Consider the following 56,796-nt stretch of genomic DNA (forward strand, 5'->3'; position numbering starts at 1 on the left):
GGTCTCACCTGTCCCGCTGCTCCCGCAGGAGTCTCGCGCCTTCCACTCCAATCAACATTGTGTTCAAAATCAACTATATTCTTTAACACAGCCAAAATAAAAAAAGGCCTTGTCCGATATTTTCGGATTAAGACCTTTAAATAAATTACGCACGTGAAACGTAAGCTGCTTCTGTTGTATTAATGATTAACTTGTCACCTTGGTTGATAAAGAAAGGAACTTGAACATGAAGTCCTGTTTCAAGGGTAGCAGACTTTGTTCCGCCGGAAGATGTATCTCCTTTAATTCCTGGTTCTGTTTCCGTTACTTCTAAAACAACCGTGTTTGGTAATTCTACTCCAAGGGTTTCATAATTAAACATCATAATGTGTACTTCCATATTTTCTTTTAAAAACTTTAGTTCATATTCAATGTTTGCAGCAGGAAGTTCTACCTGTTCGTAGGATTCCATATCCATAAATACATGTTGATCGCCGCTGGCATACAAATATTGCATTTTGCGGTTATCAATTTGTGCCTTCTCCACTTTCTCGCCAGCACGGAAGGTTTTTTCCTGAATCGCTCCATTACGAAGGTTACGCAGCTTTGAGCGAACAAACGCTGCTCCCTTTCCTGGCTTTACGTGTTGGAAATCCAAAACGCGCCAAAGCCCGCCATCCACTTCAATTGTTAAACCTGTTTTAAAATCGTTAACAGAAATCATCTTAAAATCCTCCTAAATTCATTACAATATAATTAGTTCTTTTGTGGAATGAGTAAGGGCTTGGTTCCCATCCTCGGTTAATAGAGCATCATCCTCAATCCGAACGCCGCCTAGTCCCGGAATGTAGATACCTGGTTCACATGTAACCACCATTCCAGTTTCTAAAATGACTTCAGATTTCATTGAAAGACTCGGGGCTTCGTGGACCTCAAGTCCAATACCATGTCCTGTTGAATGCCCAAAATATTCTCCATAGCCCTTTTCAGTTATGTAGTCTCTTGTTAACGCGTCTGCGTCCTTACCCGTCATCCCAGGTTTAATTCCAGCCATACCTACTAGCTGTGCTTCAAGAACAATCTCATAAATTTCTTTCAGCTTCTCGTCAGGCTCACCTACAGCAATTGTCCGGGTAATATCAGAGACATAACCATTATAGTAAGCACCATAGTCCATTGTTACGAAATCGCCAGCTTCGATTACTTTATCACTGGCAACACCATGAGGGAGTGCTGAGCGATACCCTGAAGCAACAATCGTATCAAAGGAAGAGGAAGTGGCACCGGCCTTTCTCATAAAGAACTCCAATTCATTCGATACCTCTAATTCCGTTTTCCCAGGACGAACAAAATCCAAGATATGTTTAAAAGCCGCATCGGCAATATCTGCCGCTACCTTTAATATCTTAATCTCTGCATCGGTCTTTATCAAGCGTAATTTTTCTATGACACCTGTGATTGGAACAAGTTCAGCTTCCACTTCTTTATCATATAATTTAAAAGAGGAGCATGTTAGATAATCCTCTTCAAATCCAAGTTTCTGAATCCCTAAATTTTTTGCAAGTTTAGCGACTTCTTCAGGAATGGAACTAGAAAATTTTACAATTTCAAATCCTTGGCATTGCTTTGTGGCTTGTTCAATATAACGGAAATCGGTAATAAACAGTGCCTTGTCTGCACTAATTAATACGACACCGGCAGAGCCAGTAAAGTTGGATATGTAGCGGCGGTTAAATGGGCTTGTAATCAGAATTCCATCAATTCCGTGGTTTGAAAAATTAGATCTCAGTCTTTTTATTTTTTCCAATCGTCTCCACTCTCCTTTTCTAATCCTTGTGGACAAAAATATTTTATCACAACCTAACAATTCCGACTAATCCGAACTTAGGTTGAAGCCTCTTTCTCTTGTACATTATTAATTTGATACTCATAATTAATGGAATAACCAATAAAAATTCCATATAGGATATATAAGCAAAACGAGGTTATGATTGTATCCATGTTTAAATCATTAAACGGTTTCATCCCTGGAAAAAGAGGATTTAGAATAAAAAATACCAATAAGAACAAAACGATTCCATAGCCAATACCAAACCAAAAACCCTTGAATTTTTTTAGAACAGCATAATAAATAAACGCAGCGAATACAGAAAACACACCCAGTAAAATAATGGATATTACGGTTCCCAACCACCCATGTTTCCAGTCTCCCAGAACCCATAGTTCTAGTATGACATTTGGACGAATTTCTGTAAAATTAAAATAGTAAGCAAAAAAGCCAATCGTTCCCCAAAAAATTCCTCCAAATAAACCAGTCCAAAATACCATAGCCCAAAATGACATCGGTTTTGGATAATTTACGCTTTCCTGTTCATTTACCATTGTAACATCCTCCGCTTCCCTTAAGTTTTAGGAGTGCTTAATCCCAAAAGGTGATTTTTCAAGCATCACAATAAAAATGGAAAATCTATACTAAATTCGCTAATATTATGCCCTTAGAATGTTAATCCTTACATGGAAAAATATTTTTTCTAATTTTAATGGAAATATTATGTCATCCTAGAGGTTTTTTCATTTTTCTAGTAGAATAAAAGTAAGTACAAACAGATTTTTTCCATTTCTGCTATTGTGCAACTTTTGATATAGGTTGGTGTTAAACTACATGTCCAATTCTCAAAAACCTGTTTATGGCGGCCAAGCGGTCGTTGAAGGAGTCATGTTTGGCGGGAAACATCATTATGTGACCGCGGTTCGCAGAAAAGATCGATCTGTTGAATACTTTCATTTACCGCGGAAAGCAAATCCAGCTTTAACTAGCTTAAAAAAAATTCCGTTTCTTCGAGGAATCATTGCCATTATTGAAGCAAGTGCCAATGGATCAAAACATTTAAACTTTTCGACTGAAAGATTTGATGTCGACCCAAAAGAAGATGACACAATAAAGGAAAAAGAAGTCTCTAAGTTGACAATGTATTTAGGAGTTGCTGCGATAGGAGTAATTTCCTTCTTATTTGGAAAATTTGCCTTTACATTAGTCCCTGTTTTTCTAGCAGTGCTAACGAAACCAATATTTCCATCGGATTTTGCACAGGTTTTAGTGGAGGGGTTTTTTAAGCTTGTGCTGCTCCTATGTTATATCTATTTTGTCTCGCTTACCCCGCTCATAAAAAGAGTGTTTCAATACCATGGTGCTGAGCATAAAGTAATTAACACCTTTGAATCTGGGGTTGAGCTGACGGTTGAAAATGTGCAGGCCCATTCACGACTGCATTTTCGCTGCGGCAGCAGTTTCATCCTATTTACTGTCATCGTTGGTGTTTTTGTTTATATGCTGGTTCCTACGACACCGCTCTGGTTAAGGGTTGTCGATCGTCTTCTTCTAATACCTGTTGTACTAGGAATTTCTTTTGAAGTCCTTCAGGTTACTAACAAGCTAAGAGATATTCCCGTGTTGAAGTATTTTGGCTATCCCGGACTTTGGCTCCAGCTGTTAACGACAAAAGAGCCAAATAATGACCAAGTAGAAGTAGCTATTCTTTCCTTTAATGAATTGCTTAGACGAGAAAAGGTAACTGAGTACGAACTAGAAAATAAAGAAATTGTCTAATTCTTAGTTTTCACGTGTTTAAAAGCTAGTAAAAATGCTTATGATGCTCTTAGGGAGGTGGCTTTCTTGAAAAATCGGACATCAGTTTTTATCGTTGGGGGACTTATCATTCTAGCCTTACTTGGTCTATTTAGTTCATTTACAGCTAATCCTGCCGGTTTCCTACAGAAAATAGCTGTCTTTGCCATAATCGGTCTGCTCATTTATTTCCTTGTTCGGAAGTTTTCATCTTCAAGCCCACAAAAAAAAGAGCAGCGAGCATTTCTTAAAGCAGCAAAAAAGTCAAAAAAGCGATTGCAGCAAAAGAGCGGGGACGGGGCAGCAAAGACCTCTTCTCTTGGATCGTTAACAACATTAAAAAAGGGCAACAAGACAAAAAAGAAATCTCCTGCTCACCTAACCGTTATCGACGGGAAAAAGGGGAAAAAGAAAAATCGAGCGTCGTTATGACACTCGATTTTTTTTAATAACTCCAATTATCTAAGAACTTTTTTGCATATTCTCGGCCTATTTCAAATAATTCCCGCTTTTTTTCTTCGGTTAAATTAAATTCGGTTAGCGAAACTCCTTCCGCAGTAATAAAAATAATATTTTCCACATGCTTTTTGGAAATATATCTTTGATCATGGGCATCCTTCATCGTCTCAAATAAGGCGCCAAATAATTGAATACCGTTTTTTATTTCATGTTTTTCATGTTCATATTCACTTGGACTAAGTTTGATACCAAGTACGGGCCTGACCTTTTTTACATTATCCTTATCAAAAAGCCACATCGGAAAATTACTAAGTACTCCTCCATCCACGATTATGCTCATTCCATCTAGTGAACGCAATTTAACTGGTTCAAAAAAATAAGGAATACTGCAGCTCATTCTGATCGCTTTTGCGATCGAGAACGAACCTGGTGGTATCCCGTATTTTTCTAAATCATCTGGCAAAACAATCATTTGTCCCTTCGATAGGTCTGATGCAATCACCCTGAGGGCTTTGGGAGGAAGATCGGAGAATGTTCTTAACCCCTTTGCTTCCAGTTTCTCTTTCATCCATTTTTCAAGTTCATTTCCTTTATAGAGTCCTAATCTCCAGTATACAAGCAGCCATTTAGCAATCGGAAAGGGAATGATCGATTTACGGGTATCGAGCATTTTGAGCAGATCAAACTCATCGACCAATTGATAAATTTCTTTACTCGTATAACCTGCAGCGATTAAGGCGGCTACGATGGATCCTGCACTTGTTCCTGCAACCCTTGCAAACTGAAATCCCCTGTTTTCAATTTCTTCATAGGCACCAACGATTGTAAATCCTCTAATTCCGCCTCCTGAAAAAACACCGTCTATTTTCATGGCAGTCACTCCTAAAGATGAACTCATTGTTACATCTTTAATCGGCTCATAGTGAAAATAGTACAGCAGACAAGAATTAAATTTTTGGTCATTATATATTTCTATTTTGTCTACAAAATGTTCACCGAAGTACTTTGTTTCTTCATATCATCAACATATCTATTTCGTAACCTTTTCCTATCCTTAATGATTTGAAAGGCTGGGATTTGTATGAGTATTAGGAAGGAAAGAATTAAGGTGTACGATATGACCTGTACATCTTGCGAAAAGCGAATTGAAAGAACTTTAAAGAAATTGGATGGGGTTTCGGACGTAAAAGCAAATTTTACTGGCCAGTTTACAGATATTAAGTTTAATGATAAATTATGCAGCATTACTCAAATCAAGGATGCGATTAATCGTGTCGGCTACAGTACAGAAAATGGCAAGGGCTTTAAGTTTATTGGAATAATCATCGTCGTCGCCGCTATTGTGCTCCTTGGAATAAATACCGGCAGCTTTAATATGGAAGATAAACTCAAAAATGCCTCCTATGCTGTTTTATTTGTTGTAGGGTTGATTACTTCCCTTCATTGTGTTGGAATGTGCGGTGGAATTATGCTTTCCCAAACCATCGGAAAGGAAAGCAAAAACAAATTTGACGCAATGAAACCGGCTATTTTATATAATCTTGGAAGAGTTACAGCCTATACCATTATTGGTGGAATCGTTGGCGCGATTGGCTCCGTTTTTGCTCTATCGCTAACGACTAAAGCTATGATGCAAATTTTTGCCGGGATATTAATGATTATGATGGGCTTTAATATGGCAGGCTTTAAAGCGTTCAGAAAGTTTCAGCTCAAAATGCCTACTTTCGCATTGAAATTATTAAGTAAACCCAAACCTAAAACACCGTTTTTTGTTGGCATGCTAAATGGGTTAATGCCCTGCGGCCCGCTGCAAACCATGCAGCTGTATGCTTTAGGAACAGGCAGTGCGCTTAGCGGCGCCCTATCCATGTTCATGTTTGCCATAGGAACCCTTCCTCTCATGCTGACCTTCGGAGCTTTATCAGGCCTTTTAAGTAAAGGCTATACAAAGAAAATCCTTAAATTTAGCGGTATACTTATTGTCGTTCTTGGACTAGTAATGAGTAATAGAGGGCTGGCACTTGCAGGAATGAATATTAGTCCTGCTTCGATTCTTTCTAATATCGGTGCTTTCGGCGGTTCTGCCTCAGCATCTAATGCAACCAAAGCAACCATTAAGGATGGGGTCCAGGTTCTCAATATGACGGCTAATATATATGGCTATACTCCGAATACTCTATATGTTCAAAAGGGAATGCCTGTTAAATGGGTCGTAGACGGTGAGCAGATAACCGGCTGCAATAATACCATTGTGATGCCTGCTATGAATTTAGAGCAGAAATTGCAAAGTGGACAAAACATCATTGAATTCACTCCCGGTAATGAAGATATCCCATTTAGCTGTTGGATGGGTATGAAACGAGGAGTAATTAAAGTAGTAGATGATTTAAAGGAAATTAAAACATCTAGCAGCGAAGCAACAGGAATTGATTCAACAACTAGTTCTACCGCCCAAGCCTCTGCTCAAACAAAGCCTAGCATTTATGGTACTGACTTCAGCAAGGTTGCTACTGATAGACTAATCAAAAAGGCAGAGGTAACAAATAATGAGCAAACAATAGTTATTAAAGGAAGCGGTTATGAATTAGAACCATTGATTATTGTCGTTAATAAAGGGATAAAGACGAAGATGGCAATTGATTTAACATCATTTGATACTCCGGATGGGTACTTCTTGATTATGAACTCAAATACACAAGAAATTGTTACTGATTTCACCGGTGAAAAAGGATCCGTTGATGTTGAATTTAACATAGAAAAAGCCGGTTCCTACGGAATTTATTTAAATGAGGAAGAATTAATCGGAGTGATAGATGTTGTGGATGATAGTAATTCTGTTAACTTAGAGGAAATTAGAAGTAAATACCTCCAATAGAAAAATCAAAAGAGCTTTGATTAGGAATACTCCTTAACAAGGCTCTTTTTATGAATGAGATTCTATATTAACTGGTTTCATTCTTTGGAAAACAAATCGTAAACTTCGTTCCTTTTCCTTCTTTACTTTCAACCTCAATACTTGCATTATGAAGCTGTAGAATATTCTTCGCTATTGTTAAGCCAATACCATTTCCTTCTATTTGGTGCCTGCTCATATCTCCTCGATAAAGTCTTTCAAAGATAAACGGCAAATCTTCCTGCTTAATTCCGATTCCATTGTCACTTATTTCTACAGTAATTTTATTATCATTTTCATATAACTTAATTAACACCCTGCCTTTTGGTTCAGTAAATTTAAGGGAATTAGAGAATAAGTTAATAAATACTTGTTTTAATTTGTCCTTATCGCCAGTTACCAAATATTTATGATTCTGTTGGATATTCAAATCCACCATAATGTTCTTTTTATCGGCGTCCAAATTAAAATCTTTACTTATTTCAGTTATGAATTCATCAAGAAAAATCGTTTCATACTTAAGCTTTGTACTTTCAGCTTCAAATTCCTTTAAAATGTTTAAGTTATTAATTAATTTTCCGAACCTAATTACTTCCTCATTAAGATAAAGTAATTTTTCTGTTGTCACGGGAAAAACCCCATCAATCATCGCCTCTAGGTTGTTTTGCAGGACATGTAACGGCGTCCTAATTTCATGTGAGATATCTGAAACTAACCTTTTTCTCAGTATATCCTGATACTTTAATTTTCCAGCTAAAACATTGACGCTTTTTTGTAAATCCTTAAGCTCAATTAAATTACTTTTGATACTTGATTTGGTCTCATAATTTCCTCTTGATAAATTTACTGACGTCTTGGCAACTTCTTTAATCGGATCCGAAAATTGTTTTGAAAAATAAAGACTAAAGCCGCTTATTATAATAAGGGTTAGTATTCCACTCGCAACAATACTTTTATTAATCGAACCTTTAAAGTTTACATCCTCTTCCGTTAGGAGTATAGTTGAATACTGTCCAATATCGACATATCCGACAATCCTACTGTTTACTTTTATTTCAAAAGATTTAGTGGTGTAAACACCAGTTTCCTGAACAGGCATAGAATTCATATTTAACTGTTTATTAATTGCATTTGGGTCCATTCCCCAGACAGGTTTTTTATGTTGATCCATAAGTGTTAAGCAATAATTGCCCATATAGGCTTCGTGCATTAGTTCTATTCCCGTATTTTCCGTCCACTTACCTTCCCTTTTATAAACGTCCTCTAAATAGGTAACGATTCTTTGATACCTTTTATTCTGTATGTCTACCATGTAATCGTTAAACTTATTCGTAACGGTTAGATTAACAAACAAGGTAACAAGCAGGATAGCTGAAATGGTACAGGCAATAAATAAAATGCTTAATTTTCTGCTGATGGTATACAACTAAACCCCACCGCCAAATTTATAGCCTGCTTTCATCACCGTCATAATATATTTAGGGCTCTTTGTATCTGTTTCGATTTTCTTACGAATATTTTTGATGTGGACATCTATCGTCCGGTCAAATCCGGTAAAATCTTCACCATATAATTTATCAATAAGCTGTTCTCTAGATAATACTTTCCCTTTATTCACAACTAGCGTCCGTAAGATATTAAATTCATTTGGGGTAAATGGTATTTCCTTGCCACAAGTTTTAATCAATCTTTTCTCACAATCAATCATTAGATTTCCATCATCAAAAATAACGCTTGAAGAATGAACCCTACCATTTAGTCTCCGGAAAAGAGCATTTACCCTGGCGGTCAGTTCTCTTGGACTAAATGGTTTAATCAGATATTCATCAGCTCCAAGATTTAATCCTTCGATTCGATCATTTAATGAACCCTTAGCCGTCAGCATAAAAATATGAACATCCGATCTTTGTCTTATTATTTTACAAACCTCTTCACCACTGATATCAGGCAGCATTAAATCAAGAATAACTAATGTAATTTTGGATGCCTTAAAAATGTCGATTCCTTTTAAACCAGTTGCAGCGGAATGAACCTGATATCCTTCTTTTTCTAGATATGCTTTGATAACCCCGGATACACTTAAATCATCTTCAACCAATAAAATATCGTTCATAAATATCACCCTTGCAAAAAGGATTTTTTTCTCTGTATATTCAGTATACTAGCTACTAATAGTGTAAAAGTAGAAAAAGGCTGACAATTATGTGTCAGCCTTTTTCTTTCGTGTTTTCCAATCTTTAAAGCTTCACTTTTTGTAAACGCAAGGCATTTAGTACAACTGAAACGGAGCTGAAGGCCATCGCTGCGCCGGCAAGCCAAGGTGCAAGAAACCCAAGGGCTGCGACAGGGATGCCAAGCGAATTATAAGCCAGCGCCCAGAATAAATTTTGTTTAATATTAGTAATCGTTTTTTTACTCATGAAAATTGCGTCAGCAATACTATTTAAATCGCCGCGAATCAAGGTGATATCAGCAGCTTCCATTGCAACATCTGTACCCGTACCAATCGCCATTCCAATGTCTGCAATCGCAAGTGCCGGGGCATCATTAATTCCATCTCCGACCATGGCCACTTTCCTACCGTGCGCCTGTAATTTCTTAACTTCATCCGCCTTCCCCTCTGGAAGAACTTCGGCAATTACATGATCAATTCCAGCTTGAGCAGCGATTGCTCCCGCCGTCTGCTGATTATCACCCGTAATCATGATGACATCAAGTCCCATTTTCTTTAAGCGGCTAATGGCTGTTTTGGAAGTTTCTTTGATCGTGTCGGCTACAGCGACAGTACCGGCATATTGACCGTCAACAGCAGCAAGCATCGCTGTTTTTCCTACTTTCTCCAATTCCACCATCTTACCTAGGGCATCAGCAATTTCAATTTTATATTGATTCATTAGTTTTCTCGTACCAACTAAGATTTGTCTTCCATCTACGATTGCTTTAATTCCAAACCCTGGAACAGCCTCAAATTCAGTGACTTCTTTTAATGGAATCCCTTTGTCTTTAATACCCTGAACAATCGCTTGTGCAAGTGGATGTTCGGATTGCTTTTCAGCTGACCCAACTAATGCTAAAAATTCTTCCGGAACAAACGAACCTTTCGGGAGAACATCCGTTAAAACCGGTGTTCCATTTGTTACCGTACCTGTTTTATCCAATACAACTGTGGTTACTCGATGGGTCATTTCCAGATGTTCTCCACCCTTAAAGAGAATTCCATATTCAGCCGCGCGGCCGGAACCAGCCATAATAGACGTTGGTGTTGCCAATCCCAATGCACAAGGACACGCGATAACTAGAACCGCTATCATTTTTTCTAAGGCATCTGCAAAATCTCCTGGGGCAACCCAAACATACCAAACAATAAAAGTGATCACCGCAATGGCTACAACTATCGGCACAAATACTCCGGAAATTTTATCGGCGAGCCTTTGAATGGGAGCTTTTGAACCTTGTGCCTCTTCTACCACTTTAATGATTTGCGCTAGCGCCGTATCCCTGCCAACTTTTGTCGCTTCAGCTTTTAAGAAGCCATTTTTGTTAAGTGTAGCACCGATTACCTCATCACCCATTTTTTTATCCACTGGGACACTTTCCCCCGTTAGCATGGACTCATCAATGGCTGATTGACCTTCAATAATGATTCCGTCCACTGGAATCTTCTCACCGGGCTTAATATGGAGAATATCCCCAACCACAACTTCTTCAATTGGGATTTCCATTTCAATACCATTACGTTCAATTATCGCCGTCTTCGCTTGAAGACCCATTAATTTCTTAATGGCTTCCGAGGAACGCCCTTTTGCTTTTGCTTCAAAAAGCTTTCCTAAGATAATTAATGTGATAAGGACAGCACTTGTCTCAAAATATAGATCTACGCTATGAGCACCATCGGCAAGCGACATAATTGATAAATATAAACTATAAAAATAGGCTGCTGATGTACCTAAGGCAACGAGTACATCCATATTGGCACCTTTATTTTTAATCGCCTTATACGCAGCTACGTAAAATTGACCTCCTATAATGAATTGAACTGGTGTAGCTAAAATTAACTGGAACCAAGGATTCATAAATATTTTCGGTACATAAATAAACGAGGTAAATGAAAAGTGGCCAACCATTGCCCATAAAAGCGGCAATGACAATATTGCAGAAAAGATAAATTTTTTCGATTGCTTAGCAATTTCTTTTTGGCGATGGTCGCTTGTTTCTTTAGACTCTTCTTTTATTTGGGCTTTATAGCCAAGGGATTCAACTTTTTTTATGACATCATTATTCGTAAGCATTGAGCCGTTAAACTCAACTGTTGCTTTTTCAAGCGCCAAATTTACATTAGCCTTAACGACACCATCTAACTTATTCAAGCCCTTTTCTATTCTTGTTGCACATGCGGCACAAGTCATTCCGGTGATATCAAACTCTGCCTTCTCCATTACAACGTCGTATCCTAAATCTCTGATTTTCTTTTCAATATCATCAACATTTATCTGTGATGGATCATATTTTATTGCGGATTTCTCCAAGGCAAGGTTAACATTTGCTGACTCTACGCCAGCTAGTTTATTTAGTCCCTTTTCAATTCTTGTCGCACATGCGGCGCAGGTCATCCCCGAAATTTGCAAATTCGTTTCTTTTAAGCTTTGACTCATAAAAGCCAACTCCTTATACCCCATATAGGTATATATTTTTGCGAAAAGAACGTGCTAATAGTTAGCACGTCTTTTCACTTTATTATTTTACGTCGTAACCTTGATCATCAATGGTTTCTTTAATTTCATCCAATGAAACCTTTTGCTGGTTATATTCCACATCAACTGTAGCTGCTTTTAAGTTTACCTTTACAGAACCAACACCGTTTAGTGCTCCTACACTTCCTTCTACTGCTTTCACACAATGATCACAAGACATTCCTTGAACGTTTAATGTTACTTTTTCCATCAATAATCTCTCCTTTTATAAGCTTTTTATTAAGCCACGCTTTACATTATTCTACTATACCCCCCTACCCTATGTAAAGGTTTTTTATCAACCTTCACAATTTGTTCATAATGACCAATAGGTTATGGTATCAAATATTCCTAATAGGAGTATTACAGCACCTGCTATTCGTTGAATAATGGTACCAAACCTTCTACCTTTTTTCGTTAATGCACCGCTTCCGCCAAGGTACCAAATAAGGGAAATGACAAATAATAATGGTAAGGCGGTACCAACCGCAAAGATGGACGGGAGAATAAATCCATAGGAACTTGATAAGACGAGTGGCATTAAGGTGACAAAAAACAAAATAAACATAGTTGGACAAAAAGCAAGTGAAAAACTAAATCCCAGCATAAAAGAACCGAGTGGATGTCCAAGCTTGTATTCCTTTGACCCCTTAAACAAGTTGAATGTCCCTGTTAATTTGATGAAGCCTAACAAATAAATACCAACGATGATTAATAACGGACCCATCAGCTTGCGGATCCAAGGAAAATAAAGGATTAAGTTTTGTTCGATTCCCTTTCCCAGCAGCCACACTAGGCCGCCTAATAAGGAGAAGGCAGCTATTTTTCCAAGTGTAAAATTGAAAACATCCTTCCACATGATTTTCTTTTGGATGGAACTATTCCCATAAAGTGTGACGGCACTAATATTGCCTGTAAGCTGACACGGCGCAAGTGCGCCCACGAGTCCTAAAATAAAGGCAAATAGAATAGGCCAGGATTCCAGACTATTGGCCATCTCAAAAAACGGCTTACTGATAAATGAACTAAATTGACTCATTAAATTGTACATTGAATCACCTTTTTATTTTTCCCTATTTTTAATAAACTTCATTTGTCTTGTTAATATAATAGTAACCTGACGATATGAAGTTAATATGTAGAGATTTCGACAATTTTGCGGCAGCTCCAATATTATTTAGAAACAGAAAAAAACATCGGACTGGCCGATGTTCTCTTCCATTGCTTATATACGTTTTGCGCCAATATATTTTGGATTCCAGTAACTGTTATTAGTATAGGTTATCATTACGCCTTTTGACGAAGAAGCCATAATCATCTTACCTGCTCCGATATACATCGCGACATGTGTTGGTTTACTTGCTTTGTTTGGTGCGTAAAACAGTAAGTCTCCTGCTTGTATAGAACTTACACGATAACCTTTTGTATAATACATTTCAGCCGCTGTACGTGGTAAAACTTTCCCAGCCTGAGCGAATGAGTATTTTATAAGACCTGAGCAATCAAAACCCCTTGGTGTTATTCCGCCCCATTTATATGGAACACCGAGATTTGCTTTGGCAACTGAAATTGCTTTTGTATGATAATAAGCCGCTTCTGCTTTATCACCCGTAGTGGCGAACACTGAGCTAAGTCCAATTGTAATCGCAAGTGCTGTGATGAATTTTTTTAGCATAATGTTATTCCCCCTTGGAGTGATTTGATTTGATACTCACACTATACAAGGAAAGGGTAACAACGGCGTCACAGCGAGATTACAATTTAGTTACAAAATTTTATTGATATAATTTATTAGAGCTGAGCTGTTTATTCTTCTTAGTGAGTGATCGGACGGGAAGTATCTTTTTTTCGGGCAACTTAAACTAACCTGCCCAGACGATCATACTCCTTTTAGATTTAATTCAGAAATTTGTACAAGCTTAACATTATGGGGATTTCTTCTTTTTTAATTAAATCAAGAAGATTTTCAATATCCCTTTCAATATCAGGTAATTCTAAGGAAATTTCCGTTACTTCTCTAAATTAAGCCGTTGCTGTTAATACGTATTTTTCTTCTAATGTCTTCTTTAATAATAAAGCTACTTCCAGCATTCCGTATTTTCCAGCCTCTGCTTCTGCATCAGAATTATAGTTCGTGTTTGTATTAATATCGTAAGTAAAAATTTCACCTTCAGCATTTTTGATGAACTCGATTCCAGCAACTTGAATTTTATTACCAGCTAGAACCTTTTTATATTTTTCTAAAATTTCGTCCTCAAAACCTTCAATGATTTGAAACTTAGGCTTCTCTTCTACTTTTTCTCCTACCGGGCAGAATAAATCGCCAATTTGGCATGCGTCCGCTGGGCAAAGTTCAAATCCTTCCGAAGTATCAACCTTAACGGCATAAACAAAGTTTCCTCCTACAAACTCACAACGGGTTATGTAGCTTTCAGGAGATTGAATGTATTCTTGAATAAGGGTAATTCCATCGACCGGTTCTTCGAAAGAAGGTCCTTCCACATAAGCTTTTAGAGCTTCTATACTATGGAATAATTGAACTCCTAAGCCTTTACCGGCGCGGTTATGCTTCGTAATAAAGGACTGTCCTTCAAAGCTTTTAGCTGCCTGTAAAATGTTTTGTGTTCCAACCGCTGCAATTGTTTTTGGAGTCTTAACACCATACTTGTTTAACTCTAAATATTGTAAAACCTTACTTACCTCTAGCTTTAGAGCACTCGTTCCATTTAACACCGTACGTCCATGTGCTTCAAGCCAAGCCAATACTTGCCCAGAAAATTCAGCTGCAAAACGATGATCACGTGTATGAGAAGATGCACTCATTCGGCTATAGAAGATTCCTTCTGGCGGCTCTTTTGATAAATCTAGCGTTCCTTCGTCCAAATGCCATTCTTCATAAGGAACACCAAGTTCCGCTAACCTTTTTGTTAAATGAACTGTCCACTCACTATTTTCATGTATCACATATACCTTGCTCATCATTATGTCCCCTCACTAGTTCTTTATTAAACTACGTTTTTGTTCAACTAACGGTATAACCTGCTTTGCAAAGCGTTCCATTTCCTCTAATTGAGGTGAAAATTGCAATAGCAATAAATCTATGCCAGCTTCTTCATATTGTAAAATTCGATCTGCAATTTGCTCAGGTGTTCCTACTAAGTTCGGTCGCAGGCCGCGATTGGATACAGAGTAATCCTGTAATTGGATTTGTTGCTCTAATTGTGATTTAGTAGTGAAATCTTTAAAGCCAGCATATCCGCTAGTGTCTTTCACAGTCGTGATTTTTTCAAGCTCAGCCAGAGCCTCTTCTTCTGTATCACGGCAAATAACATAAGCAGCCATGCCAAATGAACTAAATGGCGCACTGCCAGTTTGTTCACGGCGTGCCCTCATATCGGTTATTTTTTGATCAATCTCTTCAACTGTACCACCGTGCATAACATAAGCATCACATTTTTCCGCTATGGTTTGCTTACCTTTTTCACTTTCACCGCCTGCATAAAGAATCGGGTTTGGTCCTTGAACAGGTTTCGGTGCAAGCTTCGCATCCTTTAATTCGTAATATTGACCAGAATAATTGAAGGTTTCTTCTGTCCATAAACCTTTTAGTACATCAATAAACTCTTCGGTACGAGCGTAACGCTCATCATGTTCTGTAAAAATACCCCCATATTGACGTGCTTCTTCTGCCCACCAAGCAGAAACAACGTTAAGAGTAAAACGCCCATTACTGATTTGATCAATATTTGCTGCCATTTTGGCCGCTACAGCAGGATTATGAAAACCAGGGCGAATCGCAGTCATAATTTCAATTTTTTCCGTCACTGCTGCAAGGGCTGCTGCTGTAGACCAAGCTTCAAGTGAGTCATGCTCCGGTCCTTTTATATCATTTAAATATAATTCAGCTATTAAGGTAGTTGAGTATCCCCATTTTTCAGCAGATTGTATTACTTTCTTTGCATAATCAAAGGTAGGCGGCATATTTTCATTCTCCACATTACGTAACCAGCCTCCAAAAATCGGTAACCAAAAACCATATTTCATTTGTATTCTCTCCTCTACTATTCTAATTCTATAGTTTTCCTATTATTTAAGTTGGATTTATGTATAAATTAAAAACTCTCCTCCTAAGAAGAGAGTTTTATTACCCTCTTCTCATCTTTCAAGCAGTGTGCTTGATGGAATTGGCACAGTATTCATAAGAACCTGCTGCCGAGGCTTCAAAGGGCCAGTCCCTCCACCTCTCTGGATAAGAAGAAAAATGTACATTCAATTTTTTAATTAACTAAAGTGATAATAGTTTAAATTTATCAAATTGTCAATCAAATATTTCTAAACTCTAAATAACTACTTATAGACACGGAAAGGTTTTAAAGTTTAGTTCGGTTGCTAAATGTTTTTCATCAAATGAAAATGGAAATGCGTTCTCCCTTTGACAATCTTGAACTAGGTTTAATGACTTGTTCATTTAATTGAATCGTTCCTTTTTCAATCTTTCCTATGATCTGTGATCGACTCCAATCCTCAATTTGGTTTGCAAGCACTTTATCAATTCGATGTTTTCCTATCACATCATCTAGTACAATGTGTATCACCTTTACTCCTTGTTCTGCTAAGCTGGTTATTGGTATGGCTGACATAATTGAATATTCTTCTTTCTGCTCCTCAATTTCAGCAACATGCTCAGAGAACGTTTTATAAATAGCTAACTTTTTGTTCCACGTATGATTTTTTTCGCATTTATAAATCGCATATTTGTATATGCTTTTTCCGTTTGCGTTATGCCTTCGCACATTGGTGTCCGTAAAAACTGATAATCTGCCACACATTTTGCAGTGCTTCTTTACAGCTCGTTCTGGTATTTGAGAAAGTTTCCAGTGGAATGCTATATTTAACATTAATCCTTCACCTCTTAATAAGATAAAGGAACGCAAGCATCTATTTGGATATCTTGCAGCGAGGTATAAAATTAAATTGAAAAAATTAAAAAGGAGATCCTACACAAGGACCTCCTTTCGCATCGAGACTACAGGGTTGCTTGGTTCCTTTGTAATGAGAAAAATGGGCATACTACCCCCTGAGAAAAAAACATTGTTTTTTGAGGGTGATGCTATCCAATTTATTGATCATTACAAAGTAAATTTTGGCATACGTGTTCTCCTGTATCCTTTCTATCCAAATAGAGTTATTCTCATTTTACCGCATAATTACATTTAAATGCAAACGTTTACTTTCTTCTATCCCAAGTAACTCCTCAAAATCCCATTAGTCAGCCCTCATTATCTTATCTCACTATTCTGCTTCGATAGTACAAAAAGGAAAAAGACCGCCGCAGCGACCTTCAACCTAAACTAACGACCCGATAGTTTAAGAAAAAATCTTTAAAGTTGGATATCTAAATCATTTAAAGTCCCATTCAATAATTATCTGATTTTCTCCGCCAACTCTAAAATAATTCCCTCTGGACCACGAACGTAGCATAGCTTATAACTTTCTTCATATTGCTGTATCTCACTAAAGACTTCTGTGCCCTTCTTTTTCAATTTTGCAACAATAGCTTCAATATCTTCAACAGCAAAGCAAATATGTCGGATACCCAGCGTATTTGCAAAAGGTTGCTGAATATCTTTTTCATCTGACGGCGTATAAAATTTGACTAGCTCTATCCATGCCTGACCATCTGGCATCCCCAATCCTACACATGCCGTTTTAACATCATTAAGCCCAACTATTCTGTCCAACTGTTCTCCATCCAATTCCCATTCCGCTTGCACTTCAAGTCCTAAATCAAGAAAAAACGCTTTAGCCTCTGAAATATTATTTACGTTTATACTCACATGATCTATTCTATTGATCTTCATATCTCATACCTCCTATGTTCCTGTTATTTCAATACCTGTATTCGTTTAAGGTTTGTTTGTAATTTTAATTCGCTTAAAACAGAAAATATCCTTCTTCAACTAAACTGCCCCAGCTTAAGTAAAATCCTTCACATTCTCTTCTGTTCCGCTCATAAACCTTTTAAAAAGTTGTGCATCTTGTTCCCCCTCGCTTTTGCATTTGAAATAGTGGAGTACATAATTCGCAAAAAATCTGCCGATAAACTTATCGGCAGAACAAAATGTCCGTTACCATATTTTTCTCATTTTTAGTCACACTTATAGACACACTCTACATAATAAAAAGTCACACTTTTTAAACCAAATCGGGAAGACAAGGGATGATAATTTTCTCACTGTAATCTTCAACAATAGCGCCCGATTGCGCATCTCTCTCTAGTTTACATTTTTCTAAAGCTGTAGTGGCATCTTCAGCAATAAATTTAATGCTACCTTCAGGGGCGTTTAGACATTCATTCACTCACCTTTCCATTTTCTGAAAAAACAAAAATAACCCATTTGGTATAGAAAACCAAATGGGTTATTTTTTATCAAACTTTATTGTCAATTATCAATCTTTATTGTAAAAAATCAATCTTTATTTTAAAGTCACATCCATCCCACTTTGAATTCTTTATAGACCGCACCTTAATTGAGCACCGCAATTTGTACAAGTATTACAGCCGCCGATTTCCTTTACTTTCCCTTGACGGCAGACTGGGCATGTGTTGCCAACCTCAGAACCAATCGTTACGTCTGTAGAACGCAGGTCGCTGATGGTATCAACAAGAACAACATGCTGCTTCGATTTTTTATCAAACATTGATAATTGTTCATTAGTATTTTCTTCAGCTTTAAGTGTTAAAACCTGAGAATCCCTTGAGCCGTCCACATAAACTGTTCCGCCTTTGGCACCTCCGCGGTATAAGCGCTCGTAAACTTTTTCTACCTGTTCTACGCTATACCCTTTCGGTGCATTGACAGTTTTACTGATTGAGCTGTCAATCCAACGCTGAATCACACATTGAACGTCTGCATGTGCTTCCGGGGCTAGCTCCATCGCTGCTACGAACCAGTTCGGAAGATTGTTTGCATCAGCTTCTGGGTTCTGATCTAGGTACTCTTGTACAATATCTGCTTTCACTTCAATGAATTTACCTAGACGTCCACTGCGGAAATACGAGAATGAGAAATAAGGTTCTAAGCCTGTGGAAACGCCAACCATGGTACCAGTGGATCCCGTCGGAGCAACAGTTAGCAAATGTGAATTTCTTATTCCGTTTTCTAAAATCGATTGGCGGACATCTTCAGGCATTTTCTTCATAAATCCTGTTTCAATGAAAGCTTGTCGTAACCGATTTGTATCATTTTGTGTATTACCAGTTAAGAATGGGAAACTTCCCTTCTCTTTGGCTAATTCAATTGAAGTTCGATAAGCTGTTGTAGCAATTGTTTCAAATACTTCATCAACAAGTTTGTTACCTTCAGGTGAACCATACTCGGTTTCACAATAGATAAGTAAATCGTGTAAGCCCATTACACCTAGACCGACACGGCGTTCACCAAGTGCTTGCTTTTTATTTTCATCCAGGAAGTAAGGGGTAGCGTTGATGACATTGTCCTGCATTCTGACGCCGACCGTTACTGTTTTCCTTAACTTTTCAAAATCAACTGTTTTAGTTTCCTTATCTGCCATTTCCGCAAGGTTCACAGCTGCAAGGTTACAGACTGAAAATGGTGCGAGAGGTTGCTCCCCACACGGATTTGTCGCAACGACTTGTTGTCCATATGCTTTTGCATTTGTCATGTCGTTTGCGTTATCAATGAAAAATATTCCCGGTTCTGCGGAGTAGGTAGCACAAATATTAATTAAATTCCATAACTCTTTGGCTTTAATTTTTTTGTAAACACGCACTTTATGACCAAGTCTTTCCCACTCTCTTACGTCACCAACTTGATGCCATTCTTCATTGTAAATTTTCATTTCCTCTTCGTTGTAGTGTTCAACATATGGGAAACGAAGTTCATATTCACCATCATTTTCAACAGCTTCCATAAACTCCTTCGTTAAGCAAACGGAAATGTTTGCTCCAGTTAGGAATTCAGAATTATGAACGGTGTAATTACCACCGGTTGCTAATTTTTCTTCTGCATCAGCAATGATATTTCCATCAAATCCACCATAACCTGGAATGTTTTTGTAATTCGCAATTCCCTGGTACATTGCCGTTTCCTGTAATGTTAGAGGAGTGAATTTAAGTTTATCTTTTGCATGTTTTTTAATCGTTTCATCATTTGTATTTTCAATTAAGAATCGAAGAATTCTCGGATTTTGCATTTTAGAAATAATGAATTCAATAATGTCGGGATGCCAATCCGTCAACATTATCATTTGCGCTCCACGCTTTTTTGTTACTCCTCAAATTTTGAGTGGCTAGGTCATTTCTGCCTAGCTCTCATGCTTTCACATGAGATCAGAACTATATCATCAAAGATTAAATCTTTGTCTCGTGCCCTGAAATTCCGTTACCAGAATAACAGTTTACTCTTTCCATAGTGGATACCGTAGGAAATTTCAATAGTCGTTGAACGTTCATCTTCGTTTCCAAAGATGCTTCGCTGCTGATTGCCCAATCCTTATCATTTTCAAACCTTCACGCCCACCGTTGCCAGTCACGTTGTGGTTGATAAGGCTCTAAGGGTGTTCCAGCAATTCACGAGATTTTAATCCCGCCGTTTGGAGCTAGTTAACGGGATCCACCCTGCTCAACCAAATGCGTCAATTTCGCAATATCATCCAGCCATGAAACCGATCCAGATGATTTTCCATTTACGCCTCTAGCCAAGGTGTTTCTAGGTCTCAAAGTCGATCCATTCGTGCCGACACCGCCGCCGCGGCTCATGATCTCCATTACCTGCTTCCGGTGATCTGAAATGCCTTCACGTGAGTCCGGAACGAACGGCATCACGTAACAATTAAAAAATGTGACGTCGGTATTTGCCCCAGCGCCATACAAAACGCGCCCCGCTGGAATAAAATTCATGGACACAAGCTCTTGATAAAACTTATCGAACCACTCAATGCGCTTCTCTTCCGTTTCTTCCACCGAAGCCAGACCTTTGGCATTCCGTTTGGCTATTTGCTCGTAGAAAAGCTCTAACGGCTTTTCAATGATATCCAGTGACCTCCAAATAAGTCCTGTACTTGTTTCCTCGGGATCATCGAGTACACCCCTGAATTCCTCATCCACCAAAACCTTTGCTTTTTTCCTCTCCCAATCAATTTCCATGATGGTACCAAGGCCGCGGGCTGGAAATTTGGGATCCTCTTTAATTGTTAGAACAACAAAATCGCCATTCGTGAGGGTAATTTTTGCTGTGTCTTTAAAGGTGTAACGGTCTAACATGACCAAACGTGAAACACCCTTGTGAGTTATTTTCATATCTGGGGTTACCGGGTGCACTTGAGGGAAAAGGCGGATATCCTCATTCAACCTTTCAAAATCAATATTCATTTTTTGTCTAAAAACTACAGACATGAGAACAACTCCTTCGATTAATTTCTCTACCATGTTTTAGATTCTAGTAAGTTATGCCTTATCTTGTTGTCTTAATATCCATTAGGGTAACATAGAGAAAGACCTTAAATCAATATATAGTACCGAAAATATTTTCGACACCACTATATATTGTAGTTAAGGCAAATAACTATTATTTTGTCAAACTTAAAAAAAACTAGATTATGGAGGAAATTAAAGGATTCAAATGGTTTTCACCATAAAACAGGAAATTTTAACAAATTTCGCACCTTGCCTCTTCTTAAAATAAGTAATAAAGCAAAAAGCGGCATTCGCCGCTTTCTGAAATTACCGTTTAAAATTCCATTCATCACTTTCATAACGCTCACTCGCTAACTTTTGAACGTAGGCCAGTTCTTCTTCCGTAAGTTGATACGGTTCAAGTTCAATATTCAACCCTTCAGCGAACCCCTTATAAAAAGCATCTTTTGCTTCCTCGAGTGAAATCCTTCGCGGACTAATCGCATTGATGGCCACCGCCTTATCCTTAAAGGCCTTCTTCATTCGTTCCTTTACCCGGTCATTAGAATATTTAAATAGACTGAAAAGCTTATCTTCGTCTAAATCCAATAGAATCGAGCCGTGCTGCAGAATAACACCCTTTTGCCGCGTCTGTGCACTTCCTGCTACCTTACGGCCTTCGACGACTAACTCATACCAGCTCGGGGCATCAAAGCAGACAGCGGAGCGCGGATTTTTCAACGCATCCCGTTCTTCCGGGGTTTTTGGAACCGCAAAATATGCCTCAAGTCCTAAATGGTGAAAACCTTTTAATATTCCTTCCGAAATGACCCGGTATGCTTCAGTAACGGTCTTAGGCATTTCCGGATGTGCTTCTGACACAATCACACTATATGTAAGCTCATGTTCATGAAGGACTCCACGCCCGCCGGTAGGTCTTCGGACAAACCCCAGCCCATGTGCCTTTACTGCCTCCATATCAATTTCTTTTTCCACGTTTTGAAAATAGCCTACAGATAAGGTTGGAGGGTTCCAGCCATAGAAGCGGATCACCGGCGGGAATACTCCCTCGCTATGCCAATCAAGCAACGCTTCGTCTAAAGCCATATTAAAAGATGGTGAACTATTACCCGAATCGATAAATCGCCAAACTTCGTTATTCATTTAAAAACCTCATTTTTTTATTATCACTTCGAGTTTTAGTCTACCAAAATCTGATAGGAATTCAAAATGAGATGTTTCTGCTATAATTAAATTAGGCAAAAATGAAAAGATTTTTCCTATTCATCTTTATCTTTATTGCAATGAATTATATAATTAAAACTAGTGCAAGAAAGCTTGAAGGGAGCAAAAAGAAGTTGAATTCACTTTATGTCTTATTAATCATCATCGCAGCAGTAATCATCTATTCCGTTTTTACCTATTTCTATCAGAAGAGGATTGTTAAAACGGTAACCGAAGAAGAGTTCCGTGCCGGATACAGAAAGGCACAACTAATAGATGTTCGTGAAGCAAACGAATTCGATGGCGGCCATATTTTAGGGGCACGTAATATCCCAATGTCCCAGATGAAAATGCGTATGAAGGAAATTCGCCAGGATATGCCTGTTTACTTGTATTGTCAAAGCGGCATGCGCAGCGCACGTGCAGCACAATTTCTACACAAAAAGGGCTATAGAGACCTAACCCAGCTGCAAGGCGGGTTCAAGAAGTGGTCTGGCAAAGTAAAAGTGAAAAAATAACATCAAAAGAGGATGTCTCAAAAAGGTTTGATCCTTTTGAAACATCCTCTTATACGTTAATTCCCATCTTTATGAACTAGTCAGTTTTCGTCGATCTTCGATTTGCGGCGGCTCCTCCATCCATCCGTTTTTAATCATGATTTCCCCGCCTTTTTTGGCAAAAGAGAAAATGTCTAATGCAATCCGAGCCATTGTCATTGGTAAATCACTTCGTAAGCTAAATGCCCCCCCGAGTGCATTACTCCCAAGACCAAAAGTGCTTAACAAATTGGTGATATACATCATCAACTTATCTGAAAATGGGGCAACAGTGGAGTCGGTGGCTTTTCCATTTGGTGTAGCCGGTGGTTCAATAAAATCCTGCCGTAAAAATTCACCTAAAGTGGTTTCAATTTTCATTGATAATTTCATGCCTTTAACAAAATATTCTTTCACCTGTTTATCTTTTGCAACCTGGGCGAAGCCAATCATTAATTGCAAGCCCACTAAGTTTGTCTCAATCGCATGATGGATCAGTGAAACTTCAATTGTATTTAAAGATCTTGTCTTATTTAACATGTTAAAACCTGATAAATAATCTTTATCTTGAACAAATGTAACCTCTTTTGGCATTGACACAGCTGGCGAACGGACAAGAACCCCCTTTTCCAATAGAATTTGTGTCGCCTTATCTAATTCCTCTTGAGCGTTATCAGTCAATTGCATAAAGAAATTTCTGATATCTTTTCGGAAAGACATGGTTGAGTAGAGAGCAAAAAGACTTATACCAATTTTATCTATCATTTGTAAAAACATTAAATCATAAAGATAACCAAATAATTTAGGCTTATTTTTATAGACATCATTTTCAGTAAAGCCAATAGGGACTACTGCTCCCTCTTCCTCAAAAATAGTGCTTATTGTTTCTACGGCTTGTTTCGAAAAATCATAACTTGATTGTAATAGTTGTTGAATTTCTTGGTCTTCAACATGTTCAAGTAAATGTTCGAGCACCCTCATGAGCATCGTTTTGTCCTGATAGGTCATCCAAAGGTTTCCTAATTCAGATGCTGTCAATGGAATATGGTTTGAATCCGCCATTTTTTGCCCTCCTTGTCTTATTTTTATTATTTACCTAAGAATGAAAAAAAATAATAATCACCTTTAAGAATGAAAAAAAGAGTCAGATTCACTATCCGAATCTGACTCAATCCTTTTTAATTCTTTTGATATTTTAAAATTGGCTTACGTGCTGCCATCGTTTCATCCAAACGGCCGACAACCGTCGTATGTGGTGCCTCTTGAACGATTTCAGGATTCTCTTCCGCTTCTTTAGCGATTTGAATCATAATATCGACGAAAGAATCAAGTGTTTCCTTTGATTCTGTTTCTGTCGGCTCAATCATGATACATTCTTCCACGTTTAATGGAAAGTAAATGGTTGGCGGATGGTAGCCGAAATCAAGCAGGCGCTTCGCAATATCCAATGTGCGCACACCTAATTTTTTCTGGCGTTTTCCACTAAGGACGAATTCATGCTTACAATGTTTATCAAATGGCAGATCATAATGCTCCGCCAGTCTTCTCATCATGTAGTTAGCGTTTAATACCGCATATTCCGTTACCGCTTTTAAGCCGTCAGGACCCATGGAACGGATGTAAGTGTAGGCACGAACATTGATGCCAAAGTTGCCGTAGAATGGCTTCACACGGCCAATCGATTGCGGGCGGTCATAATCAAGCACAAACTCTTCACCGCGCTTCGAAATAATTGGCTTCGGCAGGAATGGAATTAAGTCTGCCTTGACTCCAACCGGACCCGAACCGGGACCGCCGCCTCCGTGAGGGCCAGTAAAGGTTTTATGAAGATTTAAGTGAACCACGTCAAAGCCCATGTCACCAGGTCTAGCTTTTGAAAGAACGGCGTTCAGGTTCGCTCCATCATAATAAACCTTTCCGCCTGCTTGGTGAACGATTTCAGCGATTTCTAGAATTTCCTCTTCAAATAGTCCAAGTGTATTTGGGTTTGTAAGCATAAGGGCGGCCGTATCTTCCCCGACAACCCTTCTTAAATCCTCAAGGTCAACAAGACCTTGATCGGTTGATTTTACCGTAATGGTATCAAACCCTGCGATGGTCGCAGATGCCGGGTTCGTGCCATGGGCGGAATCAGGAACGATTACCTTCGTTCGCTTCAAATCACCGTTTGCCTCATGATAGGCACGGATTAGCATTAATCCGGTCCATTCTCCGTGCGCACCTGCTGCTGACTGTAATGTCACTTCATCCATGCCGGTTATTTCAATTAAATGCTCCTGCAAATCGTATAATAGCCCGAGCGCACCTTGGACAGAGCTTTCGTCCTGGAGCGGATGTACATGGGCAAAGCCGTTATAACGAGCAACATTTTCATTAATTTTTGGATTATATTTCATTGTACAAGAGCCTAATGGATAAAAACCTGAGTCCAGGCCATGGTTTCTCTTTGAAAGAGCAGTATAGTGACGCATGATATCAAGTTCAGAAACCTCTGGAAGCTCAGCTTCCTCTTCCCGTAAATACCCCTCCGGAAGAAGGCTGACCACATCTAATTCTTGTACATCCATTTCAGGGAGACTGTAACCAATTCGGCCCGGTGTACTAGATTCAAAAATGAGTGCTTGATCATGATTATGCATGCAAATCCCCCAATTCTTTCACGAAAGTATCGATTTCTTCCTTCGTCCTTTGTTCCGTTACTGCAATCAGCATATGGTTAGCAAGCTCTGAATAGTCACGTCCTAAATCATAGCCGCCGATAATTCCTTTTTGTAACAGTTGCTGATTTATTTCCTTCACTGGTTTGTTTAATTTAACGACAAATTCATTAAAGGAATGGCCATCATAAACGACTTCAAAACCGGCTTCTTTAAAAGCAGTTTTTGCATAGTGTGCCTTCTGTAAATTAGCGGCAGCCATTTCGCGGACACCTTTTTTACCAAGGGCTGTCATCGCTACAGAGGCAGCAAGAGCGTTTAGCGCTTGATTAGAGCAGATATTTGATGTCGCTTTTTCACGGCGGATATGCTGCTCACGCGCTTGGAGTGTTAACACAAATCCGCGGCGGCCTTGATCGTCTACGGTTTGTCCAACAAGACGGCCTGGAACTTTTCTCATTAATTTATTCGTGACAGCAAAATACCCGCAGTGCGGCCCGCCAAATGCAGTTGGGATTCCAAAGACTTGAGCATCGCCAATAACAATATCTGCCCCAAATTTGCCCGGAGGTGTTAACAGCCCTAGGGATAACGGATTGCTGTTGACAACAAACAACCCCTTACTTGCATGAGTGATTTCTTCTACTTCTTTTAACGGCTCGATTCTGCCAAAGAAGTTCGGATATTGAACAATAACCGCTGCCACATTATCATTCACTAATTCTTTTAATACTTCAACATCTGTTACGCCATCTTTTACAGGCACTTCCACTACTTCTAGATACTGTCCTTTGGCATATGTTTTAAGAACGTCACGATACTCAGGATGAACGGCACTTGAAACGAGAATGGTTTTCCGTTTCGTATGGCCTGCACTTAACATCGCTGCTTCAGCAAGTGCTGTTCCTCCGTCATACATCGAGGAGTTTGCTACATCCATTCCCGTTAATTCGCAAATCATCGTTTGGAATTCAAAAATCGCTTGCAGTTCGCCTTGAGAAATTTCCGGCTGATACGGTGTATAAGCTGTATAAAACTCAGAACGAGAGATAACATGATCAACGATGACAGGCATGTAATGGTCATAAACACCGGCACCTAGAAAAGAAACATTCCTTTTAAGGTCGGCATTGCGGTCCGCTAACATAAAAAGTTCCTTCATTAACGCCGTTTCGGACTTCGCCGCTTTAATATTATACTCACCCTTAAATCTTACTTTCTCAGGGATATCGCTAAACAGTTCATCAATTGAAGAAACACCAATCGTTTCAAGCATAGCCTTCTTGTCTTGTTCAGTCATAGGTAAATAGCGATGTTTCATAAATCTAACTCCCTTCTGCTATTTCTTTTCTCTTTTATAAAAAGGTGTTGCAACTACTGCTGCTTTTAAACGTTTGCCGCGAATTTCAACTTCAACCTCAGTATCAAGTCCGGCAAATTCAGTATTAATGAGTACAAGACCAATATTTCTCTTTGATGTAGGTGGCTGCGTACCAGTTGTCACTTCACCAATCAGCTCATCATCTTTATAAACAGGGTAACCATGACGTGGAATTCCGCGGTCAATCATTTCGATTCCAACTAATTTTCTCGATAAACCATTTTCCTTTTGCTGTTTTAGTGCTTCTTTCCCAATAAAATCAGCTTCTTTATTCAATTTCACCGCAAAGCCAATCCCAGCTTCAAGCGGAGAAATTTCTGGTGAAAGTTCCTGTCCGTAAAGGGCTAAATTTGCTTCAAATCTTAGCGTGTCGCGAGCTCCCAACCCTACAGGCACGATGCCTTCGTCTTCCCCTGCGGTTAAAATTGCTCTCCAAAGTTCAACAACATCACTTGCATCACAATAAACCTCAAAGCCATCCTCACCGGTATAACCCGTCCTTGATACGAGTGTCTTTTTCCCGTTTATGTTCACACCTTGTTGAAATTTGAAAAAGCCGATTTCACTTAAATTGCTGTCAGTTAGTTTTTGTAATATTTTTTCGGCAAGTGGTCCTTGAAGAGCGAGTTGAGCCGTTTTCTCTGACAGGTTTTCAATGCTGACATCACCTTCTAAATGCTCTTCCATCCATTTGTAATCCTTTTCAACATTGGATGCGTTTACAACAAGCAGATAATGGTTGTCTTCCATTTTATAAACAAGCAGATCGTCAACTGTACCGCCGTTTTCATAGCACATCGCGGTGTATTGAGCCCCGCCATTTTTTATTTTGGATATGTCATTGGTCATCATTTTTTGCAAGTAGCTTAAGCTGTCAGGGCCTTTTACATCTACTTCTCCCATATGGGATACGTCGAATAAGCCTGCACGAGTACGAACGGCTTCATGTTCTTCCTTTATGCTTGTGAATTGAACTGGCAGCTCCCAGCCTCCGAAATCAATCGTTTTTCCACCGTATTCCTTATACACTTCAAAAAGCGGAGTACGTTTTAATTCAGTCACGATAAATCCCCCTTTAATCATTCGATACTTGAAATAGCTGATAAAACCAAAATGGCACAGACAAAAAAGGACAGAAACCTCCCTTGAAACATAAGAAGGTCTCTGTCCTTGCACCTGAAAGTTTACCTAAAACGGCTTTCCCCTTTGGTGGCTCACATCAACGGTGAGCGCTCTCCAGAGCTGCGTCAAACAAGAGTTCTTTTGCCTGAGAGATTCACATCATCTGCTTGCTCCTTCGGCGCTACAAAGGTAGTCTCTCCCCTTGTTGTCATTCGCATTTATAATATTATCCAATTTGGTCATACTAATTGTACTTCTAAATTAAATTACTTTATTACAATATTTTAAACTTTCAAAGCTAATATCATCCTACCATTAAACCAATACTTGGGCAATATATTTTGTAGGAATTGGAGATGAAACTATGTCGGTTCAAATTGAATTTGATTCCTCTTGGCAGGATGATTTTTTACATAGGATTGAGAATGATGGTCCATGGGGAAATTGGGAGCTTTTTAAACTAGCAATCGGGGTCGAAAACCATCTTGTCATCCCGGAGTTCGAGGGCTTAATGGCGCCTAGTCATTTGTCTAATTTAACCCCGCTCCCCCACCAGCTTGAAACGGCAAAACAGGTAATTGAAAACATGAATGGCAAAGCCATTCTAGCTGATGAGGTTGGACTAGGAAAGACAATTGAGGCTGGGTTGATTCTAAAAGAATACATGATTCGCGGACTAGTGAAAAAAGTGTTAATTCTCGTCCCTGCCTCTTTAGTTACACAATGGGCGATTGAATTAAACAGCAAGTTTTTTATACCAGCGATTACACAAAGAAAAAGCTATGTTTGGGAACAGTGTGATATTGTTGTTTCCTCCATCGATACAGCCAAGCGAAATCCTCACAGGGAAATCATTTACAAGCAAGATTATGATCTAATTATTATTGATGAAGCCCATAAGCTGAAAAATAATAAAACGAAAAACTATGAATTTGTCCAAAACCTAAAAAAGAAATTTTGTTTATTATTAACGGCAACACCGATTCAAAATCGAATCGAAGAAATTTTTAACTTGGTTTCACTGTTAAAACCGGGACATTTAGGCAGTGAGACTAGCTTTTATGAAAAATATAAACGCGATGCCAGGTCGTTAAATGATGATGAACATTTAAAGGAATTAGTGAACAAAGTCATGATTCGAAATCGTCGTGCCGATACGGGAATTGAATGGACAAAAAGGCATGTCGAAACCATTCCAATTGAGTTTTCAGCAGCTGAGAGGGATTTATATGAATCGGTAACTGCCCTTAAAAGCGAGGGGGATTGGGTGCAGGCCAGCTCTTTCTCGGTAATGACCTTGCAGCGTGAAGCCTGCAGCAGCAGGGAAGCTGTTTTTTATACACTTAAGAATATGCTCCAGAAGAAAGAGAATCCGACACCAGCCTTTGAGAATCAAATCCAATACCTGATTAAAAAAGTTGAAGCCGTCGGGCAGAATTCGAAGGCAGAAAAGGCTCTTGAGTTGATTCAGAAGGTTGATGATAAAGTGATTATTTTCACTGAATATCGCGCCACGCAGATGTATCTGCAATGGTTTTTAAAGCAGCATGGTATTTCCTCCGTCCCCTTCCGCGGCGGGTTTAAGCGCGGCAAAAAGGATTGGATGCGGGAATTATTCCAAAAGCATGCCCAGGTTCTCATTGCAACTGAAGCAGGCGGGGAAGGAATTAACCTGCAATTTTGCAACCATATTATTAACTTTGATTTACCGTGGAATCCGATGCGACTTGAACAGAGGATTGGACGGATTCATCGACTCGGCCAGGAAAAGGACGTCATGATCTATAATTTCGCGATTAGAAATACGGTCGAAGAACATATCTTAAAGCTTCTTTATGAAAAAATTGAATTATTTGAGCGGATCGTCGGCGAACTCGACGATATCTTAACAAAGCTTGAATTCGGGAATATCGAGGATCATTTAATCGATATTTTCGGACAATCCGCGTCAGAAGGCGAGATGAGAATCAAAATGGAAAACTTATCATCCATGATTGAGTTTGCGGAAGGAATGAAGAAAGGAGATTCACATGCAGCAGCGGGAAATTCATAATTTTCTTTTAAACTATTTTCAGGCAAATGAATGCCCAATCCTTGAAAACCATCCGGGATATTTAACAGTGCAGTTGACCATTGAACTTGATAAAGAACTGATGAACCGCCCTTTTTACTGGCATTATTTAGAGAAAACGGGCGGGATTCCGAATCCGATGAGCCTAACCTTTATTACCAATAAGGAGGCAGCCCCCGAGAAATTAAAGGGTGAAATCATTCATTTTGGATCACCAAGGCTGCATCAAATTTTTGATTCGACAAAAAGTTTATCCCGGTACATTCGTCTTTATGAAAACCATCAGTATCATAATAGCCAAACCCCTTTGCTGCCATGGCTGTGCATGAATGTGAAAATTTCATATCAATGTGACCGCAAGCGGGATGTTTTTAAGTCCATCGGCCTTCAGCTGATTAATGGACAAATGGTCGAAAACTTCCACGACCGCCTGGAGCAAATTACGCTGACACCAAAAATACCGGATTATTCCTTTACACTATCCCCGCTTGTAAAGCCAAAAAGCGGGATGTCGAGAATTGAAAATTATCTTCGATCGGTAATTGAAGGCGAAGAACACTCCTGGGCCGAGGAAGCAAGAATGCGCTGGGAACAAGATTTGCGGCTTTTAGATCATTTTTATGAAGACGTCGAAGAAGAAAATGAGAGCTATGCAACAGAAAAAAAAGCGCTCCAAGAACAGTACGAACCAAAGATAAACATATCCTTCGTTAACGGAGGGCTCTTTTATTTAACAGAAAAGGCAATATAAGGAATAAGGTGTCAGGCACCATGTGAAATTTTCACATAGTACCTGACACCCATTTGTCAAAAAAAATAAAAAAATTTTAAATTTATAGAAGGAAAAGGTGGAAGGTTGTCGAATATATGCAGGGACAAATTAAAAAGGTGGTGTTACTCATTGTTAGTGCGATTGAAATTTTAGCAAATCGGATTGTTACTGATGCGGCACGGAACCAAGCGACAGATATTCATATCGTCCCAAGGAAGAAAGACACACTCGTCCAAATTCGTCTAACCAACAAACTTATTCCCCGGCTATCCCTTCCTAAGGATGAATGCGACAGATTAATCTCACATTTTAAATTCACAGCAAATATGGATATCGGAGAGAGAAGACGCCCGCAAAGCGGCGCGATTTTTTGTGAAGTAGACGGACAATTAATGGGTCTTAGACTTTCAACACTCCCATCAAACAACAGAGAAAGCCTTGTGATTAGGCTTTTACCTCAACAAGAACAGATTCCTTTTCATCAGCTCTCATTATTCCCTGCAATGACACGAAAACTGCTAGCACTTCTAAAACACGCACATGGATTAATCATATTCACCGGGCCAACCGGTAACGTTTTATAAATACAATAAGTACAAACCTTGTTGTATCAACAAAAAACGCCCATCACTGGACGCCTAAAAATATTTTTACTCGATAAGCCATCGTCTTGATCCGCTTTTTAAATGACCTCTTTTTCGGTTTCCTGATAATCACTTGAATCTTTTTCGGACAGCTGACGACAACCGGCTCACCTTTTCTCATTTCGATGACTACGTGTTTCATGCAGCATCATCCTCCCTTTACCGGGAAAGGCTCTTAGTCTGTGCGACTAGGAGCCTTATTACGCTGTTTCGAGTATCTTCTCGATCTCCTCGAAATGCCTTCCATATAATCTTGAGTGTCGTTTCGTAATAAAAGAATTGTCATAAGGCTGGTACCTTTCATACGAAGGTTTTAGCATCCTGACCATAAATGCTGGCTTTCGTTCGCCTCCAAAATTTAAGATGCAGATGGCATGCCTGGTCGTCTTTGTATTTGGGATGTTCATGGCATTCCCGATGGAGATCGGCTGCAGCTGTGTCTCCAATTTCTTAAAGGTGTTTTCATTGTCATTTTTAAACAGCAGCCAATTTACTCCGCCGGAAATTAGATCCTCAGAGATTTCTTTTAGCTGGCCTAAGTGATGGCAGGCAAAGATACTCCCCAACCTCTCTTTACGTCCCTGTACCGCAATCCTAGATAAAAGTTTAGCTAGACCTGTGTTCTCAGAAAGATACGTCTGTGGCTCGTTGTAAACGATAAACGCCCCATTGCCTTGATCAGCGACCGTCATCAACATACGAGTCATTAATACTTTTAATGTAATCCAATGTACTAGCGTTCTTACAGCCACAGTGGAAAGAATTCTGTCAGGCACCCTAAAAATAACGACCTTCCCTTCTTTCATCCACTGCTCCAGGTTCATTTCCTTTTTAGGAGGCTGGGCAAATATTTCAAATAAAGTTGAATCCCCCATAAATTCGTCTAAACGGTTTAATATAGCACTTGCTTTTCCGTCAATTGCTTTTTGGCCATCCTTCGTACATTTCATTTCTGATGACGTGACGTTACCCTGTTTATCCTTCTTCTCAACTAATTCATATTGACTTAAGTATTTACCTATCTCTTCTGCAATTCTTGGCTTGCCTTCTGCTCTCAACCTTTTTGCTGTAGATTCTCTAAATGACTCATCCTCCAGCAACATTTTTATATTGTATAAACTGCCGTTTGATGCCTGGGCAAAAGCCCTTAGTATTTTCCGACTTTGGCCCATCGATTCCACATCGCCGAAAAAGTCGATTAATTCATTTGCAAAACGGTCAGCACCTTTACGACCTATCTTCTCCATGACCTCAGTTAGATCCAGCGGCGGTAAATAGTTTTCATCGGATAAATCAATATCGATAATGCGTTCAGGCGGAAGGCTATCACGAATCCCGTTCGCCATACCCTGTAGCCCATCTTTGTTGACCTGGTCAATAATAATAAAACTAATATCATGATTTAAAGATGCTTCAGTAACAAAGTTCTGAATAAATGTATCTTTACCGCTACCCATTCCGCCCATTGCAACGTAGCCTTTATATGTCTCTTCTGGATTGTCTAAAGGAATACCTATTGGATATTCTTCTCCTTTGAATTCAGCGTGACCAACCAGGACGCTTTTACTTATTGTCTTACGTGATTTTAATGGCTTATTGTTAATTTTGATGTTATTGCTGCCGATGCTAATCTTAATACCCTCAATGACCACATGCTCTGTGGTAGGTTTGTGGATAAAGATAGAAGATATATCTGTCTCCACTTTTTTATTAACAGCTAACTCGTTTTCATATCGTTGCTGGATAACCGAAGTTGGCATTTGAATTGCTACCTTTGCCATTTCGTCACAGGATAAAAGAGACACGTCACCATCAGCCTTGGTTGTTTTAGACAAGTGCAATGTATTTAATTCCTGAATAATTTCTTGCCTCCTTCTTTTTGTTCGAATCTTATAAGGCAATAACTCGTTGTCCCCAGCTATTTCTGCGAAAGCACTGCTAATGGTAGTGGCTATGAGATCCGCACGTAGTTTATTTTCCGTTAAGGCTGCTACTCGGATCCTGGTCTTCCATACAGGTTCATTTATTTTATCAGTTGATTTTGTGCTAGGCTTACTGGAATTAAGTTCATCAATCAATGCAGCCTTCTTATCGATAAGTTTCTTTTTTTCGAAAGGTTTATCACTCTTAAAGAATGTGTTAGAAAGAGCGTTCATCGTATCATTTAGAACGTCGTATACCTCATTTGCAATAGTGGATATACTGCGTTTTAAAACCGTTTGAATTTTACCAGCTGTAATCCTGGAACGAACAGGAACAATCCCCTTTTGTATTTTTTCATGGGCCCAGTGACTATTCTGGGCCCATTGTTTACGGTCGTACGTTTCCGCACATACAGATAACCGGGCAAAGTCTCCATCCATAGCAATATCATCAAGTGCGGTTAATAGTGACGCGATTGGTGTGGTTTGCTCTGTAGCGTTAACTCTAAGTGAAAATATGTCATGCCGAGAAAGCCTGATTTCTTGAAGGACTGCATTACTACTGCTGGGAACTTCTAAAGCTTTTATTTCTACTTCCTCGACTGTTACTTTCATGTAATTCTCTAGAATTTCCCGGAACTTTTTCGCCCAAATTTCTGAGGTACTTACGTAGAACTCAACACGTTTTTCATTGTTTTCCTGTTTAAAGATAACGTCGAACCAAATGGTATCTTTTTCTCGATAGGTAAATTTAAAACCCTTCCGACTAATTCTAGAAGGTATTTTGTTATAAACTTCATACATTTTATGGAGCACTCTCCACATCTTCGAATTACTATTATTTGTAACCGACATATGGGGGATGATTCTATAAGTAACCATGGAATTTTTTTGGTAAGAAAAATACTCAGATACCTTAATTGATTTTATTTTCCTAAAATTAACCACGAAATCACCCCCATCATTGCGAATCCCCAGCGTGTGAAATATTTAGGAAAATTACCAGTAAACATAATCGCTATCCCAGCTGCAATTGTGATTCCGGTCCCAATCTCTGGCATTAAGTCCGTAATGGTGTGCCCTATATTCGTTAACCAGAGCTGTAATGTTTCCTGAAACGTTTCTTTTGTGGGAATCCCTACAGCGTTCATTTCGGCACCAATAACTTTGTCTGAAAATTTATTGTATTTGTCTAAGAGAAAATGACCAATATCACTAAAGTGAAATCCGCTGCCAGACATATTAGAAACATTTTCAGCTACTGGAGTAGGGTCCACCCAATTGCCGGTAACATCTTTCATGCCATAATGCAGGTGAGCGCCTGTCGAATTCCCTGTGTTTCCTGACAAACCAATTGAATCTCCTGAATGCAGATGCTCACCTATTTTTACTTTTATATCCGACATATGGCCATAAATGGAAAGAGTACCATCTTCGTTTCGGATAAAGACACCTTTACCAAGGTTCTTGGTTCCAAAATCCACAACATTTTCTACTACTCCGTCCATCACACTTCTTAGTTCTGTGCCTGATGGCATTGCCAAGTCTATTCCGTGATGAGGTATTCCGTTTCTAATTTCAGCCATCTCACCATACTCACTTGATAAACGAAATTTCATTTTTCTTCCCTCCTTTTTGAAGGAACGCGTTAAAGTTTACTGATTTAATCGGTTTGTTTTTAGCATACATACGATAAGCGACCAGACCTAACATAATTATCGTTTTAGTCCCCATATTTAAACCTCCTTAAAATAAATCTGTGAAATAGCTAAACATGTCAATCCACCAGTGATACTCGGCACTCCAGGCTTTACATGCAGCTTCGGTTATTTGATCAGTACTATTTAAATGACCTATGCAATTTTTTATTTCTTCTGTTACTCCGTTAATTTTTAAATTCATTTTTTACCCCCCTACAATTTTTTTAAGAAATCCCTAATATCAATCGCATGACGTGCTAGGATATACCCTGCTGAACCTCCTATGACTAATTCCAGTGCCTTAGGTCGATGACCAAACATCCAGGCTACCCCGCCGAACACAAATACCCCGACAACAATCCAATCCACGATATTCATTACCGCTTCCCATAGGTTTCCGAAAGTTTGATCAGCGGTTACCTTTGTTGCAGCAAAAGCTGATTTCGGAACCAAACAGAGCATCAGCCCCCCGCCGATTGCAACAACTTTCATAAACTTTTTATCCTCCAGCATTTTTATTACTTCATCGGTAGAAATTTTTTCGTTTTTTACGAAGCGTTTAAAATCAATCGTTTGGATTTTTGCCATTTTCGTCCCCTCCTGAATAAATTAATTTCCTTTGGCCATAATAGAAGTAACAAACTTTCTAAGGAGCTGATTGCATGTTCTTTTTAATCGGAGCTGTTGCTGGTGCTACCATCGGCATTTTGGTCAATATGCTTTCCTAAATATTTAATTCCTCCACTGGATTTAATTACTTGAGGCGCTTTTGGCGTCTCTTTTTCTTGTTCAAATTTGGATTTTTCGGCTAAATACTGCTCTTTTTTCTTCTGGTACTCACGGTCAACAAGCGTCTTTAGAAAGGCGCTGGTGTTTCGTTTCTTCCCATTTGGCAACCGAGTGATAAATTCGTATAATTCTTTTTGATCAGGGTCGTCTGTATTCAGGCATAAAGCTGGGTGCATGATAGGCAATACATCCTACCTCCTTCCTATCCAGTAAAGATTGAGAAGTAATTCTTACCTGCTTGATAAATAGATATGACCAGCTGCTTGTTCGATATTCCTTGTCCATCGAAATTTTTTTCGATTCATCGAAACATTAAAGGAATTAGGGTATTCTAATAGAAATAGATAAACGGGTGATAAGGATGGAATTTGAATGCCGACTAAAGGTAATCCTGGCAGAGGAAAAAATAAAGGATCAACGTTTTACGCAGCGTAAATTTGCAGAAAAAATAGGAGTCACTAACTCTACATTAAGTCTTATTGTGAACGGAAAAAACTTACCATCGTTTGAAGTGGTGTATAGAATATGTAAAGAGTTAAAAAGGCCTTTAGAAGAAATATGGGTAGAAAAATAAAAAAGCCCTCCAGGGTATAGCTGGAAGGCTTAATGACATGCTGTTTTATATATGCGTATAAGGGTGCTATAGAGCTCTCAGCGAGTCTTCGCTTTCACTGATAGCATATGCAGGCGTACAATGTTTTATGCTTATACATATCATTTTGTAACGAAATTGTAACAACTATTGTAAATTCTCAGTGTTAAATTCACACATTAAAAAAAAAAAAAATATATAATTAATTATTTTTTAGGTAGGGGTATCTAGATGAATGTAATTTAGGTAAACAGCTTTCAGTAAAACAAAACCCCCTTAAGAAAAGAAACACCATATATATTATTATAATAAATATATAAAATATTATTATTTATTATATATAGTAGTAGTTATTACTAATTACTATATAAGTATTAATTAGTAACACAAGGTTACGCCCAATTTATCACTGTAAGCTTTTGGCACTTAGGGCAGGTAAAATTTTCGGATGATTTTAGCACTGGCTGCTTCTTTTTACAGTGCGGGCAGGCTACCTGTTCTTTCCCCTGTGCGACGTAAATTAAACCTAGCGACGTAAAGAACAACCCAATCGCTGGGAATATCCCGATTATTGTAAGAAAGAGCAGTCCTGAAATAAACATTCCCAGCCCTCCGAACAGTAGCGCAAAGAACTTAGCCGCTCCCCGGGTCACGCTGTCCTTACGTCGTTTTATTGTTATTGAGATAGTCTCATTACTAAGTATTTCTTGCATCGTAGCACCTCCGCTTAATGTACCCACGCCCCACTGGCGTTTAACTTATAGCCTTGTATCGTAGTATTAGCGGCCATTCTCCCATCAGGGTACGAATAAAACCATTTGTCATTAACAAGCTTCCATCCGGTTGCCATGCCGCCGTAAGATTCTAAGTAATACCAGTTACGGTTCCAGTACAACCAACCCGTTTTCATGTCACCATTCGGGTTAAGGTAGTACCACTTTTTCCCGCGGCTATCCGTATATTCCATCCATCCAGTTACCATTGCCCCGCTTTTATTAAAGTAATACCATTTTTTACTGACCTGCTCCCAGGTATTGGAAACCATGGTGCCCATATTTTGTTTTTCATAATATGGTTTAAACTTATCTTTCAGGTAATACCATTTACTGCTGTCTAATAACCAACCTTTTTTATATGCACCGGACGTAGGATCGTTATAAAACCAATCACCGTCACTTTGTACCCAACCCTTTTTATTGACTGTTTTAACATTAACTTTTTCGCTTGCTTTCCAAACCCCGTGGCTGCCATACGGAACGACTTCTATTTCATATTCACGACCCGGTAAAAGCCCGATCACTTCGAAATTATCTTTCGTAACAGAACCGGTTAACTCCCCATCCTTGTAAATAGGAATCCCGTTGACATAAATTCTGTACTGGGTTAACCAGTATATTTTCCATTTGTTATAATAGATGGTCCAACTTAGTTTTACACCAGTAGGTGTTACTGTAGGTTCGTCCAGCTTAAATACGAATGCATCAGTTGGTTTAATAACTTCATCTTCTGCACTAGCCATAAAACTAAAAGAAAAACTTACAATCAAAGCTAGGAAAATAATTTTTAACTTTTTCAAACAAATACCCTCCCTTAAGGTTAATATATAGATATTTTACGACAGTTACCAAGATATGTATATACGTCGTTAGGAAACTACATTAACATTGAAATATAAATTTATAAAAAGGAGGAAGGATATGACCGTAATCATCGAGATACATTATTATGCTGCCAGTAGAGGATACAAAAAAGGAGCATTTCAGCTGAGGGGTCGCAAGCCAGAATATGCGGCATTACAATTCTGGAAGGAAATTAAGAAGGATTTGTCTTATCGGGCACAGTTAGAAAAAGTAATTGTGGAAGGTGACCAGGACATCACGGAGTTGGTGAAGGTCCTAGAGCGAGAAGAATTGAACAGAACGATGAATGATAATTTACCTTTTTAGCCCTAAATGGGCTTTTTATTTTGTCATAAATTAGTCATAAAGTTGAATAGGTAATGTGTGGAAATATGCCGAATATTGTATGGAGAAAGAGAGGTGATATAAATGATGTGGATAAACAGGTTTTGGGATTGGTTCTGGTATTTTAGGCGAGGAAAGGTAAGATATCGAGTGTGGGATCACGGTGATACTTATAACGCAATGGCATCAAATGGACAAATGTCGGTTTATAATTGTCACGGAAGCACACCTGAACAAGCATTAGAAATGGCAAAGTATAGATTGAAAAAGTTCTTGGAAGAAGAGCAAAAAGAATAATAGATAAAAGCCCCATCTCAATCGAGAAGGGGCTTTTGCTTAAGGCTTTAATGCTCCGCTCTTATCAACATTAAGCGTTACATTAATCCTAGTATTCTCGGCCATGCTGCCGTCAGATTGCAAGTAATATAGTTTTCCTTTATCCTCGATGGTGCCTGTGGCCATGGAGCCATCAGCTTTAAGGTAATACCACTTGCCTTTATCCTGCAACCAGCCAATGCGCATGTCACCGTTTGGATTGAGATAATACCACTTGCTGTTGATTTTAGCCCATCCAGTCACCATGACTCCGAACATATCAAGGAAGTACCAACATTCTTTATCTTTTACCCATCCCGTTTTTTTCGTGCCGTCTTGGTAAAAGTACCATTTTTCATTTTCTTTTTTCCAGCCGTTTTTGGCTGTGGTTACTTTTAAAGCATTTGCAACATCCGCTCTAAACATATCCATCGTCTTACCGTGCAATTTCCACCAGTGGTCAGGGTCACCGTGGTTGCTGGCAACCCCAAGCCCCCATCCCTCTTTATGCGAGATAATATTTTTTTCGGTAAGATTAAACATTTTGCATAGCATAGCATAGAGTTCAACTCCATTCGCCCAAACCTTTGCGAAATAATCCTTGTCGTTTAGGTCTTTCGGCTCGCACCATTCGATGCCAATGTGAGTGTCATTAGAGGATCCACCACCATGCCATCCCCGCCAATTCCAAGGTAAATACTGATAAAATTCATTTGCATCTAAAAACCCATGCACACATTTACCTGGGGAAAGACTAGGTTTGTTCCATCGGCTAAACCAATCCGCTGCAAAAATACCTGGGCAAGCGGTGCTATGAACCATCAGTCCTTTGACTGCAATCGTTTTTCCTGCTTTATAGCAATCATTCAGCGTCATTAATTTTTGCACCATTTTTAAAACCATAGTTTATCCACTCCTTTAATTTGGTTCGCGGTAATTTTTAGCCCTAATACTATCCTCCATGCCCTGTGTGGTTGGGTCCTGCACGACCCCGAGCATGGACAGTACACCAAAGACTGCATTGATCAGCAATAAAACCCAAGCCTTAATCGCTTCGGTTAACGCAAAATCCGTGATCCCAGCTGCATGAGCACCAACTAAAAGCACTTCAGCCAAAATAAAAAGCTGTGACATAAACGCCACAACCCACAAACGGTTTTTAAATCTGACTCGCCAGTTAATCATTTTACGCATCCCCTTTTGTTTCCAATTTGTCTATCCTTTTATGCGCCGCTTTGTTGCTTTCGTCGATCCGAATCAAACGCTCGGATAACTCGGAAACGTGTCTTTCGTTTGCCTTTATATCAATTCTGATCGACTCCACGCCTGAGTTAATAGCCTCCAGCTTGGTCTTAATTACTGCAGACTCCGAGGCGTCACTTTTAACATCTTTATCCCTGTTTCGACTAAAAGTTAATACGCTGATTAATACTCCAATGAGGGCCCCCAAGATACCGATTTGCACTTCCATTGACCAACCTCCTCTAAACTTCTTTTGGTGTAGCTAGTATTTGTTGTGCCTCTTGTTGAGTAATAAACCCTTTAACTGCATAACTATTAACCTGTGTTTCTGTTAGTTTGCCAAAAACCCACATATTGAGGATAAATGCGTACATCTTTACCACCTCCTTATATAAAGTCCATCAAGGAAACAATCGCCATTTCCGCCATTTCCAGGCGTAGTTTTAGGTCAGCGTTTTCTATTTTTAATTGTGCTAGTTCATCAACTTTCACAAACTGACTTTTTTTATCAAGAGCAATGATGTCATCCGTGACCACTTCACTTACCTCGACAGAATCTTCGAGCAACAAAAAAGGAAGGTTGTTCTCAACGGAACCGCCTTCCCAATCTACAATATTTCCGCTAACTTTTGGATGATTTATATCCTCGATTATGTCTACTACTTTTTTATCATTATCATAGACTACTATCCTCATTAATACGTCGCCTCCAACCAGCATTGGCCATCCATGATAGAATAATAACTGCGACTTGTAGACCCTGCCCATATGCCGATGCCCTTGTAAGAGCCGCTCTGGAATCCTGCGTACCATGTGGACGGGATATTAACCCAAGCGCCCTCACCCCAAGCTAAGTCCACATAGACGTTGTAAGTCGTCTCAAGAGCAAGTGAAGGATTATTTGGTGTAGCTGCCTTAGTCGCGAATGTATGAGGGTGGAAATAGATACGAGTTTTTCCAGAGCTACCGCCTGAGCTCGCTCTTTTAACCCAAATACGCATAGATTTAATGGTTTTGCCGTTTAACGTAGCTGCAAATGGCTGTGACTCAAACCACCATAAGCCCTTACGCTGACCGTACCCATAATCACCCTGGCGCGCGCCGCCACCTTGCCAGGAACTATAAGCAGTAGACCAGTTGTCTGCAATGTTAGACACCCATTGCGTGGTGGTCTGAGCCGATGGCGCTGGCTTGCCACCGCCTGTTTTAGCCCCGCTGTCCGCTACTGATCCATCTAAGGTCGTTCCTGATGCGTACCTACTTAATACAGCGCCAACTGTTCCATCTGGGTGTGAAATGTATGAATATACCCACGAACCTCTTTCGGATAATGCTCCACGCTGTGTTCCTAGGCCTTTACATTGGTACAAGTAAACTGTTGATAGTGAGTTTGCATAAATACCATACAGTACGTCATAAGCTTCACATTTTACTAATGTTAGTTTTGAACCTGCATCACTTAAAAATCCGGTTCCTGCTTTGTTTTGCCCGTATACCCAAACTGATACGCAACTAACATGAGAACTGTTATATACCTCAAAAGCATCGCCAATTGAAGTTACGTTAATAGTTAAATCATTCACGTTGACTTTATTTGTACAACCTTTAATAGAGATTCTTGAATTTAAATAATTGTACCAATTTTGACCATTAATATTAATTTCTCCAGAACCTGAGAAACCGTCAACAATTACATTTTCATAGTAATCTTGCCTAGTATTCGCTGCGGGCGCTTTTAAGTTGATATTAATTATCCCGTTATTAAATTTCGGGATTAAATCAATACAAGCCTGGATGGTTCTTTTCGCCCTAGCTGTACCAGATGCTAATCCGTCATTATTATCGCTGCCGTTTGGATCAACATAAAATGTCATGTTTTTTTCGTTGAAATTGGCAACTGTAGGGCTAAAAAAGTCACCAACGAATAGCTTGTCAAATCCGCCCTGCTCACCATCCAAAGTGATGATTGTCTCACCGCTTGGTCCGAGTACGGACATTTGACCAAACTCGTTATTTAAACCGCCCAATGTTAGGGTTACCCCTTGAATATTTCCTGAAATAATATTACCTAAATGCGCTGTAATTGCGGATAAATAGTCAGCAAATATTTTGCCGCTATCGACTAGCACTGTTCCAGATTTAACCCAGCTATCGGTGATAAACTCCCATTTATAATCACTTGGTATGTTTGATGGCGTTGGGTCAGATTTATTATAAGCAAAGCCTCTCCACAATTTCCCGGCGGGATTACTTGTAATTCCTGCGCCTTTATTGTCATTTGCGAACATGACCCATGTATATTTTGACTGGGCATCACTTCCTGGTGTACCGGGCTCTCCTGGTGTGCCTGGAGGGCCAGTATCACCTTTAGCCCCATCGACCACAATCGGAATAATCTTTTCGTCGAGCAAGGACCCTGATGGGGTGGATAGTTGCACTCTTACAGCTTTTATGCCTGGACTAGGTGTATAAGTTTTGATACTCTCATTTGACGAGCTTATATATTTATCTACATAAGTTGTCCCGTCGGTTGTTTCGGCGATAAAAAAGCGACCGGGATAAAATGTGGCAGCTGCCGTCGTGCCTTTCTTGCTGTAAGCTGTAGCCGTAATACTTTTAGGCGTATAATCACCCATATTCGACTTTGCAATTGTGCTGCTGTTTAGGGCTAACCAGTAAAGAGTTGCATCTTCACCGGGTCTACCTGGTGGTCCTGATTCTCCGTCATAAATTTTAGTAAATGTAATTTCCTCAGTTGCGAGAACTTTATCATCGAGCATGACATCAAGTTTAATTGTTAGCTTTTCGTCTACCTCTGGCGATTCGACCATAAATGATTTTAATTGGTCAAATCGCCCAATTATATTTCCAAACTTATCTTTCCATGTCCAGCAATAGTTATATCGGGTGCCGTCAAAGTCCGTTTCTTGGCCGGCCAAAAATACTTTGGCTGTTACCATTACTTCTTCCCAGTCATCATTTTTAAACACTGTCCCAGAAGATGTTTCGATTTTGCACGTAATCATTTTTGAGATTTTGTCATTGATAATATTTTTAAGATTCGCGATCTGTTTTTCTAGATCCGCTTTTTTAAACTCAATGAAGTTACCAAGCTTAAATCCTAAAATCTGCCTTAGAGAAACGTTTTCAGTCGTTTCTTGGAATCTAGCTTCTAAATATAAAGGAGGGCTGTAATAATCATCCTTAATCCGCATAGTTCGCCCCACGCGTACCTTTTCATGATCATGGCCAAAAACGTGTTCAAGCGAGTTAGCTTCACCTTCATATGATACGATTGCATCTACACGTTTTTTTAGTTCGGTCGTTGTAAGAGTCTTTAATCTTGACTCTGTCATATCTTGATCATCCGACTCTGGTTCGTACACCTCGATTAAATGCCGACCGTTTCTGCCCCAGCGTTGCAAAGCTGCTTCATCTGCAACCAGCACGGATAGGCGGGTTCCATCATCTTTTTGGGGGCCTAGTCCAAGCAGAGCGGTTACTATTCTGCTACTATCCTCGATGCGGTGGATACCGATTAAATCTTTGCCAAAAGTGATTTCTTTGCCTTCGAATCCAGCCATCTGTTTTTTCATGTCAACATATCGGCCGGTGATTTTATTGCCGCTTACTTCGATACGAAAAGATATTTCCAAGTCGAATGTAGTGGCAATCACTTTTAAAAAGCTGTAAGGATCCGTGTGCTGATCAATTGTAATACTTCGAATAAATGTATACTCAATGATACCCGGCTGCCACTCTGTGCTGGATAATGCAAGGTCTACAGCTGTTGATGAAGTTGCGCCTGTAAGGACTTGCGGATTTATGACTTTGGCTTTTTTTAAGCCAACAAAGCTTGCATTGGCTTTAATATCTTTTTCTTCGTGATTCACTTGTTCCGCGTAATGAATGATATATTCCTGAAAAATTCCGTCACTATCTTGGACAAGGAGTCGGTTTAGCTTTTCAAGATATTCAAATTTCTTTAAGGCGGTAAAGTCAAATGTATTTCGATTTTCGAGCGACGAGACTCGAATCGGTTCCTTCATCTCGCCTTTTTTACTGCTCAATGTATCGATGATGCTATCATCCTGCTTATCAAGAATGTGAACGAGCGCACCATTTCTTTTCTGATTGTTTCTTTTGGAATCATTGTTTCCAATGTACATACCTGCATGCTGAGTGATTGGCAATTTTGTCACCGCCTTTGCATAAAAAAAGAGCCCAAAAGTGGACTCTTAAAAATACTTTGTATATATAGCGCGTCTTTGCTCTCCGCGCATGTTTGCATAAATTTTTGTTGTTGATACACGGGCATGGCCGGCTAAATCACTGACCGCTTCAATGGGTGCGCCTCTGTCAACAAGATGCTGGCAAAAAGTGTGCCGGAACTTGTGAGGATAGATGTTTGTCTCTATCACGCGTTTTGCAATGTCTTTAACCCAACGCCTTAGTGTATCGACTGTTGCTCTTCGTGGATCTCTTAGTGTAACAAACAAAGACTCGCAATCATCTTTTCTACTATCCATGTATTCTTTTAGCCAGAGATAGGTCTTTGTATCAAAATATACTTCGCGCTCTTTGTCGCCTTTTCCAATGACGATGATTGATTTATGCTCCCAGTTGATGTGGTTGCGATTTAATTTGGCTATTTCACCGATTCTACAGCCTGTGGAGTACAATAAATTTATTAATGCTTTTTCTCTTGCTCCCTTGGCAGCTTCACGTATTAATTCAAGCTCTTCTTCTTTGATGTATTTTGGTACCCGTTTTGATTCTTTCGGCTCTTTAATTTTCCAAGCTGGATTCGTATCGATGTACCCTTCCTCGTGTGCCCAGCGAAAAAAACCGCGAATAAATCTTATAAGATGTGCTAAGCTGTTGTTTGTTTTTAGGGTATCTCTTCTTTTTGCAATGTATTTCTTTAAATCTGGTGTAATAATTGATTCAATTTTGATGTCACCCATGTGCCTAATCATTACGTTTATTTGGATTTCGTATTGCTCCAAGGTGTTGGCTGAATAACCTGCTATTTGCTTGTCCGGTAAATAAAGTTCCCATGCTTCTGATATTCTCAAAGTATTTCCTCCTCCTTTTATACGTTTAACGTATTGATTAAATCTAGTATATCGTTATACACTAAACGTATCAATAACTAAAACGCATAAATCTATTAAACAGGAGGAAAGGCCTATGAAAGTAATTTTAAAACTTGATAAGCTTTTGCAAGAGAGAAATATTTCACAGAACGAGTTGTCCAGGCTGACTGGTATCAGGCAACCATCGATCAACGAAATGTGCCGCAATCAAACTATCCGTTTGCCATTAGATAATTTAGCAAAAATCTGTGAAGTCTTGAACTGTAAAATAACCGATGTACTTGAATTAATAAATTAAAAAGGATGAATCTAATGGCGAATTTTTTCACCCAATATTTATTACCTTGGCTAGGAATATTTTTAAGTATTTACCTTATATACTATGCCTTTAAATATCAATTTTCTAAGAAGCCTTTAGAGGACCAACTCTACAAAGCTTATTTACCAATGTTTCTTCTCTTAGAACCAATCTTGTATAAAAATATCCAAGATATAGAAATGAATGAATTAAGAAAAGTATCTGAAGAACTTAATTCGATTGTAAATAATCACTACGAATTAATATCACCGTCAATTGTTCATTGGTCCCGACTTCTAAAAAGAGGAATCGAAAATAAAAGATCTTCTGAATTTTTACAAGAAATATTTAGTGACTTATGTCGTTATATTGATATTGAATTTGAACGAACACGAAGGAAAATGTTCCTACCGACTCGAAACATTTATTATCGGCTCAACAATAACCAATATAGATATAAGCCTAAAATGTATATAGACTTTATTCTTACTTTGATACCACCATTGTTAGGCTTTTTAATATTCAGCTTTCTACTTCTTTCCTTCATGTCATTAATAAGTAGATTCCTGTAGTAATTATTGCTAAAATCACAAATTCTTTAATAGATACTCGGCATAACATGATAATCACCTCCATAGAAATGACCACTCAGAATCGGAGTGGTCATTTTGGTATTTGTGCAGCTAAAGAATTGATTTTTTGTAATCTATCGACCTCATTAATTACTGATTCAGCCAAAGTTTTACCATCAACTTGAATAGAAATGGACAGATCCTCGCCCTCCAACAGTTCTAGGATTCTGTCCATTTTCTTTTCGATTCTGTCTAATTGACTAATTTCACCTGAAACCACCACTTAAATACCCCCCTTTTTTCATTTTCTTATGCAGCTTAAGAACGTCATAAGCGGTATAAAATTAAGGTTGTACTATTGGTGCATAAGAAACAACTTGATTTCCATTTTCATCTATTTGAATATCAATAATTACATATTCATTCCCAAAAATAGTAACAACGTCACCTATTTGCATTTTCATTACCTCCTTTAAGCACTAGTAGTCCATAAATCAATGTAATTAACTGTGTTAGCAGCGGCGGATTTATCTTGAACTAAAATACCGATATAAGGTGCTCCACCCCATTCTCCATACACAAGCCCACCGTTTATATAGCCAGTCGCACCAGTTCCTAAAATACTAGGCCCGTTTAAAAGGGCACTTCCATTTGCATCACAAGCCACTAATGTTACTGCAATTGTTGCATTAGCTTTCCACGCTAAGTGTATTGCTTTTGTTCCTAATCCTAGATTTACTACTATTGATGAAAATCCATTGGCAGCAATGGCTTGGTTTACGGCTACTCTCTGATATGCCGTTTTTCTCCCAATAAGCTGCACATTCATAGCCCCGCCTGAACCTTGTACCGCCTCATGATCATCTATTGTTGGGTTAAAATATTGATTAATTGGCTGGTAATTAACATCTGTCTTTTTAGGTTTTGTATTATAAGGCATGTCATCAACCCCCTTTAATTTGTTTCAATAATCCGCAATGTCTGTGATGACTTTGCAATGGCATAAAGCTTTTGAGTCGATTTAGAAGAAAAGAAAAATTCATCAGCTTGACCTGGAGCATATGGAAATCCAGTTAGAACGGTAACATCAGCAGCAAAACCAATATACACAGCATCAGATCCCGCAACTCGAAACTTTAACCTCCGGCGGCCAGTCAATCCAGCTGTGATTTCTACAACCGTCGTAGCCACCGTCAATGCCGCATGTTTACCGGTCTTCAAGCCTTCAATTTTCGTATGCAATGCACCGTCGGTACCTTCTGTTTCTTCATATTGCAGGGTTCCTTGTTTTTTGTGCTGCGGCAAGAAACCAGGGCTTTCTCCGATAGGTGGGTTTACTTCTCTTTCAAGCCGAAAATCTACAGCCATTTTTCTCTCCACCTCACTCCCGTTTTTTCGATAGCGTCTGCCGGTTCAACAGCTAAGACATTTCCGCCTGGCTGCAATGCGAAATAATCGCCAATAAAGACTTTTTCTTTATTAATAACTTCACCGTTTCTTAAAATTTTAGCTTTTACATGATCAAATTCTATTAGATCACCAGCCCGGGCTACATAAGGGATTTGATTATCTGCAGCGTTATTAATCTTGTAGACTTTAATATCATCGATGTTTTGATTTGTGGCAGGAGTGGTCCCGTATTGCCACAATTGGACCTGCACCTGAGCAATTGGTGCAGTAGCGATTCCTACGCTGTCTCTCCAAGTCGCACCTGCTCGCGTATGCTGTACCCCTTTGCTGTCGATTAGACATACATAGGCAGTCCATACATTGCCGATACGGCTTAGTCGCACCATGCCGTTAAAATTAGCCCACGTACTATCATAAGACCCACGGGTATTGATGATGTCATAGCCGCTTAATACAGTCCCTGCCCGTAACCTAGCCCAGTTTGCTACAGACCCAGCCGAGCGCTTTGTCATTAACATTTTACAGACGAATTTATTACTAGCATCCAGTAAAGCAATCTCTATACTGCCAACTTGACCCGTACTTCCTTGTTGGCGAATAAGTGCGTCCACCTGAAAGTCTTGGATAGTAGAGCCAATTGATGTTTTTTTAGCTGGACCATGCCAGCCAGGGTCAGAACCATAAGCGTCCGTGAAAAAGGAGCGGCCGCTTGTTTTCATTGTTCCGAGATTTTTCCCCTCTTCAACCGATGTGGTATCCGCCCATCCAACAAGCGTGCCCATCTCGTGCCAAAATTTCCGCTCTTCGCGTATAAAAGGCTGCTGGGTGACTTGGGCAGGATTCCCAATCATATTTATACTTTCACCATCACTGACTGCCAAAAATGTCGTATCTTTTGCGACTTCTACTTTTATATTCGGATATGTTTCTTCCGATCCTTCCACATCTAAGTTTGTGATGTCAGTAAACTCAATATATTTTTCAGCCCCGTATTTACAGGGATCAGGACAAACAAAAAATAACGTAGTTTGATAGATACAAGATTTCTCCAATCTATCTGACACGTTACCAAGTTTTCCGTAATAAGTTTTGTCTGTTTCATCAGCAAATACAATAGGGGCTACGTCTTTCTTTTTTAAAATAGCACTTAGCGCATCTACTTTTTTCCGTAAATCAGGGTATGAGTTCCCTTTTAAAGAGATATCTACTTCCAAAATCCGTTCTGGTATTGTTTCATCAGATAAATGACCACCAGGCATTCCTGGTGTTTTAATTAAATCGAGTTCTGAGGACATGATTCCACGCCCTCGAACGTCGTTGACAACAAAATAACTCTTACCATTTTCGTTAAAATATTCTGCCAAATCTACGCCGTTAAATATCATGTTTTCCACGCTAACAAACAACTAATCACCCCCTAACTATCGAAATACTGTGTTCTTTTAGTTTTAAAATCCTGCTGTCTTGTCACCGTTTTTTCTACCATTTTTCCAACGATGCGCGAATCCATTTCAACAATCATGTTTTTCTGTCTGCGAAGTTCCGCAACCACTTCTTTTAAAAGTTGGTTATTTTCACTTGAACTAATATCGACTGATCCATTAATTGCCGAATCAAGAGTGGCGTATGAACCACTTGGAGTTGAGTAAGCCATGGAAACGTTCGGGATATCAGGTGTCATCCATCCAGACATGCGATTCGCTGCAGCTACTACTTTATTCTGCATACCGTCGATGCCTTTAATAATTCCTCCTGGGATGTGCTTAGCAAGAGATATCATTAATCGAGACGGGGACTTAATACTAAAGAAATCAGTAAATCCATTTTTGATTTTCTTGCCAATACCAGTTACAGCATCTTTAACTGCTCCTACCATTGAGCTGATACCTTTGATTAAACCTTGGATGATGTTTTTACCAATTTCCATCAGGTCGATACTTTTCAGGAAATTAACAGCCGAATTCCATCCAGTTTCTATTACACCTTTAATAGAGTCTGTAACCGACTTGACGATAGATTTCATCGCATTAAATTGAGAAGTTATGATATTGACGATTCCAGAAAGCACGGATGAAAATAACGACTTGACAGCGTTCCACGCTGTTTGCGTAGAGCTTTTAATAAATGTCCAGGCTCCGCTAATAATCGTTTTTACGATATTAATAGCACCGACTACGATTGCTTTAATCGCATCCCATACACCGGATAAGATGCTCTTAATACCATTCCACACTGTGCTCCAGTCGCCTTTTATGATGCCTGTTACTACCTGGATGATCCCCATGACAATTTTCATCGCCGCATCGATAATTTGCACGATGACGGGGAAAACAGCCTGGACGATCGTCAAAATAAAACCAATGGCCGGCACCAATACATTTGTAATAATATCCGCAGCTATGTTGATAATCGCAATAACCACAGGTAATACAGCTTGGATAATGGCCAGAATAACTGGGAATACCGCTTGAATGATGGATAACAGCAACGGCAGCACAGTTTGTACAATTTGCAAGATTACTGGAATAATTGCCTGGATTAAACCGATAATAACAGGCATGACTGCTACGATAACAGAAACAATCATCTGGAATACGCTTGCGACTACTTTTAATAGAGTTGGTAGGACTGTAGTGATAATCATTACAATGATTGGTACAATCGTTTTGATTAAGTTGATAATAACCGGTACGACTGTCTTTATGATTGTGAAAATACCCTGAAATACTTGGACGGCGATGTTAAGCAATTGCGGTAAAAAGTCAATATACAAATTAAATACAGTTTTTCCTACCTCTAATAATGAAGGGATCAGTTCAAAAATCGCACCAAGAAGTCCGCCAAATGCTTGTCCTAATTGAGCAAATGTGGGACCTAGTGACGCCAGGCTATCACCGATTACTTTTCCTGTTTGAGCAAATTGAGGAGCTAAATCAACAAACGCTTGTGCAAAAGCATCAATAATTGGCTGGATTGCAGACATCACCGATTCAAATACAGTTTTTAAGCCATTCCAGACGGACGACAAAGCCGCTCGAACACTTTCATTGTCTTTCGACAATTTAAATAAAGTCGCACCGAGTGATACCACGAGTCCTATAATCCATCCAACAGGGCCTGATATCCCCAGAAATCCTAGTGCTAGTCGCGTAACTAATGGAGCCAAGGTTGCAATAACGTTTTCCACAGAAGAAAATGAATCTTTGATATAATCCACTAATTTTCCAACAAAGCCAAATTTCTCGCTCAGCCCGCTAAAGAATGACGATACTGCAGATACAGCTCCGTTAAAAGCATCGGAAAACCACCCGCCAATTGCTATAACCGCAGGTTTTATTTGACTAATCTTTTGTACTGTCCAATCAACAGCTGTACCAAAGGCGGATTTAATCCACTCACCTGTCGCTTTTGTAGCCTTAACGATCCACGCCCAAGAGGAGTCTACCGCGTTTCTAAACCACTCACATTTTTGATATGCAAGAATTAATGCCCCTATTACCAGCATGATAACTGTGACCCATCCACCAGTGACTAGTATTAAACGTAACAATGCACCCGATGTCATCCCAACCATCGTAGCGATTGCACCAAACCCGCTTATAATAGACGGGATAAAACCAATCATAATGAGCATTGGACCTACAACAAGCATAAATGCTGCAGCTAACGCAGAACCAATCGCAATAAAGTTTTTCGTTCTGTCACTTAAACTATTAAACCCATCTACTACTTTATTAATGAATTTAGTCATTGTCCTTAGCATGGGGATAAGCGCGTTACCGATAGAAATTGCCGCGCCTTCAATCGATGATTTAAGCAAGATAAGTTGACCGTTTAAATTGTCTAACATCGTTTTGGCCATCTTGGATGCCGCACCATCAGCATGATGCAAATCATCGGTCATGCTTCTAAGTTTTTCAGAACCAGTCCCCAATAAAATAGCCCAATGCTTATAAGCTTCTGCACCGAATAAAATAGACAATGTGGCCGACCTTTGCTGCATGGTCATTCCTTTTGTACCCTTCTCAATCTCTGCAACTAAATCAGGCATAGATTTCATATTTCCTTGGGCGTCAAAAAAAGCAATGCCTGTTTCTTTTATTACCTTTTGCATTTTTTTTGTTGGTTTCGCTAGACGGGCCATCGAGGACGCAAATGCTTGGCCGGCAATTGAACCTTTCAATCCACTATTAGCCATCGCCATAGACGCAGCAGCTGTTTCCTCCAACGTCCATCCGAGCGCATGAGCTACAGGGGCGCTGTACTTAAGTGCCTCGCCTAACTGCTCCACATTCGTATTCGCATTAGCCTGGGCATAAGCAAACACGTCCGCAGCGTGAGTGGCATCTTTAGCCGAAATCCCAAAGGCTTGCATGGTATCTGATGTGATATCTGCTGCACGTCCTAAATCTAATGATCCTGCCGACGCAAGGTCCAACATCCCTGGCATAGCAGCGATAATATCGTTTGTTTTCCACCCCGCAAGTGCCAAGTATTCCATACCTTCTCCGGCTTGTTTTGCCGTCCATGCCGTTGTCGCTCCAAGCTTTTTAGCTGTAGATGTCAGATTGTCAAAGTCTTTTCCTGTGGCCCCACTGATTGCTTTAACTTTTGACATTTGTTGCTCAAAATCAGCAGCTGTCTTAACGGCCAAACCTAAACCGCCAGCTGTTGCTACCCCAAATCCTGTGACCACTTTTCCGATAGTACCTAAGGCTTGAAATCCTTTTTCTTGTGCACGTGTAAAATTGCCTAATTGACTAGTCGCGTTTCGGAGTCCGCTTGTCAGGTTGGATATATCCGCACCGATACGGACTACTAAACCTGGTATCTCCATGATTTACCTCCTTTCCTCTTTTATTTGAATTCAAACTGTGATAGCCACTCAGCAGCATGTTCCGCTTGTTCAACTTTCTTTTGTAAGTTTGCTTCGGCAATTTCTTCAGCCGGGCGCTTAAATAAATCTGCAGCTTTTGGTCTTTTTGCTCGATGGGCCGATTCACGGATAATAGCAATTCGGGCTTCTTTTTCCATGTCGTCAAATCCACGTTCTCGTTGGGCTTTTAACATGATATTAAATTCGCGAGGTGTAAGAGATAATACTTCACTTGGCCGTAATCCCAAGTACCGCCAACCATCGAATTTAACTTGGTCAATATCAATTTTCTCTTCCTTTAATTCATTAGCATCTTGAACTGTTCCGCTGCTTTCGGATCGCTCTTTAGTAACTTGGCCGCTGTCGTTTTGTAGAAAAAACTCTCCACTACTACCTCATTCGACACTTTTAGCACATAGTCCATATCCAATTTTTCTTCAGCGAAGGCTTTTTCGATTTCCTTCTCTACTACGGCAAAAGAAAAGTTTTGACCAGCGTGGAAAAGCGCAGCATGTACAATTTTTATAAAAGTGTCTAAATCGCCCATCATCGCTCGCCCAATCAATTCCATTGACCCGCCGTCAAACTGCCCATTCAAATGCTTTACACTTTCAAAAGTTAGTTTTAGTTCATACTCTTTTCCATCAATTTCAAAACGTGCCATCTATAAAAACCCCTCTCGGTTTATGCTCAAAATTAAAAAAGCGAGCTAATTATTAGCTCGCCATCTGTTTATGACTGTGCGCCATCTGGAACCTTTGTTAAAGTTTCTTCAGTCGTAACACCATTCAAAGAGCCGCTCAGCGAATATGTTGCAAAATCACCATTTCCAAATGATTTCTCAAAAGAGGAAATCATGTACATGCCGCTTTCAGCTTTCTTAGTACGTGTATCAATTTCGTAAATTTTCACGAATTCTTTATTTCGGATTGCTTTTTTGATGTAGGGAATGAATGGGTCACCCGTTGAAATAACACCTTCAAGAGATACCTCTTGGGTCACCTTTCCGTAATCAGATCCCGTTTTATCCTTTGTATCCAAATCAATTGAATCTGCCGAAATACTAGTAGAACCGCCAGTTTGGTTAAACGGGCGAACGATTGTTGCCTCTCCAGTCGTTTCTGGGGGAATGGACACTGCGAACAATATTTCTTCTCCGCGATATTCAATGCTCATTTATAACCGCCTCCTATTAAATGTCACGTCTACTTCGATATCGAAATACACGCGATGATAACTTGTTTTGTCGCTAAGATCATCAGCCGGCATCGGTACTTCAGCTGATAAGTTTGTATTAAAAAAACCGAGCGATTGGCCCGGCGTATCTGCGTCTAATAATTCAATTTCATCAAATAAAAATATCTGTTTTATCTCTTCCTGCCTTCTCACTCGCTCATTTGCAGAGCTAGCATGCAAACCAACCTGAAAGCGGTAAGTTGTTTGTATAGATTCCCGCTGTTTCGAGATAATTTCATTGTTGTTTTGCATTTGTTCAACCGTGATAAAGGGCTTTACTATTGGAAGTTTAACCCCATCGTAAACCCAAATAGCTGGGATGCCTACTTTTGTCTGTAGATGAGATTTTAAAGAGCGCTGCAAATTTAATTGCATCCTTACCGCCGCCCCATCTGACCTAGACGTTCTCTGATTTTTTCTCGATACGCCTCTCGGTTATTCCAAACAGCTTTGCGGACAAATCCTTTTTTGCTTCGATGCTCGTATTCCTGCTTCAGCGCATAAGGTAGGTCGGAGCCAAAAGACCAAACGGCAGTCGTGGCTTTACCAAATAAAATCCATGATTTCGTTTTCGCCCCAAAGCCTCCCTCTTTCCTTACACTAGACGGAAAAGAGTTGGCTAGTTTTCCAGTTTTTCGCGGCGCTCCTATGGCTGATTCGTTTGCCATTTTTCTTGTATAAGCTTCCGTGATACGGTCGATGTCCGTTACAACTGGTCCAGGGTCCAGCGCTTGTAAAAGTTCATCGAGTCCGTCTACCTTAACGCTAAACGTTCGATTGCTCACGTAATCAACCTCCCAACAAACTCAGCACGATTTCTTTTACCTATGCCTTTTTTGTCTTTGGATTGCACTTCATATTTTTTACCATCATAAATTGCACCAGTAATGTTTTCGTAAATATCAGCTAGTTCCTCAATAGCCACACTAAACCAGATATCCCCTTTTTCGACCTCGATACCGTTTGATAAATAACGGTCAATTTTCGCTTGAGACGAAATTTCAGTGACTACGCCGGATGTTGGTTTTTCTTTTTCCCCTCCACCAATGACTTCATCAGTAATAGGATCCTTTACACCTTCGCCTTCGTAAACCAGCGTGATAGGAGACTCACGGTTCGAAACCATTTCCTTACGTGTTTCTTTCATAAAATCGATATCAGATTGCGTTAGCAGGGTAATCACCTCCTAGAGATATCTTTCGTCCAGTTCATATGTTAAAAAACCTGTGCAACTCACGTGCATATTATAAATTTCATGATCAGACGGTGGGTAAAGTCCTGCCCCCATACCGTACCTATCTAGTTGTTCTAACTGAGTACATCGGTGCTCTGGACGATTCGCCACGCCGCGATGGACCCGTAAGGCTGTTACCACATCACTTCGACTGGCATTCATAGCAGTAGCCGTGCGGTAGGCTGTATTGCCTTCCGTTACTACCAGTCTTTTAATCTTCCAGGTCTCGTTATCGTGGACACGACGTATATTCGCTATCATGGTACTGACAGATTCGCCTTTTAAGATATCGGTGCGCAATACTTTTGATAGATTGTCTCTCATATCGCCGCTAAGCCGCCAAACACGGTCAGATAAAACAAGACCGTCCTCACCAAACCGTTTCACGACGTACTCAAAAATATCACGGTTTAAGCGTTCCATTTGGGCAACAGCTTTCGCGCCAATAGCCGCTAACCCTGTATTAATGCCTGTCGTAGCACATGCCGCTGAATCTCTAATAATAGAGTCCATTGCTGTAGTGCCGTATTGACGGATTAGGTCCTCAACTTCGTCCAATTCACGAAGCAAACGGGACATGCGTTGTTTTTGAATCGTACCGTCTTTACCGGCGTAATCAGACAGCATATCTGCCAAATCGCCGCGCACTCTCGAAATTTCCTTAATTGCAAAGGCGATTTGTTCCTTGTTTAACTTTTTATAACCTACGGATAGCTTTTTAAAAATATCGTCAAGTTTCTGCTGATTATTCATGGTATTCATCTGCCCTGGCTACATGGGATTGACTAGCGCCGGATCTTCCACGGACCTGCTTCCGGTATTGTTTTCGAGCCTCTTTTGCGAGCTTCATATAATTCGAAAAGATATTCGATTTATCCACCGATTCCTCGCCGTCTGTGAATTTAAAATAATGAGCAGCACTACAAGCTATAGTTTCATAAGAGATGGCCAGCGCAAGGTAAAACACCGCATTTTCATTTTCTGCTTCAGTAATACCTGATTCGGCCTCTGCTTCTTTAACCCAGGTGCTAATGTCCGCAGCTATGACGCCAGGTACTCTACTTAAACGGTTTTCCAGTCGGTCGGATACCGCCATTAGGCGTCACCTCCGTTATTTTTCTGTTTCTTTATCCTTAGGATTTTCTTTTACTTTTGGTTTATCCTTAGGGATATCCTTTACTATTGCTTCGGGTTCTTCCTTGGATTCTTCAACCGGCTTATCTAATCTCTCGATAAAAGGGTGGCAGCCGTCCAAATAGGTGATTTCACCCTCATTGTCCGTTTCATAAGCACCTTCCAGGTTAAATTGTACGTGGATTTCTGGTCGGTGAAGTTCGTAGTTTGGTAGTGTTTTATATTTGGCCAAGTTTGCAGTCTCCTTTCATCAAAAGAAAAAGCGAGCACTAAGGCTCGCCCTGTCATTAGGAAATTGTTTTAGAAATTTTAGAAAGAACCGCGACACATTCCTTCGCATTTTTAACTTCGTACCCAAGTTCAGCACGAACCACCCGAGAGAAGTAATCTCCGCCGGCCAAAGTAGCATCTTGGTCGTATGCTTCAGTTAAATAACGTGCTTTAATTTTATCAACATCAAGTAAAAGCGCACGATCCTTAGGCATGTTCTGATCCACAACTACACTGGAAATAGCTCCACCTGGCATGTCAGAAACGAATGAAAGGATTTGGTGACCTGTTTGAGTCTCACCGCGACTTGTTTGAATAGTATTACCAGCTAACTTAGTAATCTGACGTGCTTGGTTTGGTGCGCATAGGATAGTGTTAACAGAACCGCCGCGAGTAAATACTGCTTCAACTGCATCATTTAAACCTTTAGCGCTGATTTCAGCATCCGCAAAATCTTTGTTGAATGAACCTTGCTCATTTGCGAACGCGAACAAACCACCAGTAGTACGAGGCTGTGAACCTGAACCAACATATTTGCGGCCATAAATCAGTGAGTTATTTTGCTCCCGAACCATTTCCTGTAATCGTAGGTTAACCTGGTAATCGAGCTCGTCCTCTACGCCGTATGTGTT

At 39.6% G+C, this 56,796-nt stretch carries 62 protein-coding genes, 2 pseudogenes and 2 riboswitches (1 of these 66 only partly in view); of the genes and pseudogenes, 11 read left to right on the top strand and 53 right to left on the bottom strand.

All coding sequences use genetic code 11. The annotated features are described in order from the left end of the window. Positions 1–145: 145 nt before the first annotated feature. From efp to ACIQCO_RS18205, 3 genes are all read right to left on the bottom strand, one after another. A complete protein-coding gene (gene efp / locus ACIQCO_RS18195; protein WP_066089753.1) occupies positions 146–703 on the bottom strand; it encodes an elongation factor P in 558 nt (185 codons plus the stop codon). A gap of 21 nt (positions 704–724) precedes the next feature. Next, on the bottom strand, positions 725–1,786 hold the full coding sequence (locus tag ACIQCO_RS18200; RefSeq protein WP_400430874.1) for a M24 family metallopeptidase: 1,062 nt from the start codon (positions 1,784–1,786) through the stop codon (positions 725–727). Positions 1,787–1,863: 77 nt separating this feature from the next. Further along, entirely contained in the window at positions 1,864–2,361 is a 498-nt protein-coding gene (locus tag ACIQCO_RS18205) for a YqhR family membrane protein (protein ID WP_400430876.1), read from the bottom strand. A 280-nt stretch (positions 2,362–2,641) separates the two neighbouring features. Between ACIQCO_RS18205 and ACIQCO_RS18210 the strand changes: the two genes are divergently transcribed. Both ACIQCO_RS18210 and ACIQCO_RS18215 read left to right on the top strand, forming a co-directional pair. Further along, positions 2,642–3,586, top strand: coding sequence for a DUF1385 domain-containing protein (locus ACIQCO_RS18210; protein WP_066089763.1), 945 nt, complete (start codon positions 2,642–2,644; stop codon positions 3,584–3,586). A 57-nt stretch (positions 3,587–3,643) separates the two neighbouring features. After that, positions 3,644–4,036: an SA1362 family protein gene (locus tag ACIQCO_RS18215; RefSeq protein ID WP_400430878.1), complete on the top strand. Its 393-nt coding sequence runs from the start codon at positions 3,644–3,646 to the stop codon at positions 4,034–4,036. 13 nt (positions 4,037–4,049) lie between these two features. Here the strand turns inward: ACIQCO_RS18215 and ACIQCO_RS18220 are convergent, their stop codons facing one another. Then, positions 4,050–4,934 (bottom strand): patatin-like phospholipase family protein, encoded by an 885-nt coding sequence (locus tag ACIQCO_RS18220; RefSeq protein WP_400430880.1) that lies wholly within the window; start codon positions 4,932–4,934, stop codon positions 4,050–4,052. Between the two features lie 210 nt (positions 4,935–5,144). On the opposite strand from ACIQCO_RS18220, the gene ACIQCO_RS18225 reads away from it, so the two are divergent. Next, positions 5,145–6,938, top strand: a complete 1,794-nt coding sequence (locus ACIQCO_RS18225; RefSeq protein ID WP_400430882.1) for an urease accessory protein UreH domain-containing protein — start codon at positions 5,145–5,147, stop codon at positions 6,936–6,938. A gap of 67 nt (positions 6,939–7,005) precedes the next feature. On the opposite strand, the gene ACIQCO_RS18230 is transcribed toward ACIQCO_RS18225, so the two are convergent. From ACIQCO_RS18230 to ACIQCO_RS18295, 14 genes and pseudogenes are all read right to left on the bottom strand, one after another. Further along, the gene (locus ACIQCO_RS18230) at positions 7,006–8,382 is read right to left on the bottom strand and encodes a sensor histidine kinase (RefSeq protein WP_400430884.1); all 1,377 of its coding nucleotides are present in this window, start codon (positions 8,380–8,382) and stop codon (positions 7,006–7,008) included. Beyond that, positions 8,383–9,069 carry a response regulator transcription factor gene (locus tag ACIQCO_RS18235; RefSeq protein ID WP_400430886.1) on the bottom strand — a complete coding sequence of 229 codons (687 nt, stop codon included), beginning with the start codon at positions 9,067–9,069 and terminating at the stop codon, positions 8,383–8,385. It abuts the gene before it with no gap. Positions 9,070–9,193: 124 nt separating this feature from the next. Beyond that, positions 9,194–11,608 (bottom strand): heavy metal translocating P-type ATPase, encoded by a 2,415-nt coding sequence (locus tag ACIQCO_RS18240; protein WP_400430888.1) that lies wholly within the window; start codon positions 11,606–11,608, stop codon positions 9,194–9,196. 82 nt (positions 11,609–11,690) lie between these two features. Beyond that, a complete protein-coding gene (gene copZ, locus ACIQCO_RS18245) occupies positions 11,691–11,897 on the bottom strand; it encodes a copper chaperone CopZ (protein ID WP_066089774.1) in 207 nt (68 codons plus the stop codon). Positions 11,898–12,002: 105 nt separating this feature from the next. Beyond that, positions 12,003–12,737 (bottom strand): urease accessory protein UreH domain-containing protein, encoded by a 735-nt coding sequence (locus ACIQCO_RS18250; protein WP_400430891.1) that lies wholly within the window; start codon positions 12,735–12,737, stop codon positions 12,003–12,005. 174 nt (positions 12,738–12,911) lie between these two features. After that, positions 12,912–13,361, bottom strand: coding sequence for a C40 family peptidase (locus tag ACIQCO_RS18255; RefSeq protein ID WP_400430893.1), 450 nt, complete (start codon positions 13,359–13,361; stop codon positions 12,912–12,914). 347 nt (positions 13,362–13,708) lie between these two features. Beyond that, complete coding sequence (locus tag ACIQCO_RS18260) at positions 13,709–14,665, bottom strand: ATP-grasp domain-containing protein (RefSeq protein WP_400430895.1); 957 nt, start codon at positions 14,663–14,665, stop codon at positions 13,709–13,711. A 15-nt stretch (positions 14,666–14,680) separates the two neighbouring features. Further along, complete coding sequence (locus tag ACIQCO_RS18265) at positions 14,681–15,730, bottom strand: LLM class flavin-dependent oxidoreductase (protein ID WP_400430897.1); 1,050 nt, start codon at positions 15,728–15,730, stop codon at positions 14,681–14,683. A gap of 108 nt (positions 15,731–15,838) precedes the next feature. Then, a riboswitch (SAM riboswitch) is annotated at positions 15,839–15,942 on the bottom strand. A 147-nt stretch (positions 15,943–16,089) separates the two neighbouring features. Beyond that, positions 16,090–16,584 carry a S4 domain-containing protein gene (locus tag ACIQCO_RS18270; protein ID WP_400430899.1) on the bottom strand — a complete coding sequence of 165 codons (495 nt, stop codon included), beginning with the start codon at positions 16,582–16,584 and terminating at the stop codon, positions 16,090–16,092. A 525-nt stretch (positions 16,585–17,109) separates the two neighbouring features. Then, positions 17,110–17,547, bottom strand: coding sequence for a VOC family protein (locus tag ACIQCO_RS18275; RefSeq protein WP_400430901.1), 438 nt, complete (start codon positions 17,545–17,547; stop codon positions 17,110–17,112). 334 nt (positions 17,548–17,881) lie between these two features. Further along, on the bottom strand, positions 17,882–18,046 hold the full coding sequence (locus ACIQCO_RS18280) for a hypothetical protein (protein ID WP_400430903.1): 165 nt from the start codon (positions 18,044–18,046) through the stop codon (positions 17,882–17,884). 153 nt (positions 18,047–18,199) lie between these two features. Beyond that, a pseudogene (locus ACIQCO_RS18285) lies at positions 18,200–19,972 on the bottom strand (vitamin B12-dependent ribonucleotide reductase); the annotation flags it as partial. Positions 19,973–20,315: 343 nt separating this feature from the next. Next, positions 20,316–21,104: pseudogene (locus ACIQCO_RS18290) on the bottom strand (ribonucleotide reductase N-terminal alpha domain-containing protein); the annotation flags it as partial. 327 nt (positions 21,105–21,431) lie between these two features. After that, positions 21,432–22,268: a lipoate--protein ligase family protein gene (locus ACIQCO_RS18295; protein ID WP_400430905.1), complete on the bottom strand. Its 837-nt coding sequence runs from the start codon at positions 22,266–22,268 to the stop codon at positions 21,432–21,434. Positions 22,269–22,408: 140 nt separating this feature from the next. Here ACIQCO_RS18295 and ACIQCO_RS18300 point away from each other — a divergent pair, with 140 nt between their 5' ends. Further along, positions 22,409–22,846 carry a rhodanese-like domain-containing protein gene (locus ACIQCO_RS18300; protein ID WP_400430907.1) on the top strand — a complete coding sequence of 146 codons (438 nt, stop codon included), beginning with the start codon at positions 22,409–22,411 and terminating at the stop codon, positions 22,844–22,846. 69 nt (positions 22,847–22,915) lie between these two features. On the opposite strand, the gene ACIQCO_RS18305 is transcribed toward ACIQCO_RS18300, so the two are convergent. The 4 genes from ACIQCO_RS18305 to gcvT all read right to left on the bottom strand — a co-directional run bounded on the left by ACIQCO_RS18305 (position 22,916) and on the right by gcvT (position 27,964). Then, positions 22,916–23,926 (bottom strand): DUF3231 family protein, encoded by a 1,011-nt coding sequence (locus ACIQCO_RS18305; protein WP_400430909.1) that lies wholly within the window; start codon positions 23,924–23,926, stop codon positions 22,916–22,918. 116 nt (positions 23,927–24,042) lie between these two features. Continuing rightward, positions 24,043–25,503 carry an aminomethyl-transferring glycine dehydrogenase subunit GcvPB gene (gene gcvPB, locus ACIQCO_RS18310; RefSeq protein WP_400430911.1) on the bottom strand — a complete coding sequence of 487 codons (1,461 nt, stop codon included), beginning with the start codon at positions 25,501–25,503 and terminating at the stop codon, positions 24,043–24,045. Then, positions 25,496–26,842: an aminomethyl-transferring glycine dehydrogenase subunit GcvPA gene (gcvPA, locus tag ACIQCO_RS18315; RefSeq protein ID WP_400430913.1), complete on the bottom strand. Its 1,347-nt coding sequence runs from the start codon at positions 26,840–26,842 to the stop codon at positions 25,496–25,498. Before gcvPA ends, gcvPB begins: the two co-directional genes overlap by 8 nt. Before the next feature lie 18 nt (positions 26,843–26,860). Further along, positions 26,861–27,964 carry a glycine cleavage system aminomethyltransferase GcvT gene (gene gcvT, locus ACIQCO_RS18320; protein WP_400430915.1) on the bottom strand — a complete coding sequence of 368 codons (1,104 nt, stop codon included), beginning with the start codon at positions 27,962–27,964 and terminating at the stop codon, positions 26,861–26,863. Positions 27,965–28,147: 183 nt separating this feature from the next. Then, positions 28,148–28,236: riboswitch (glycine riboswitch) on the bottom strand. A gap of 152 nt (positions 28,237–28,388) precedes the next feature. On the opposite strand from gcvT, the gene ACIQCO_RS18325 reads away from it, so the two are divergent. From ACIQCO_RS18325 to ACIQCO_RS18335, 3 genes are all read left to right on the top strand, one after another. Beyond that, positions 28,389–30,077, top strand: a complete 1,689-nt coding sequence (locus ACIQCO_RS18325) for a DEAD/DEAH box helicase (protein ID WP_400430918.1) — start codon at positions 28,389–28,391, stop codon at positions 30,075–30,077. Beyond that, positions 30,055–30,846: a YqhG family protein gene (locus tag ACIQCO_RS18330; RefSeq protein WP_400430922.1), complete on the top strand. Its 792-nt coding sequence runs from the start codon at positions 30,055–30,057 to the stop codon at positions 30,844–30,846. The genes ACIQCO_RS18325 and ACIQCO_RS18330 overlap by 23 nt, the downstream gene beginning before the upstream one ends. 116 nt (positions 30,847–30,962) lie before the next feature. Beyond that, entirely contained in the window at positions 30,963–31,451 is a 489-nt protein-coding gene (locus ACIQCO_RS18335) for an ATPase, T2SS/T4P/T4SS family (protein ID WP_400430925.1), read from the top strand. Between the two features lie 43 nt (positions 31,452–31,494). Here ACIQCO_RS18335 and ACIQCO_RS18340 read toward each other — a convergent pair whose 3' ends face one another. The 7 genes from ACIQCO_RS18340 to ACIQCO_RS18370 all read right to left on the bottom strand — a co-directional run bounded on the left by ACIQCO_RS18340 (position 31,495) and on the right by ACIQCO_RS18370 (position 36,107). Beyond that, a complete protein-coding gene (locus ACIQCO_RS18340) occupies positions 31,495–31,653 on the bottom strand; it encodes a hypothetical protein (RefSeq protein WP_400430928.1) in 159 nt (52 codons plus the stop codon). Positions 31,654–31,711: 58 nt separating this feature from the next. Beyond that, a complete protein-coding gene (locus ACIQCO_RS18345) occupies positions 31,712–34,315 on the bottom strand; it encodes an ATP-binding protein (protein ID WP_400430931.1) in 2,604 nt (867 codons plus the stop codon). Between the two features lie 44 nt (positions 34,316–34,359). After that, positions 34,360–35,052, bottom strand: coding sequence for a M23 family metallopeptidase (locus tag ACIQCO_RS18350; protein WP_400430934.1), 693 nt, complete (start codon positions 35,050–35,052; stop codon positions 34,360–34,362). Beyond that, complete coding sequence (locus ACIQCO_RS18355; RefSeq protein ID WP_400430937.1) at positions 35,030–35,167, bottom strand: hypothetical protein; 138 nt, start codon at positions 35,165–35,167, stop codon at positions 35,030–35,032. Before ACIQCO_RS18355 ends, ACIQCO_RS18350 begins: the two co-directional genes overlap by 23 nt. 12 nt (positions 35,168–35,179) lie before the next feature. After that, positions 35,180–35,335 (bottom strand): hypothetical protein, encoded by a 156-nt coding sequence (locus ACIQCO_RS18360; protein WP_400430940.1) that lies wholly within the window; start codon positions 35,333–35,335, stop codon positions 35,180–35,182. An 11-nt stretch (positions 35,336–35,346) separates the two neighbouring features. Beyond that, the gene (locus ACIQCO_RS18365) at positions 35,347–35,721 is read right to left on the bottom strand and encodes a glycosyltransferase (RefSeq protein ID WP_400430943.1); all 375 of its coding nucleotides are present in this window, start codon (positions 35,719–35,721) and stop codon (positions 35,347–35,349) included. Positions 35,722–35,804: 83 nt separating this feature from the next. Then, a complete protein-coding gene (locus ACIQCO_RS18370; RefSeq protein WP_400430946.1) occupies positions 35,805–36,107 on the bottom strand; it encodes a hypothetical protein in 303 nt (100 codons plus the stop codon). A gap of 176 nt (positions 36,108–36,283) precedes the next feature. Here ACIQCO_RS18370 and ACIQCO_RS18375 point away from each other — a divergent pair, with 176 nt between their 5' ends. Continuing rightward, positions 36,284–36,496, top strand: a complete 213-nt coding sequence (locus ACIQCO_RS18375) for a helix-turn-helix transcriptional regulator (protein WP_400430949.1) — start codon at positions 36,284–36,286, stop codon at positions 36,494–36,496. Positions 36,497–36,906: 410 nt separating this feature from the next. Here the strand turns inward: ACIQCO_RS18375 and ACIQCO_RS18380 are convergent, their stop codons facing one another. Both ACIQCO_RS18380 and ACIQCO_RS18385 read right to left on the bottom strand, forming a co-directional pair. Next, on the bottom strand, positions 36,907–37,116 hold the full coding sequence (locus ACIQCO_RS18380) for a transposase zinc-binding domain-containing protein (RefSeq protein WP_400430952.1): 210 nt from the start codon (positions 37,114–37,116) through the stop codon (positions 36,907–36,909). A 125-nt stretch (positions 37,117–37,241) separates the two neighbouring features. Continuing rightward, positions 37,242–38,090 (bottom strand): hypothetical protein, encoded by an 849-nt coding sequence (locus ACIQCO_RS18385; RefSeq protein ID WP_400430955.1) that lies wholly within the window; start codon positions 38,088–38,090, stop codon positions 37,242–37,244. Positions 38,091–38,211: 121 nt separating this feature from the next. Here ACIQCO_RS18385 and ACIQCO_RS18390 point away from each other — a divergent pair, with 121 nt between their 5' ends. Together ACIQCO_RS18390 and ACIQCO_RS18395 are read left to right on the top strand one after the other, a co-directional pair. Further along, complete coding sequence (locus tag ACIQCO_RS18390) at positions 38,212–38,460, top strand: hypothetical protein (RefSeq protein WP_400430957.1); 249 nt, start codon at positions 38,212–38,214, stop codon at positions 38,458–38,460. Positions 38,461–38,562: 102 nt separating this feature from the next. Further along, a complete protein-coding gene (locus tag ACIQCO_RS18395; RefSeq protein WP_400430960.1) occupies positions 38,563–38,775 on the top strand; it encodes a hypothetical protein in 213 nt (70 codons plus the stop codon). A 39-nt stretch (positions 38,776–38,814) separates the two neighbouring features. Here ACIQCO_RS18395 and ACIQCO_RS18400 read toward each other — a convergent pair whose 3' ends face one another. The 7 genes from ACIQCO_RS18400 to ACIQCO_RS18430 are packed head-to-tail and all read right to left on the bottom strand — an operon-like array spanning position 38,815 to position 45,113. Then, positions 38,815–39,696: a peptidoglycan recognition protein family protein gene (locus ACIQCO_RS18400; protein WP_400430963.1), complete on the bottom strand. Its 882-nt coding sequence runs from the start codon at positions 39,694–39,696 to the stop codon at positions 38,815–38,817. Between the two features lie 15 nt (positions 39,697–39,711). Further along, the gene (locus tag ACIQCO_RS18405) at positions 39,712–39,978 is read right to left on the bottom strand and encodes a phage holin (protein WP_400430966.1); all 267 of its coding nucleotides are present in this window, start codon (positions 39,976–39,978) and stop codon (positions 39,712–39,714) included. Between the two features lies 1 nt (position 39,979). Next, complete coding sequence (locus tag ACIQCO_RS18410) at positions 39,980–40,264, bottom strand: hypothetical protein (protein WP_400430969.1); 285 nt, start codon at positions 40,262–40,264, stop codon at positions 39,980–39,982. Positions 40,265–40,277: 13 nt separating this feature from the next. Beyond that, positions 40,278–40,409, bottom strand: a complete 132-nt coding sequence (locus ACIQCO_RS18415) for a hypothetical protein (RefSeq protein ID WP_400430971.1) — start codon at positions 40,407–40,409, stop codon at positions 40,278–40,280. A 13-nt stretch (positions 40,410–40,422) separates the two neighbouring features. Continuing rightward, a complete protein-coding gene (locus tag ACIQCO_RS18420) occupies positions 40,423–40,731 on the bottom strand; it encodes a hypothetical protein (RefSeq protein WP_400430974.1) in 309 nt (102 codons plus the stop codon). Further along, the gene (locus ACIQCO_RS18425; protein WP_400430977.1) at positions 40,731–44,228 is read right to left on the bottom strand and encodes a phage tail spike protein; all 3,498 of its coding nucleotides are present in this window, start codon (positions 44,226–44,228) and stop codon (positions 40,731–40,733) included. Before ACIQCO_RS18425 ends, ACIQCO_RS18420 begins: the two co-directional genes overlap by 1 nt. Before the next feature lie 45 nt (positions 44,229–44,273). After that, positions 44,274–45,113: a tyrosine-type recombinase/integrase gene (locus tag ACIQCO_RS18430; protein WP_400430980.1), complete on the bottom strand. Its 840-nt coding sequence runs from the start codon at positions 45,111–45,113 to the stop codon at positions 44,274–44,276. Between the two features lie 115 nt (positions 45,114–45,228). On the opposite strand from ACIQCO_RS18430, the gene ACIQCO_RS18435 reads away from it, so the two are divergent. After that, entirely contained in the window at positions 45,229–45,432 is a 204-nt protein-coding gene (locus tag ACIQCO_RS18435) for a helix-turn-helix domain-containing protein (protein ID WP_400430983.1), read from the top strand. Positions 45,433–46,095: 663 nt separating this feature from the next. Here ACIQCO_RS18435 and ACIQCO_RS18440 read toward each other — a convergent pair. The 15 genes from ACIQCO_RS18440 to ACIQCO_RS18510 form a co-directional block, all read right to left on the bottom strand. Next, positions 46,096–46,287, bottom strand: a complete 192-nt coding sequence (locus tag ACIQCO_RS18440) for a hypothetical protein (RefSeq protein ID WP_400430986.1) — start codon at positions 46,285–46,287, stop codon at positions 46,096–46,098. Between the two features lie 189 nt (positions 46,288–46,476). Continuing rightward, positions 46,477–46,944 (bottom strand): hypothetical protein, encoded by a 468-nt coding sequence (locus ACIQCO_RS18445; RefSeq protein WP_400430989.1) that lies wholly within the window; start codon positions 46,942–46,944, stop codon positions 46,477–46,479. A gap of 14 nt (positions 46,945–46,958) precedes the next feature. Then, complete coding sequence (locus tag ACIQCO_RS18450; protein ID WP_400430992.1) at positions 46,959–47,372, bottom strand: hypothetical protein; 414 nt, start codon at positions 47,370–47,372, stop codon at positions 46,959–46,961. Then, entirely contained in the window at positions 47,363–48,820 is a 1,458-nt protein-coding gene (locus tag ACIQCO_RS18455; protein ID WP_400430995.1) for a distal tail protein Dit, read from the bottom strand. Before ACIQCO_RS18455 ends, ACIQCO_RS18450 begins: the two co-directional genes overlap by 10 nt. Before the next feature lie 11 nt (positions 48,821–48,831). After that, complete coding sequence (locus ACIQCO_RS18460; protein ID WP_400430998.1) at positions 48,832–52,251, bottom strand: phage tail tape measure protein; 3,420 nt, start codon at positions 52,249–52,251, stop codon at positions 48,832–48,834. Positions 52,252–52,271: 20 nt separating this feature from the next. Then, on the bottom strand, positions 52,272–52,484 hold the full coding sequence (locus tag ACIQCO_RS18465; protein ID WP_400431001.1) for a hypothetical protein: 213 nt from the start codon (positions 52,482–52,484) through the stop codon (positions 52,272–52,274). A gap of 104 nt (positions 52,485–52,588) precedes the next feature. Further along, on the bottom strand, positions 52,589–52,954 hold the full coding sequence (locus tag ACIQCO_RS18470) for a tail assembly chaperone (RefSeq protein WP_400431004.1): 366 nt from the start codon (positions 52,952–52,954) through the stop codon (positions 52,589–52,591). Between the two features lie 68 nt (positions 52,955–53,022). Further along, entirely contained in the window at positions 53,023–53,466 is a 444-nt protein-coding gene (locus ACIQCO_RS18475; RefSeq protein WP_400431007.1) for a phage major tail protein, TP901-1 family, read from the bottom strand. Beyond that, positions 53,467–53,901 (bottom strand): hypothetical protein, encoded by a 435-nt coding sequence (locus tag ACIQCO_RS18480; protein WP_400431010.1) that lies wholly within the window; start codon positions 53,899–53,901, stop codon positions 53,467–53,469. It abuts the gene before it with no gap. Positions 53,902–53,903: 2 nt separating this feature from the next. Beyond that, the gene (locus ACIQCO_RS18485; RefSeq protein ID WP_400431013.1) at positions 53,904–54,311 is read right to left on the bottom strand and encodes a hypothetical protein; all 408 of its coding nucleotides are present in this window, start codon (positions 54,309–54,311) and stop codon (positions 53,904–53,906) included. Beyond that, the gene (locus tag ACIQCO_RS18490) at positions 54,308–54,673 is read right to left on the bottom strand and encodes a hypothetical protein (protein ID WP_400431016.1); all 366 of its coding nucleotides are present in this window, start codon (positions 54,671–54,673) and stop codon (positions 54,308–54,310) included. Before ACIQCO_RS18490 ends, ACIQCO_RS18485 begins: the two co-directional genes overlap by 4 nt. Positions 54,674–54,712: 39 nt before the next feature. Then, the gene (locus tag ACIQCO_RS18495) at positions 54,713–55,522 is read right to left on the bottom strand and encodes a hypothetical protein (protein ID WP_400431019.1); all 810 of its coding nucleotides are present in this window, start codon (positions 55,520–55,522) and stop codon (positions 54,713–54,715) included. Continuing rightward, entirely contained in the window at positions 55,506–55,856 is a 351-nt protein-coding gene (locus ACIQCO_RS18500) for a hypothetical protein (protein WP_400431022.1), read from the bottom strand. Before ACIQCO_RS18500 ends, ACIQCO_RS18495 begins: the two co-directional genes overlap by 17 nt. 15 nt (positions 55,857–55,871) lie before the next feature. After that, positions 55,872–56,126, bottom strand: coding sequence for a hypothetical protein (locus ACIQCO_RS18505; protein ID WP_400431025.1), 255 nt, complete (start codon positions 56,124–56,126; stop codon positions 55,872–55,874). A 55-nt stretch (positions 56,127–56,181) separates the two neighbouring features. Continuing rightward, positions 56,182–56,796, bottom strand: the 3' portion of a protein-coding gene (locus tag ACIQCO_RS18510; RefSeq protein WP_400431028.1) for an SU10 major capsid protein. The gene runs 513 nt beyond the window's last position; only the last 615 of its 1,128 coding nucleotides appear in the window; the start codon falls outside the window, past its right edge; its stop codon occupies positions 56,182–56,184.

It is taken from the genome of Neobacillus sp. NPDC093127 (genome assembly GCF_044754175.1).
GTDB lineage: Bacteria > Bacillota > Bacilli > Bacillales > Cytobacillaceae > Neobacillus.

Excerpts from the sequence above, each read along its gene's own strand:
- efp (WP_066089753.1), bottom strand. The coding sequence starts at position 703 with ATGATTTCTGTTAACGATTTTAAAACAGGTTTAACAATTGAAGTGGAT.
- ACIQCO_RS18205 (WP_400430876.1), bottom strand. The coding sequence starts at position 2,361 with ATGGTAAATGAACAGGAAAGCGTAAATTATCCAAAACCGATGTCATTT.
- ACIQCO_RS18210 (WP_066089763.1), top strand. The coding sequence starts at position 2,642 with ATGTCCAATTCTCAAAAACCTGTTTATGGCGGCCAAGCGGTCGTTGAA.
- ACIQCO_RS18220 (WP_400430880.1), bottom strand. The coding sequence starts at position 4,934 with ATGAAAATAGACGGTGTTTTTTCAGGAGGCGGAATTAGAGGATTTACA.
- ACIQCO_RS18225 (WP_400430882.1), top strand. The coding sequence starts at position 5,145 with ATGAGTATTAGGAAGGAAAGAATTAAGGTGTACGATATGACCTGTACA.
- ACIQCO_RS18235 (WP_400430886.1), bottom strand. The coding sequence starts at position 9,069 with ATGAACGATATTTTATTGGTTGAAGATGATTTAAGTGTATCCGGGGTT.
- ACIQCO_RS18240 (WP_400430888.1), bottom strand. The coding sequence starts at position 11,608 with ATGAGTCAAAGCTTAAAAGAAACGAATTTGCAAATTTCGGGGATGACC.
- copZ (WP_066089774.1), bottom strand. The coding sequence starts at position 11,897 with ATGGAAAAAGTAACATTAAACGTTCAAGGAATGTCTTGTGATCATTGT.
- ACIQCO_RS18250 (WP_400430891.1), bottom strand. The coding sequence starts at position 12,737 with ATGTACAATTTAATGAGTCAATTTAGTTCATTTATCAGTAAGCCGTTT.
- ACIQCO_RS18255 (WP_400430893.1), bottom strand. The coding sequence starts at position 13,361 with ATGCTAAAAAAATTCATCACAGCACTTGCGATTACAATTGGACTTAGC.
- ACIQCO_RS18260 (WP_400430895.1), bottom strand. The coding sequence starts at position 14,665 with ATGAGCAAGGTATATGTGATACATGAAAATAGTGAGTGGACAGTTCAT.
- ACIQCO_RS18265 (WP_400430897.1), bottom strand. The coding sequence starts at position 15,730 with ATGAAATATGGTTTTTGGTTACCGATTTTTGGAGGCTGGTTACGTAAT.
- ACIQCO_RS18270 (WP_400430899.1), bottom strand. The coding sequence starts at position 16,584 with ATGTTAAATATAGCATTCCACTGGAAACTTTCTCAAATACCAGAACGA.
- ACIQCO_RS18275 (WP_400430901.1), bottom strand. The coding sequence starts at position 17,547 with ATGAAGATCAATAGAATAGATCATGTGAGTATAAACGTAAATAATATT.
- ACIQCO_RS18295 (WP_400430905.1), bottom strand. The coding sequence starts at position 22,268 with ATGAATAACGAAGTTTGGCGATTTATCGATTCGGGTAATAGTTCACCA.
- ACIQCO_RS18300 (WP_400430907.1), top strand. The coding sequence starts at position 22,409 with ATGAATTATATAATTAAAACTAGTGCAAGAAAGCTTGAAGGGAGCAAA.
- ACIQCO_RS18305 (WP_400430909.1), bottom strand. The coding sequence starts at position 23,926 with ATGGCGGATTCAAACCATATTCCATTGACAGCATCTGAATTAGGAAAC.
- gcvPB (WP_400430911.1), bottom strand. The coding sequence starts at position 25,503 with ATGCATAATCATGATCAAGCACTCATTTTTGAATCTAGTACACCGGGC.
- gcvPA (WP_400430913.1), bottom strand. The coding sequence starts at position 26,842 with ATGAAACATCGCTATTTACCTATGACTGAACAAGACAAGAAGGCTATG.
- ACIQCO_RS18325 (WP_400430918.1), top strand. The coding sequence starts at position 28,389 with ATGTCGGTTCAAATTGAATTTGATTCCTCTTGGCAGGATGATTTTTTA.
- ACIQCO_RS18330 (WP_400430922.1), top strand. The coding sequence starts at position 30,055 with ATGCAGCAGCGGGAAATTCATAATTTTCTTTTAAACTATTTTCAGGCA.
- ACIQCO_RS18335 (WP_400430925.1), top strand. The coding sequence starts at position 30,963 with ATGCAGGGACAAATTAAAAAGGTGGTGTTACTCATTGTTAGTGCGATT.
- ACIQCO_RS18340 (WP_400430928.1), bottom strand. The coding sequence starts at position 31,653 with ATGAAACACGTAGTCATCGAAATGAGAAAAGGTGAGCCGGTTGTCGTC.
- ACIQCO_RS18345 (WP_400430931.1), bottom strand. The coding sequence starts at position 34,315 with ATGGTTACTTATAGAATCATCCCCCATATGTCGGTTACAAATAATAGT.
- ACIQCO_RS18350 (WP_400430934.1), bottom strand. The coding sequence starts at position 35,052 with ATGAAATTTCGTTTATCAAGTGAGTATGGTGAGATGGCTGAAATTAGA.
- ACIQCO_RS18355 (WP_400430937.1), bottom strand. The coding sequence starts at position 35,167 with ATGGGGACTAAAACGATAATTATGTTAGGTCTGGTCGCTTATCGTATG.
- ACIQCO_RS18360 (WP_400430940.1), bottom strand. The coding sequence starts at position 35,335 with ATGAATTTAAAAATTAACGGAGTAACAGAAGAAATAAAAAATTGCATA.
- ACIQCO_RS18365 (WP_400430943.1), bottom strand. The coding sequence starts at position 35,721 with ATGGCAAAAATCCAAACGATTGATTTTAAACGCTTCGTAAAAAACGAA.
- ACIQCO_RS18375 (WP_400430949.1), top strand. The coding sequence starts at position 36,284 with ATGGAATTTGAATGCCGACTAAAGGTAATCCTGGCAGAGGAAAAAATA.
- ACIQCO_RS18380 (WP_400430952.1), bottom strand. The coding sequence starts at position 37,116 with ATGTTTATTTCAGGACTGCTCTTTCTTACAATAATCGGGATATTCCCA.
- ACIQCO_RS18390 (WP_400430957.1), top strand. The coding sequence starts at position 38,212 with ATGACCGTAATCATCGAGATACATTATTATGCTGCCAGTAGAGGATAC.
- ACIQCO_RS18395 (WP_400430960.1), top strand. The coding sequence starts at position 38,563 with ATGATGTGGATAAACAGGTTTTGGGATTGGTTCTGGTATTTTAGGCGA.
- ACIQCO_RS18400 (WP_400430963.1), bottom strand. The coding sequence starts at position 39,696 with ATGGTTTTAAAAATGGTGCAAAAATTAATGACGCTGAATGATTGCTAT.
- ACIQCO_RS18405 (WP_400430966.1), bottom strand. The coding sequence starts at position 39,978 with ATGATTAACTGGCGAGTCAGATTTAAAAACCGTTTGTGGGTTGTGGCG.
- ACIQCO_RS18410 (WP_400430969.1), bottom strand. The coding sequence starts at position 40,264 with ATGGAAGTGCAAATCGGTATCTTGGGGGCCCTCATTGGAGTATTAATC.
- ACIQCO_RS18415 (WP_400430971.1), bottom strand. The coding sequence starts at position 40,409 with ATGTACGCATTTATCCTCAATATGTGGGTTTTTGGCAAACTAACAGAA.
- ACIQCO_RS18420 (WP_400430974.1), bottom strand. The coding sequence starts at position 40,731 with ATGAGGATAGTAGTCTATGATAATGATAAAAAAGTAGTAGACATAATC.
- ACIQCO_RS18435 (WP_400430983.1), top strand. The coding sequence starts at position 45,229 with ATGAAAGTAATTTTAAAACTTGATAAGCTTTTGCAAGAGAGAAATATT.
- ACIQCO_RS18445 (WP_400430989.1), bottom strand. The coding sequence starts at position 46,944 with ATGCCTTATAATACAAAACCTAAAAAGACAGATGTTAATTACCAGCCA.
- ACIQCO_RS18450 (WP_400430992.1), bottom strand. The coding sequence starts at position 47,372 with ATGGCTGTAGATTTTCGGCTTGAAAGAGAAGTAAACCCACCTATCGGA.
- ACIQCO_RS18460 (WP_400430998.1), bottom strand. The coding sequence starts at position 52,251 with ATGGAGATACCAGGTTTAGTAGTCCGTATCGGTGCGGATATATCCAAC.
- ACIQCO_RS18465 (WP_400431001.1), bottom strand. The coding sequence starts at position 52,484 with ATGTTAAAAGCCCAACGAGAACGTGGATTTGACGACATGGAAAAAGAA.
- ACIQCO_RS18470 (WP_400431004.1), bottom strand. The coding sequence starts at position 52,954 with ATGGCACGTTTTGAAATTGATGGAAAAGAGTATGAACTAAAACTAACT.
- ACIQCO_RS18475 (WP_400431007.1), bottom strand. The coding sequence starts at position 53,466 with ATGAGCATTGAATATCGCGGAGAAGAAATATTGTTCGCAGTGTCCATT.
- ACIQCO_RS18480 (WP_400431010.1), bottom strand. The coding sequence starts at position 53,901 with ATGCAATTAAATTTGCAGCGCTCTTTAAAATCTCATCTACAGACAAAA.
- ACIQCO_RS18490 (WP_400431016.1), bottom strand. The coding sequence starts at position 54,673 with ATGAAAGAAACACGTAAGGAAATGGTTTCGAACCGTGAGTCTCCTATC.
- ACIQCO_RS18495 (WP_400431019.1), bottom strand. The coding sequence starts at position 55,522 with ATGAATACCATGAATAATCAGCAGAAACTTGACGATATTTTTAAAAAG.
- ACIQCO_RS18500 (WP_400431022.1), bottom strand. The coding sequence starts at position 55,856 with ATGGCGGTATCCGACCGACTGGAAAACCGTTTAAGTAGAGTACCTGGC.